Annotated in this window: 49 protein-coding genes and 1 other RNA gene (1 of these 50 running past the window's edge); 20 read left to right on the forward strand and 30 right to left on the reverse strand. The window is 71.4% G+C overall.

The genetic code is table 11. The features are described 5' to 3' along the window. Positions 1-309: 309 nt before the first annotated feature. Positions 310-1,653 carry a type I glutamate--ammonia ligase gene (gene glnA, locus FHS23_RS18480; RefSeq protein ID WP_183657486.1) on the reverse strand — a complete coding sequence of 448 codons (1,344 nt, stop codon included), beginning with the start codon at positions 1,651-1,653 and terminating at the stop codon, positions 310-312. Positions 1,654-1,677: 24 nt separating this feature from the next. After that, the gene (locus FHS23_RS18485) at positions 1,678-2,985 is read right to left on the reverse strand and encodes an MFS transporter (RefSeq protein WP_183657488.1); all 1,308 of its coding nucleotides are present in this window, start codon (positions 2,983-2,985) and stop codon (positions 1,678-1,680) included. Positions 2,986-3,102: 117 nt separating this feature from the next. On the opposite strand from FHS23_RS18485, the gene FHS23_RS18490 reads away from it, so the two are divergent. Together FHS23_RS18490 and FHS23_RS18495 are read left to right on the forward strand one after the other, a co-directional pair. Then, positions 3,103-4,086: a GlxA family transcriptional regulator gene (locus tag FHS23_RS18490; RefSeq protein WP_246382446.1), complete on the forward strand. Its 984-nt coding sequence runs from the start codon at positions 3,103-3,105 to the stop codon at positions 4,084-4,086. Between the two features lie 153 nt (positions 4,087-4,239). After that, positions 4,240-5,013 carry an LppX_LprAFG lipoprotein gene (locus FHS23_RS18495; protein WP_183657503.1) on the forward strand — a complete coding sequence of 258 codons (774 nt, stop codon included), beginning with the start codon at positions 4,240-4,242 and terminating at the stop codon, positions 5,011-5,013. A gap of 72 nt (positions 5,014-5,085) precedes the next feature. Here FHS23_RS18495 and FHS23_RS18500 read toward each other — a convergent pair whose 3' ends face one another. Continuing rightward, positions 5,086-6,645: an alpha/beta hydrolase gene (locus FHS23_RS18500; RefSeq protein ID WP_343054072.1), complete on the reverse strand. Its 1,560-nt coding sequence runs from the start codon at positions 6,643-6,645 to the stop codon at positions 5,086-5,088. A gap of 49 nt (positions 6,646-6,694) precedes the next feature. Here FHS23_RS18500 and secA2 point away from each other — a divergent pair, with 49 nt between their 5' ends. From secA2 to FHS23_RS18515, 3 genes are all read left to right on the forward strand, one after another. After that, entirely contained in the window at positions 6,695-9,352 is a 2,658-nt protein-coding gene (gene secA2 / locus FHS23_RS18505) for an accessory Sec system translocase SecA2 (RefSeq protein ID WP_183657510.1), read from the forward strand. A gap of 93 nt (positions 9,353-9,445) precedes the next feature. Further along, a complete protein-coding gene (locus FHS23_RS18510; RefSeq protein WP_183657512.1) occupies positions 9,446-11,164 on the forward strand; it encodes an NAD+ synthase in 1,719 nt (572 codons plus the stop codon). 4 nt (positions 11,165-11,168) lie between these two features. Then, a complete protein-coding gene (locus FHS23_RS18515) occupies positions 11,169-11,807 on the forward strand; it encodes a methylated-DNA--[protein]-cysteine S-methyltransferase (protein WP_183657515.1) in 639 nt (212 codons plus the stop codon). A gap of 37 nt (positions 11,808-11,844) precedes the next feature. On the opposite strand, the gene FHS23_RS18520 is transcribed toward FHS23_RS18515, so the two are convergent. Then, positions 11,845-12,519 carry a DUF998 domain-containing protein gene (locus FHS23_RS18520; RefSeq protein ID WP_183657518.1) on the reverse strand — a complete coding sequence of 225 codons (675 nt, stop codon included), beginning with the start codon at positions 12,517-12,519 and terminating at the stop codon, positions 11,845-11,847. Positions 12,520-12,742: 223 nt separating this feature from the next. On the opposite strand from FHS23_RS18520, the gene panB reads away from it, so the two are divergent. Continuing rightward, positions 12,743-13,642, forward strand: a complete 900-nt coding sequence (gene panB / locus FHS23_RS18525) for a 3-methyl-2-oxobutanoate hydroxymethyltransferase (protein ID WP_183657521.1) — start codon at positions 12,743-12,745, stop codon at positions 13,640-13,642. Between the two features lie 21 nt (positions 13,643-13,663). On the opposite strand, the gene FHS23_RS18530 is transcribed toward panB, so the two are convergent. Beyond that, positions 13,664-14,455 carry a helical backbone metal receptor gene (locus tag FHS23_RS18530; RefSeq protein WP_183657524.1) on the reverse strand — a complete coding sequence of 264 codons (792 nt, stop codon included), beginning with the start codon at positions 14,453-14,455 and terminating at the stop codon, positions 13,664-13,666. Between the two features lie 94 nt (positions 14,456-14,549). Here FHS23_RS18530 and FHS23_RS18535 point away from each other — a divergent pair, with 94 nt between their 5' ends. After that, positions 14,550-15,494 carry an ATP-binding protein gene (locus tag FHS23_RS18535; protein WP_183657527.1) on the forward strand — a complete coding sequence of 315 codons (945 nt, stop codon included), beginning with the start codon at positions 14,550-14,552 and terminating at the stop codon, positions 15,492-15,494. A 6-nt stretch (positions 15,495-15,500) separates the two neighbouring features. Here FHS23_RS18535 and FHS23_RS18540 read toward each other — a convergent pair whose 3' ends face one another. The 8 genes from FHS23_RS18540 to FHS23_RS18575 are packed head-to-tail and all read right to left on the reverse strand — an operon-like array spanning position 15,501 to position 24,254. After that, a complete protein-coding gene (locus tag FHS23_RS18540) occupies positions 15,501-15,749 on the reverse strand; it encodes a hypothetical protein (protein ID WP_183657529.1) in 249 nt (82 codons plus the stop codon). Between the two features lie 24 nt (positions 15,750-15,773). Next, positions 15,774-16,733 (reverse strand): hypothetical protein, encoded by a 960-nt coding sequence (locus FHS23_RS18545; protein WP_183657532.1) that lies wholly within the window; start codon positions 16,731-16,733, stop codon positions 15,774-15,776. Positions 16,734-16,750: 17 nt separating this feature from the next. Further along, on the reverse strand, positions 16,751-17,755 hold the full coding sequence (locus tag FHS23_RS18550; RefSeq protein WP_183657535.1) for an NlpC/P60 family protein: 1,005 nt from the start codon (positions 17,753-17,755) through the stop codon (positions 16,751-16,753). Positions 17,756-17,757: 2 nt separating this feature from the next. After that, positions 17,758-18,363 carry a hypothetical protein gene (locus FHS23_RS18555; RefSeq protein ID WP_183657537.1) on the reverse strand — a complete coding sequence of 202 codons (606 nt, stop codon included), beginning with the start codon at positions 18,361-18,363 and terminating at the stop codon, positions 17,758-17,760. Between the two features lie 12 nt (positions 18,364-18,375). Beyond that, positions 18,376-20,451 (reverse strand): magnesium transporter, encoded by a 2,076-nt coding sequence (locus FHS23_RS18560; RefSeq protein WP_183657540.1) that lies wholly within the window; start codon positions 20,449-20,451, stop codon positions 18,376-18,378. Continuing rightward, a complete protein-coding gene (locus FHS23_RS18565) occupies positions 20,448-23,453 on the reverse strand; it encodes an ATP-binding protein (RefSeq protein WP_183657543.1) in 3,006 nt (1,001 codons plus the stop codon). Before FHS23_RS18565 ends, FHS23_RS18560 begins: the two co-directional genes overlap by 4 nt. A gap of 3 nt (positions 23,454-23,456) precedes the next feature. After that, entirely contained in the window at positions 23,457-23,972 is a 516-nt protein-coding gene (locus FHS23_RS18570) for a hypothetical protein (RefSeq protein WP_183657546.1), read from the reverse strand. A gap of 15 nt (positions 23,973-23,987) precedes the next feature. Then, positions 23,988-24,254, reverse strand: a complete 267-nt coding sequence (locus FHS23_RS18575; protein ID WP_183657549.1) for a hypothetical protein — start codon at positions 24,252-24,254, stop codon at positions 23,988-23,990. A gap of 625 nt (positions 24,255-24,879) precedes the next feature. On the opposite strand from FHS23_RS18575, the gene FHS23_RS18580 reads away from it, so the two are divergent. Then, positions 24,880-25,875: an ethyl tert-butyl ether degradation protein EthD gene (locus FHS23_RS18580; protein ID WP_183657551.1), complete on the forward strand. Its 996-nt coding sequence runs from the start codon at positions 24,880-24,882 to the stop codon at positions 25,873-25,875. A gap of 15 nt (positions 25,876-25,890) precedes the next feature. Here FHS23_RS18580 and FHS23_RS18585 read toward each other — a convergent pair whose 3' ends face one another. From FHS23_RS18585 to FHS23_RS18605, 5 genes are all read right to left on the reverse strand, one after another. Next, positions 25,891-26,595, reverse strand: coding sequence for a methyltransferase domain-containing protein (locus FHS23_RS18585; RefSeq protein WP_221219795.1), 705 nt, complete (start codon positions 26,593-26,595; stop codon positions 25,891-25,893). A 31-nt stretch (positions 26,596-26,626) separates the two neighbouring features. Further along, an RNA gene (rnpB, locus tag FHS23_RS18590) (RNase P RNA component class A) lies at positions 26,627-27,049 on the reverse strand. A 38-nt stretch (positions 27,050-27,087) separates the two neighbouring features. Next, complete coding sequence (locus FHS23_RS18595) at positions 27,088-28,377, reverse strand: bifunctional RNase H/acid phosphatase (RefSeq protein WP_183657554.1); 1,290 nt, start codon at positions 28,375-28,377, stop codon at positions 27,088-27,090. Beyond that, positions 28,374-29,111, reverse strand: coding sequence for a CT398-like coiled coil hairpin domain-containing protein (locus FHS23_RS18600; protein WP_183658010.1), 738 nt, complete (start codon positions 29,109-29,111; stop codon positions 28,374-28,376). Before FHS23_RS18600 ends, FHS23_RS18595 begins: the two co-directional genes overlap by 4 nt. Further along, on the reverse strand, positions 29,108-29,977 hold the full coding sequence (locus FHS23_RS18605; protein WP_183657569.1) for a Nif3-like dinuclear metal center hexameric protein: 870 nt from the start codon (positions 29,975-29,977) through the stop codon (positions 29,108-29,110). The genes FHS23_RS18600 and FHS23_RS18605 overlap by 4 nt, the downstream gene beginning before the upstream one ends. A 342-nt stretch (positions 29,978-30,319) precedes the next feature. Between FHS23_RS18605 and FHS23_RS18610 the strand changes: the two genes are divergently transcribed. From FHS23_RS18610 to FHS23_RS18635, 6 genes are all read left to right on the forward strand, one after another. Continuing rightward, positions 30,320-31,702, forward strand: coding sequence for an HNH endonuclease signature motif containing protein (locus FHS23_RS18610; protein ID WP_183657572.1), 1,383 nt, complete (start codon positions 30,320-30,322; stop codon positions 31,700-31,702). Positions 31,703-31,762: 60 nt separating this feature from the next. After that, positions 31,763-32,251: a low molecular weight protein-tyrosine-phosphatase gene (locus FHS23_RS18615; protein ID WP_343054076.1), complete on the forward strand. Its 489-nt coding sequence runs from the start codon at positions 31,763-31,765 to the stop codon at positions 32,249-32,251. Then, positions 32,230-33,144 carry a fructosamine kinase family protein gene (locus tag FHS23_RS18620; protein ID WP_183657575.1) on the forward strand — a complete coding sequence of 305 codons (915 nt, stop codon included), beginning with the start codon at positions 32,230-32,232 and terminating at the stop codon, positions 33,142-33,144. Before FHS23_RS18615 ends, FHS23_RS18620 begins: the two co-directional genes overlap by 22 nt. 66 nt (positions 33,145-33,210) lie before the next feature. Further along, the gene (locus FHS23_RS18625) at positions 33,211-34,131 is read left to right on the forward strand and encodes an SURF1 family cytochrome oxidase biogenesis protein (protein WP_343054077.1); all 921 of its coding nucleotides are present in this window, start codon (positions 33,211-33,213) and stop codon (positions 34,129-34,131) included. Between the two features lie 182 nt (positions 34,132-34,313). Then, the gene (locus FHS23_RS18630; protein WP_183657589.1) at positions 34,314-35,060 is read left to right on the forward strand and encodes a M15 family metallopeptidase; all 747 of its coding nucleotides are present in this window, start codon (positions 34,314-34,316) and stop codon (positions 35,058-35,060) included. Between the two features lie 303 nt (positions 35,061-35,363). Further along, positions 35,364-36,083 carry a D-Ala-D-Ala carboxypeptidase family metallohydrolase gene (locus FHS23_RS18635; protein ID WP_425501145.1) on the forward strand — a complete coding sequence of 240 codons (720 nt, stop codon included), beginning with the start codon at positions 35,364-35,366 and terminating at the stop codon, positions 36,081-36,083. A gap of 65 nt (positions 36,084-36,148) precedes the next feature. Here the strand turns inward: FHS23_RS18635 and FHS23_RS18640 are convergent, their stop codons facing one another. The 6 genes from FHS23_RS18640 to FHS23_RS18665 all read right to left on the reverse strand — a co-directional run bounded on the left by FHS23_RS18640 (position 36,149) and on the right by FHS23_RS18665 (position 42,913). Then, entirely contained in the window at positions 36,149-37,099 is a 951-nt protein-coding gene (locus FHS23_RS18640; protein ID WP_183657607.1) for a cobalamin biosynthesis protein, read from the reverse strand. A gap of 128 nt (positions 37,100-37,227) precedes the next feature. Further along, positions 37,228-38,214, reverse strand: coding sequence for an NAD(+) diphosphatase (nudC, locus tag FHS23_RS18645; protein ID WP_183657609.1), 987 nt, complete (start codon positions 38,212-38,214; stop codon positions 37,228-37,230). Further along, on the reverse strand, positions 38,211-39,596 hold the full coding sequence (locus FHS23_RS18650; protein WP_183657612.1) for an insulinase family protein: 1,386 nt from the start codon (positions 39,594-39,596) through the stop codon (positions 38,211-38,213). The genes nudC and FHS23_RS18650 overlap by 4 nt, the downstream gene beginning before the upstream one ends. Further along, complete coding sequence (locus FHS23_RS18655) at positions 39,593-40,879, reverse strand: M16 family metallopeptidase (protein ID WP_183657615.1); 1,287 nt, start codon at positions 40,877-40,879, stop codon at positions 39,593-39,595. The genes FHS23_RS18650 and FHS23_RS18655 overlap by 4 nt, the downstream gene beginning before the upstream one ends. Before the next feature lie 67 nt (positions 40,880-40,946). Next, positions 40,947-41,792 (reverse strand): YciC family protein, encoded by an 846-nt coding sequence (locus FHS23_RS18660; protein ID WP_183657617.1) that lies wholly within the window; start codon positions 41,790-41,792, stop codon positions 40,947-40,949. 164 nt (positions 41,793-41,956) lie between these two features. Then, positions 41,957-42,913, reverse strand: a complete 957-nt coding sequence (locus FHS23_RS18665) for a DUF7847 domain-containing protein (protein ID WP_246382447.1) — start codon at positions 42,911-42,913, stop codon at positions 41,957-41,959. Positions 42,914-43,449: 536 nt separating this feature from the next. On the opposite strand from FHS23_RS18665, the gene FHS23_RS18670 reads away from it, so the two are divergent. Continuing rightward, entirely contained in the window at positions 43,450-44,424 is a 975-nt protein-coding gene (locus FHS23_RS18670) for a neutral zinc metallopeptidase (RefSeq protein ID WP_343054078.1), read from the forward strand. A 144-nt stretch (positions 44,425-44,568) separates the two neighbouring features. Continuing rightward, positions 44,569-45,540, forward strand: coding sequence for a neutral zinc metallopeptidase (locus FHS23_RS18675; RefSeq protein WP_246382448.1), 972 nt, complete (start codon positions 44,569-44,571; stop codon positions 45,538-45,540). A gap of 145 nt (positions 45,541-45,685) precedes the next feature. On the opposite strand, the gene FHS23_RS18680 is transcribed toward FHS23_RS18675, so the two are convergent. The 4 genes from FHS23_RS18680 to FHS23_RS18695 form a co-directional block, all read right to left on the reverse strand. After that, positions 45,686-46,174, reverse strand: a complete 489-nt coding sequence (locus FHS23_RS18680) for a hypothetical protein (RefSeq protein WP_343054079.1) — start codon at positions 46,172-46,174, stop codon at positions 45,686-45,688. Between the two features lie 188 nt (positions 46,175-46,362). Continuing rightward, a complete protein-coding gene (locus tag FHS23_RS18685) occupies positions 46,363-47,370 on the reverse strand; it encodes a potassium channel family protein (protein ID WP_183658023.1) in 1,008 nt (335 codons plus the stop codon). 83 nt (positions 47,371-47,453) lie between these two features. Then, positions 47,454-50,882, reverse strand: coding sequence for a UvrD-helicase domain-containing protein (locus FHS23_RS18690; protein ID WP_183657621.1), 3,429 nt, complete (start codon positions 50,880-50,882; stop codon positions 47,454-47,456). Next, the gene (locus tag FHS23_RS18695; protein ID WP_343054081.1) at positions 50,879-54,166 is read right to left on the reverse strand and encodes an ATP-dependent helicase; all 3,288 of its coding nucleotides are present in this window, start codon (positions 54,164-54,166) and stop codon (positions 50,879-50,881) included. Before FHS23_RS18695 ends, FHS23_RS18690 begins: the two co-directional genes overlap by 4 nt. 153 nt (positions 54,167-54,319) lie before the next feature. Here FHS23_RS18695 and FHS23_RS18700 point away from each other — a divergent pair, with 153 nt between their 5' ends. Next, positions 54,320-54,610, forward strand: coding sequence for an MGMT family protein (locus FHS23_RS18700; RefSeq protein WP_183657623.1), 291 nt, complete (start codon positions 54,320-54,322; stop codon positions 54,608-54,610). Positions 54,611-54,667: 57 nt separating this feature from the next. Then, positions 54,668-55,579, forward strand: a complete 912-nt coding sequence (locus FHS23_RS18705; RefSeq protein ID WP_183657625.1) for a siderophore-interacting protein — start codon at positions 54,668-54,670, stop codon at positions 55,577-55,579. An 8-nt stretch (positions 55,580-55,587) separates the two neighbouring features. On the opposite strand, the gene FHS23_RS18710 is transcribed toward FHS23_RS18705, so the two are convergent. After that, complete coding sequence (locus FHS23_RS18710; RefSeq protein ID WP_183657627.1) at positions 55,588-56,454, reverse strand: uroporphyrinogen-III synthase; 867 nt, start codon at positions 56,452-56,454, stop codon at positions 55,588-55,590. 82 nt (positions 56,455-56,536) lie between these two features. On the opposite strand from FHS23_RS18710, the gene FHS23_RS18715 reads away from it, so the two are divergent. After that, positions 56,537-56,800, forward strand: a complete 264-nt coding sequence (locus FHS23_RS18715; protein WP_183657629.1) for a type II toxin-antitoxin system Phd/YefM family antitoxin — start codon at positions 56,537-56,539, stop codon at positions 56,798-56,800. Positions 56,801-56,810: 10 nt separating this feature from the next. After that, positions 56,811-57,191 carry a PIN domain-containing protein gene (locus FHS23_RS18720; protein WP_183657632.1) on the forward strand — a complete coding sequence of 127 codons (381 nt, stop codon included), beginning with the start codon at positions 56,811-56,813 and terminating at the stop codon, positions 57,189-57,191. A gap of 41 nt (positions 57,192-57,232) precedes the next feature. Here FHS23_RS18720 and FHS23_RS18725 read toward each other — a convergent pair whose 3' ends face one another. Further along, positions 57,233-57,671, reverse strand: partial view of a helix-turn-helix transcriptional regulator gene (locus tag FHS23_RS18725; protein WP_183657635.1) — the 3' portion only. 542 nt of this gene lie beyond the right edge of the window; 439 of the gene's 981 nt are visible here — the last part of the coding sequence; the start codon falls outside the window, past its right edge; the stop codon is at positions 57,233-57,235.

The raw sequence follows: 57,671 nt of genomic DNA on the forward strand, positions 1-57,671 counted from the left end.
GCTAGCTCAAAAACCCCAAAAAAAAGGGGCACAAAGCAACAAAACAAAGCTCACAAACACACTGTTGAGTTCTCAAACAACACGCAGTTGGTTTTTAGCCCAAGAGCGCCATCAACCGCGGGAACTTACCTCGTGGAGATTCGTTGCTCGGGTTGTGGCCCCCTTGAGGGCCGACCAAGAAGCTTACCCGGTCCGTCTCGCGGAGTCAACCTCCGCCTCGTCCCGTCCGCTCCTTGGCGACGAAGAGAACATTACACGGCCGCGAACCCCCCCTGAAACAGGGGGGTCCCCTTATTGCGAAACCGCAGGTCAGAGCACCGGGAGCAGGGTCCGGAGCTCGTACGGCGTCACCGAGCTCCGGTAGTTGTTCCACTCGGTGCGCTTGTTCCGGAGGAAGAAGTCGAAGACGTGCTCGCCGAGCGCCTCCGGCAACAGCTCCGAGTTCTCCATCTCCGTCAGCGCCTCGCCCAGGTTCTGCGGCAGCTGCTTGTAGCCGGCGGCCTTCCGCTCCACCTCGGAGAGCGCCCAGATGTCGTCCTCCGCCGCGGGCGGCAGCTCGTAGCCCTTCTCGATGCCCCGCAGGCCGGCGGCCAGGATCACCGAGTACGCCAGGTACGGGTTGCACGCCGAGTCGAGCGACCGGATCTCCACACGCCGGGACGACGCCTTCCCCGGCGAGTACATCGGCACCCGGACCAGCGCGGAGCGGTTCGCCCTGCCCCAGGACACCGCCGTCGGGGCCTCCCCGCCGACGATCAGTCTCTTGTACGAGTTGACCCACTGGTTGGTGACCGCGGAGATCTCGCGTGCGTGGTGCAGCAGCCCGGCGACGAACGCTTTACCGGTCTCCGACAGCTCGTACGGGTCCTCGGGGTCGTAGAAGGCGTTGCGATCGCCCTCGAAGAGGGACACGTGGGTGTGCATCCCCGAGCCCGGATGGTCGGTGAACGGCTTCGGCATGAACGTCGCGCGCACGCCCTGGGTCAGCGCGACCTCCTTGACGACGTACCGGAACGTCATGACGTTGTCGGCCATCGTGAGCGCGTCCGCGTAGCGCAGGTCGATCTCCTGCTGCCCCGGCGCGCCCTCGTGATGGCTGAACTCGACGGAGATGCCCATCGCCTCGAGGGCCTCGATGGCGTGCCGCCGGAAGTGGGTCGCCGTGGCGTGGCTGGCCTGGTCGAAGTAGCCACCGTTGTCGGCGGGGGTCGGTTCCTTGCCGTCCTCCGGCAGATCCTGCAGGAGGTAGAACTCGATCTCGGGATGCACGTAGCAGGTGAACCCCGCCTCGCCCGCCTTCGACAGCTGGCGGCGCAGCACGTGCCGCGGGTCGGCCCACGACGGCGAGGCGTCGGGCATCGCGATGTCGCAGAACATCCGCGCCGAGTAGTGTCCGCCGTCGGCCTGCTCCCACGGCAGCACCTGGAACGTCGACGGGTCGGGCTTGGCGATCATGTCCGACTCGTAGACCCGCGCGAAGCCCTCGATCGCGGAGCCGTCGAACCCGATGCCCTCGGAGAACGCGCCCTCCAGCTCTGCTGGGGCGATGGCCACCGACTTGAGGAAGCCCAGTACGTCGGTGAACCAGAGCCGCACGAAACGAATGTCGCGTTCCTCGAGTGTGCGCAGCACGAACTCCTGCTGACGATCCATGAGCGTGACCTTATGCGCACCGTGTTAACGGAATGTTTCGAGGGTTTCGCCGTGTCGGCGGATGCGCGCGGACATCCACGCGGCGAGCACGCACAACCCACCCGCGGCGTACCAGGCGAGGTCGTAGGAACCCAGGTGATCGCGGACGAAACCCGCGCCTGAGGCGGCCAGCGCCGCGCCGATCTGGTGCGACGCGAACACCCATCCGAACACGATCGGTCCCGCGTCCGCGAACCATTCGCGGCACAGCGCAACGGTCGGCGGAACGGTGGCGACCCAGTCCAGCCCGTAGAAGACGATGAACGCCCACATCGGCGGTTCGGTCGTCGGCCCGAACAGCTGCGGGAGGATCGCCAGGGACAGCCCGCGCAGCACGTAGTAGACGGCGAGCAGTAGGCGTGGGTCGACACGGTCGGTGAGCCACCCGGAGAAGACCGTGCCCACGATGTCGAAGATCCCGACCACGGCGAGCAGGCCCGCCGCGGCCGTCGCGGGCATGCCGTGGTCGTGCGCGGCGGGGACGAAGTGGGTACCGATCAGCCCGTTCGTCGAGGCTCCGCAGATCGCGAAACCACCTGCCAGCAGCCAGAACGCAGGCGCCCGCATCGCACGCCGCAGGATGCGCAGCGCGTGGGCCGCGCTGCCGCCCGCAGGACGCGCGGCGGTCTCCCCTTCGGAACCGGTGTCGTGGGTCTCGCCCGCCGCGGACGCACCGTAGGCCACCGTGCCGACGTCGCGCGGACGATCCCGCAGGCACAGCAGCACCACCGGCACGACCGCGAGCGCGGCCGCCGCGATCAGCAACGACGCCCATCGCCAGCCGTGTCCCGTCGCGAGCCCGGCGACGAGCGGCAGGAACACGAGCTGCCCCGCGGCGCTCGCCGCCGTCAGGATCCCGCTGACCAGGCCGCGGTGAGTGACGAACCACCGGCCGGTCACGGTGGCCACGAACGTCAGTGCCATCGCCCCGGTGCCCGCGCCGACGAGCACGCCCCAGCACAGCAGCAGCTGCCAGGATGCGGTCATCAGCACCGTCAGGCCGCTGCCCGCCGCCACGAGTACCAGCGCACCGGCGACGACGCGCCGCATGCCCAGTCGTTCCATCAGCGCCGCGGAGAACGGGGCGATCAGGCCGTAGAGCAGCAGATTCACCGACACGGCCAGGGAGATCGTGCCGCGGGACCAACCGAACTCGGCGTGCAGCGGATCGATCAGCACGCTGGGCGCGGCGCGGAAGGCGCCCGCGGACAGCAGCGCCACGAACGCCGTCGCGGCGACGAGCCACGCCCAGTGCGGTCGCCATCGGCGCAGCGACGTCAAGCGTGAGGGCACAGGCGGCGACGTACGCGGTGACGTCGAAGTACGTGGGGAGATCACGGGATCCGAGGATGCGCCGTCGCGCCCCTCGGGACGAGTGGCAAGAATGCCAACATGTGCGAAGATCTTGCCATGAGCGCGCACCGGGTGGTGATCCTGGCCCTCGGCGAGGTCGTCGGCTACGACATGCAGATACCGCCACAGATCTTCGCGTGCGCCGAACGCGACGGGCGCTCGCTGTACGACGTGCGCGTCTGCGGGGTCGACGACCGGCCGGTGCGCGTGTCGTCCGGATACTCCGCACTCCTCGACCACGGCCCCGAAGCCCTCGACGACGCCGACACGGTGATCGTGCCCGGCACCCGGCTGGCCGGGCCGCGCCGCGACGGTTCGCTCCCCGATGACGTGTCCGCGGCCCTCGCGCGCGTGCCCGCGTCCGCCCGGACCATGTCGATCTGCACCGGCGCGTTCGTCCTCGCAGCGGCCGGCCTGCTCGACGGACGCCCGGCCACGACACACTGGGCACACGCCGACCGCTTCCGCGCGCTCTACCCTGGGGTCCGCCTGGACGAGAACGTGTTGTTCGTCGACGACGGTGACGTGCTCACCTCGGCGGGCCTCGCCGCGGGCGTCGACCTCTGCCTGCACGTCGTCCGTGCCGACCACGGCAGCGACGTCGCCAACCGCGCCGCCCGCTACTGCGTCGTCCCGCCGTGGCGCGACGGCGGGCAGTCGCAGTACATCGAGCGCCCCGTCACCGACGAAGGCGCCGGCAGTACCGCGCCCACCAGGGCATGGGCGCTGGAACGGCTCGGCGAACCACTCGATCTGGCCGCTCTCGCCGCTCACGCACGGATGAGTATGCGCACCTTCAACCGCCGGTTCCGCGACGAAACCGGCCTGCCACCGCACACCTGGCTGACCCGGCAACGGCTGCTGCACGCCCGGCACCTGCTCGAGGTCACCGAGCTGCCCGTCGACCGGGTCGCCGCCGAATCAGGCCTCGGCACCGCGGCGTCGCTGCGCAAACACCTGCGCGACGCCATCGGCGTCTCCCCGCTCACGTACCGGCGCACGTTCGCCACCCGTGCCGACGGCGCACCCGTCGAACGCTGAGCGGACCGCGGGGACGGCCTCCGGCCGGCAGTACCGGCCAGCCCCTCACCCACCACCACCCAACCGGACGGCCTCCGGCCGGCAGTACCGGCCAGCCCCTCACCCTCCACCACCCAACCGGACGGCCTCCGGCCGGCAGTACCGTCTCTAGGCATGTCCCGGCGGATCCTGGTCGTCACCACATCGCTGCTCGTGCTCGTCGCCGGGTGCACCTCGTCGCCCGAGGCGCCGGAGAGCGAGCCGCCGGGCGCCTCCCTCGTCCGCGAGGCCTCGGCCGCGCTCCGCGACGTGACCAGCGTTCGCTTCGACCTGCGCACCCAGGGAGCTCTGCCCGGCTTTCCGATCCGCTCGATCGACGGCGTCGCCACGCGCGACGGCTGGGCACAGGGCGAGGTCGACCTGCAGCTACCGGACGGTCGCATGCAGTACGAGTACGAACTGGGCGACCGGGACGACACCTCCCCGAGCGAGGCGCCGAGGTCGACGGCCCAGGACGGCGGCAGCGCCGCGGCGGCCGACGACAGGACCGTCACGCTGACCGACTCCGACGACGTGACCACCACGGCGGTCGTACCGGAACGGTTCACGCCCCAGCATCTGATCGCACGCGACGGCGGTCTCCGGGACCTGCTCGGCGACGCGATCGAGCTGAGCACCGAGAGTCGCGAGGACATCGGCGACGTGCCGACCTACCGGGTCAGCGGCACCCTGCCCCAGGCCGACATCTCGGAACTGCTGCCCGGCGTGCGCGACGACGTCGCGGTCAAGTTCTGGGTCACCGACAACCCCGAACGCACCCTGCTGCGGGTCTGGCTGCAGGTGCCGCCCGCGAAACCCAACCAGGGCGCCACGATGATCGAACTCGGACTGAGCGAGCACAACCAGCCCGTCGAGGTGTCCAGCACGGCGGCGACGCCGACCGGCTGAGGCCGCCGCCACGGCCGCGACCCCGCGCGCCGACGTCCAGGGCTCGACACGGCACTCCGACGGCCACGCCACTCACGCGCAGCGCTTGCCCTCCGGAGGCAGCGTCCCGTCGATCAGGTAGCGGGTACCCGCCTGGTCCACGCACTGGTTGCCCTGCAGGAACACGGTGTGCTGGTTGCCCTCGAAGGTGAGCAGGCCGCCGCCCATCGCCTTCGCCAGCTGCACTCCCGCCTGGTACGGCGTCGCGGGGTCGTTCGTCGTCGACACCACCAGCGCGGGCGGCACACCGTCGACGTCCGGCAGATGCGGTTCGGAGGTGTTCTCGACGGGCCAGAACGCGCAGGCGTCCCTGGCCGCCGACGGCCGTGTTCCCGGGTCGAGGAACGGGGCGACCTCGGCGTAGCGCCGCTGCGCCTCGCGGATCTTCGCCTTGTCCTCGACCGGCGGGTCGTCGACGCAGCGGATCGCGACGAACGCGTCCTGCGTACTGGCGTACTCGCCCGAGGAGTCGCGCTCGTTGTACATGTCGGCCAACGCCATCAGGGTCGAGCCGTTGCCCCGGGAGAGTTCGACCAGGCCGTTCTTCAACTGCGGCCACATGCGTTCCGAGTACAGCGCCTGGATGGTGCCGGTCGTGGCGTCGTCGTAGGACAGCGCGCGGCCGCCCACGTCGACGGGCTCGTCGAGCAGCGGCCGCACCAGGTCCTGATACGCCTTCGTCGCGTCGCCCGACAGCGGGCAGTCGGAACGCTCCTGGCACCACCCGGCGAACTCCCCGAACGAGCGGCCGAAGCCTTCGCCCTGCGACACGAGCGATTCGACGGAGTCCTGTTCGGGGTCGAGCGCGCCGTCGAGGACCAGTGAGCGGACGTTGCGGGGGAAGCGTTCGGCGTAGGTGTAGCCGATGCGCGTGCCGTACGAGTAGCCGACATAGCTCAGCTTGCGGTCACCGAGCACCGAGCGCAGTACGTCCATGTCCTGCACGACCTCGCGGGTGCCCAGGTGGGCGAGCATGTCCTCGCCGTGATCGGTGCGGCGCGCGCACTTGGCGGCGAACTGCCGTTCCTCCCGCTCCGCGGCCCGCACGCCCTGCTCGCTGCCGTCGTACTCGACGTCGTCGGCGCGGTCGGCATCACGTTCGGCGTCGGTGAGGCATTCGACGGTGGGTTCGCTCGCGCCGACGCCGCGCGGGTCGAAGCCGACCAGGTCGAACCGCTGGCCGATCTCCGTGTCCGCGGTCGGGCCCGCCATCGACGCCGCGTTCAGCATTCCCGACGCCCCGGGCCCGCCCGGGTTGACGACGAGCGAACCGATCCGGTCGTCGCCGGTGGCCTGGTGCCGCAGCAGCCCGAGCGAGATCGTCGCGGCGCCGGGCTCCTCGTAGTCCAGCGGCACGGTCAGCCGCGCGCACTCCAGCCCGTCCGCGCCGAACGACGAGCGCGCCATGTCGTTGGTGGCGTACTGCTCGCAGTCACCCCAGTCGAGCGCCTGCCCGTAGAACCGTTCGAGGCCCTCCGGCACAGGGCCGACCGGACCCTTCTGCTCGGACTCCTCCGGCGAGCACGCGGTCGTGAGCCCACCCAAGGCGAGTACACAGGTGGCGAGGGCCAGGTAGCGTTCGACTGAAGGCACAGAGGTGATCGTGCCATCGCAGGACGAGAAGCGAGATGGGAGACCACGCGTGGCGTTGATGAGCCGGGTGAGCAAGCGGTTGCGCAGGATCATCCAACGTCCGGCGAGCGTGGAACTGACGCGGTACGAGGCGTTGCTGCCGCGGATCGAGAAGCGCGAGCCGGAACTGGAGATGCTCGACGACAGCGAGCTGACCGCCGCCGCCACCGAGCTGGGCGACGAACTGTCCTCGACCGGGACGTTCAGCGACCGGCAGCTCGTCGAGGTGTGCGCGCTCGGCAGGGAGGCGGCGCGCCGCGGGCTGGGCGAGCGGGCGTTCGACGTCCAGCTGCTGGGCACGATGGGCCTGTTGACCGGACACGTGGTGCAGATGCAGACCGGTGAGGGCAAGACCCTCGCCGGTGCGCTGGCGGCCGCGGGTTACGCGCTGCAGGGCAAGCGGGTGCATGTCATCTCCGTCAACGACTACCTGGCACGTCGCGACGCGGAGTGGATGCGGCCCGTCTACGACCTGCTCGGCGTGTCCGTCGGCTGGGTCGAGCCGTCGTTGGAGACGGCCGACCGGCGCGGCGCCTACAGCGCCGAGATCTGTTACGGCGCGGTCAGCGAGATCGGCTTCGACGTGCTGCGCGACCGGCTCGTCACCGACGCGGGCGACCTGGTGCAGGCCGATCCGGAGGTGGCGATCGTCGACGAGGCCGACTCCGTGCTCGTCGACGAGGCGCGTGTGCCGCTGGTCATGGCCGGCTCGGTGGACGCGGGAGTGGCCGACCTGGAGGTCGCCGACATCGTCCGCAGGCTGCGCGTCGGACTCCACTACGAGACCGACCCCGACGGGCGCAACGCGTGGCTGACGACGGCGGGCGCGTCCGTGGTCGAGAAGTCCCTCGGCGGTATCGACCTGTACGCCGAGGACGGGGCCGACAGGCTCGCCTCGGTCAACGTCGCGCTGCATGCGCACGCGCTGCTCACCCGCGACGTCGACTACCTCGTGCGGGACGGCAAGGTCCAGCTGATCAACGCCTCCCGGGGCCGCGTGGCCGAGTTGCAGCGCTGGCCGGACGGCCTGCAGGCCGCGGTGGAGGCGAAGGAGCAGCTGCCGCCGTCGGACCGGGGCGAGATCCTCGACTCGATCACGGTGCAGGCGCTCATCGCCCGCTATCCGCAGGTGGCGGGTATGACCGGCACGGCGGTGGCCGTCGCCGAGCAGCTGCGGGAGTTCTACGAGCTCGAGGTCGCGGTGATCCCTCCGAACACGCCGAACGTGCGCGAGGACGCCGGGGACCGCATCTACGCGGCGCCGAACAACAAGCTGCGCGCGATCGTGTCCGAGATCGAGGAGGTGCACGCGACCGGGCGGCCGATCCTGGTCGGCACCCAGGACGTCGCCGAGTCCGAGGAACTCGCCGAGAAGCTCGAGAAGGCCGGCCTGCCCTGTGTCGTGCTCAACGCGCGCAACGACGCGGAGGAGGCGGCGATCATCGCCGAGGCGGGCACGTACGAGCGGATCACCGTGTCGACCCAGATGGCGGGCCGCGGCACCGACATCCGCCTGGGCGGCGCCGACGGTTCCGACAGAGAACGCGTCGCCGAGACCGGTGGCCTGCACGTCATCGGCACCGCGCGTTACCCGAGCAGTCGCCTCGACGACCAACTGCGCGGGCGTGCCGGACGCCAGGGCGACCCGGGCAGTTCGGTGTTCTTCGCCAGCCTCAACGACGAGCTCGTGCTCGGCCACGCACCGGACGTGCCGGACGGCATCGACGCCGACCCCGAGACCGGCGAGGTCACCGACCACGCCGCACACCGGCAGATCAACCACGCCCAGCGCGTCGCCGAAGGTGTCGACCTGGAGATCCACCGCAACACGTGGCGCTACACGCGGCTGATCGAGCACCAGCGTTCCGAGCTGCTGAAATGGCGCGACGAGGTGCTGCGCACCGACACCGCCAAGAAGACCCTGAGCGAGCTCGCGGCCGGGACCGGCGACGCCGGGGACGGTTCCGGCGAGCGCACGGGGAAGAACGGCAAGAAGGCGAAGAAGGCGGCCGACGGCACGGGATCCGGGGACTCGGGGTCCGGGGACACGGGGCCCGGGGACACCGCGCCCGGGGACGCCCGGTCCGGCGAAGCGGCATCCGAGGACTCGGGGGCCGGGGATACGGGGGCCGCGGAGACAGCCGCCCGCGAGACCGACAGCGCTGACGAGATCGACGGCGCTCACGAGACCGGCGGCGCTGACGACACCGGCGGCGACGAGCCCGGCCGGACGACCTCCGGTGCACAGCGGCTCTCCGGAGCGCGTCTCACGGAGCTGGCCGAGAAGCTCGGCGAGGACGAACTCACGACCGTGTGCCGCCGCATCATGCTGTTCCACATGGATCAGCGGTGGGCCGATCACCTGGCGTTCCTCAACAACGTGCGCGAGACGATCCACCTGCGGGCGATGGCCAGGGAGCAGCCCCTCGACGAGTTCCACCGCGCCGCGATCCCGGAGTTCCACAAGATCCGCGGCGAGGTCGAGTCGCGGTCGGCGGAGACCCTCGCCTCCGCCGAGGTCACCTCCGACGGGATCGACCTCGCTGCGGCGGGTGTGCGCAGGCCGACGTCGACGTGGACGTACCTGGTGCAGGACAACCCGTTCGACTCGGACGCCGAGCAGGCGCTGAAGAAGGTGCGCGGGATGCTGCGCAAGAAGCGCAGCTGACGGCGCGCCCGGCAGCGCGTGCCCGACAGCGCACCCGGCGACGAGCGCGATCTCACGAGCGGAGCGGTGCGCGGGTGCGCGACAATTGACGGCATGCCGCACCTGCGCATCGCACTCGCCCAGATCAACCCGACCGTCGGCGACCTGAACGGGAACTCCGACCTGATCGTCGAACGGGCCCGCGAGGCCGCCGACGCGGGAGCGCACATCGTCGTGTTCCCGGAGATGACGCTCACCGGGTATCCCGTGGAGGACCTGGCGCTGCGGGAGACGTTCGCGCGCGCGTCACGGGAGCAGGTCGACACGGTCGCACGGCGGCTCGCCGACACGGGCTGCGGTGACCTCCTGACCTACGTCGGCTACCTCGACCAGGACGAGGCGGGCCCGCGCAACGCCGTCGCCGCGCTGCTGGGCGGCGAGGTCGTCGCCACGCAGTACAAGCACCACCTGCCGAACTACGGCGTGTTCGACGAGCGCCGCAATTTCAAGCCGGGCGCCGAGCTCGACGTCGTACGCCTGCACGGCGTCGACATCGGCATGGTCGTCTGCGAGGACCTGTGGCAGGACGGCGGTCCGGTCGCGGCACTCGGCGAGGCGGGTGTCGATCTCGTCGTGTCGCCGAACGCCTCACCGTACGAACGCGCCAAGGACGACGTCCGGCTGCCGCTGGTCGCCTCGCGCGCCCGGGAGGCCGGTGCTCCTGTGGTCTACACCAACTGCGTGGGCGGACAGGACGACCTGGTGTTCGACGGCGACTCGATCGTTGTCGGCGCGGACGGCACACTACTCGCACGCGCCCGCCAGTTCGCCGAGCAGGTGCTCGTCACGGACGTCGAGGTGCAGGAGGCCACCCACACCGCGGAAGGCGGGTTCGCCGGCCTTCGCGTGCACCGACGGACGTTGAGCGACGGCCCGGTGCCCCCGCGCGAACCGCTGGGCGACCCGGTGATCGGCGAGCCGCTAGCGGACGAGGCCGAGGTCTGGTCGGCCCTCGTGCTCGGCTTGCGCGACTACGTCCGTAAGAACGGCTTCGGCTCGGTGATACTCGGCCTGTCCGGCGGCATCGACTCGGCCGTGGTCGCCGCACTCGCGGTCGACGCACTCGGGCCGGAGAAGGTGTACGGCGTGGCGATGCCCTCGGATTACTCCTCCGAACACTCCAAATCGGACGCCGCCGACCTGGCCGCACGACTGGGCTGCCACTTCCGGCTCGAGCCGGTGGCCGACATGGTGAAGGTGTACGTCGACCGGCTCTCGCTTCAGGGCCTGGCCGAGGAGAACATTCAGGCCCGCGTGCGCGGCATGCTGCTGATGGCGTTGTCCAACCTGGACGGCCACCTCGTGTTGGCGACGGGCAACAAGACCGAGATCGCCGTCGGCTACTCGACGATCTACGGCGACGCCGTCGGCGGGTTCGCGCCGATCAAGGACGTGTTCAAGACGCACGTGTGGGCGCTCGCGCGCTGGCGCAACGACGAGGCCGTCAAACGCGGGGAGACAGTCCCGATCCCGGAGAACTCGATCTCGAAGCCGCCGTCGGCGGAGCTGCGTCCCGGCCAGATCGACACGGACTCGCTGCCGGACTACGAACTGCTCGACGACGTGCTCGACGACTACGTCGAAGGCGACCGCGGCTACGCGGATCTGCTCACCGCCGGGTTCGACGCCGAGGTGATCGACCGCGTGGTGCGCATGGTCGACGGGGCCGAGTACAAGCGCAGGCAGTACCCACCGGGCACGAAGATCACGTTCAAGGCCTTCGGCCGCGACCGCAGGCTGCCGATGACCAACCGCTGGCGCGAGACCCACTGACGTCATGATCGGCGGCGGCGGTGTGACGGTGTTCCCGACGGCGATCGGGCACTGCGGACTCGCGTGGGCACCGGAGCCCGCCGCCGCGATCCTCGGCGCCCAGCTCCCGGAGACCGACGTCGAGACGACCCGGGCACGGCTGCGCACCCGCTTCCCCGACGCAGTCGAACACCCGGCTGTCGACCCCCACCGCGCCGACCCCGGTGCGTACGGCGTCGGTGCACACGACGTCGGCGCATACGACGTCGGCGGTGTGGAAGGACCGGTGCCGCCGTGGGTCCTTGAGGTGATCGACGCTGTGGCGGCCTCGCTGGCGGGCGAGGAGGTCGATCTGTCCGCCGTCCCGCTGAACCTGGCTTCGGTGCCGCCGTTCCACGCGCGGGTGTACGAGGTCGCGCGCACGATCCCGCGGGGGACGACGACCACCTACGGCGAGCTCGCGCGGCTGCTCGGCGAACCGGGCGCGGCGCAGGCGGTCGGGCAGGCACTCGGCGCGAATCCGTTCGCCCCGATCGTGCCGTGTCATCGCATCCTCGCCGCAGGCGGCAAGCCGGGCGGATTCTCCGCGGCGGGCGGCGTCGCGACGAAGGAACGCATCCTCGAGGCCGAAGGCGTCCACCTCACACCGCCCACACTGTTCTGAACAGGCGCCGGGCCTGCGGCCCTTCTGGACGCGCGTGTCAGATCTCGGTGCGGTCGTGACCGGTCCTGCGGAGGTAGGCGACCCCGGCGCCGAGGACGATGCTCGCGCTGATCATCTGTCCGCGCGAGGCCAGTCCGGCGAACTCGCCGGGTCCGACGACGTCGTCCAGGACCAACAGCAACCATGCGACCGTGCCGAGCGTGACGCCGATCGCGGGCGCGGCCATCCACCTGCCGTGCCACCACAGCAGCAGCGCGACCGGCCCCGCGGCGCAGAAGACGTTCACCAGAATCGACGCGGCGATGTGGAGCTGCCCACCGAGCGAAGGATCCGGTTCGGGGGTGCATCCCCCCGCGGCCACGGCGCGGCATTCGAGCGGGAAGATCGCGCGGACGAGGTACAGCACACCGAGCATGCCGAGGAGCGCCATCGTGGCCCGCGCCCGGTTGTGCACGGGCGCGAGGCGCAGCAGCGGCGGCACCGCCAGCACGAGCGCCACCCCGGCCACCAGTTCCGCGGCACGGAACACGGGCGCGAACGGCTGACCCGGCACGGCGAGCGCGGACGTCACGGTCCGCAACGGGGACATGGGGGTGTGCAGGACGAGTTCCGCCAACCAGCCGAGCTGGCCGATGATGGCGATGACCAGCAGGGATACCCCCGCTCTACGCACCGCGGTCAGGGTCGTGGGACCGCGGAGCTCCGGCAGCATAGCGAACTGACTATCACGCTATCGGCCGAACCGAAACCCGTCATGGCGTCACACACAGCGTGATGGGTCCATTACCCGGCAGCGATACGGCCACCCGGCCGCTGTGAAGCTGCTCGCACCGAGCTTCCTGCTCCGCGAAGGGAGGTGCCACGCTCGGTGACGTAACGATCCACAACCCGGGGACCTGCCGCGCAGGCCTCGAGGGAAGGACGGTTCGACGACGATGTCCGTTTCCGAAACCCCCGGAGACTCCGCGGGCGAGCAGCCTGCGCCGTACGGCTCCGGTACCGGCACACCCGGCGACCACAGTGGCGGTTCACCCGAGCGCAGGAAGGTCCGCATCCACCATCTGCGCCAGTGGAAGGAACGCGGGCAGCCCTGGCCGATGCTGACCGCCTACGACATGTACACGGCGAAACTGTTCGACGACGCCGACATTCCGGTGCTGCTCGTCGGCGATTCGGCCGCCAACAACGTCTACGGCTACGACACGTCCCTGCCGGTGACGGTCGACGAGCTGCTCCCGTTGGTCCGCGCCGTCTCGGGTGCGGCGACGCACGCGCTCGTCGTGGCCGATCTGCCGTTCGGCTCGTACCAGGTGTCGGTCGAGCAGGCCGTCGCCACGGCGGTGCGGTTCATGAAGGAAGGGCGCGCCCACGCCGTGAAGCTCGAGGGCGGACGCCGGTTCGCTCAGCATGTCGAGGCGATCACGGCCGCCGGTGTACCGGTGATGGGCCATATCGGGTTCACGCCGCAGTCCGAGCACACGCTCGGCGGCTACCGGGTGCAGGGCCGCGGCGAAGCGGGAGTCTCACTGCTCGAGGACGCGCTCGCACTGCAGGACGCCGGGGCGTTCTCCGTCGTGATGGAGATGGTTCCCGGGGAGGCGGCGCGGCTGGTGACGCGCAAGCTGGCGATCCCGACGGTCGGTATCGGCGCGGGCCCGGAATGCGACGCGCAGGTACTCGTCTGGCAGGACATGGCTGGACTGCGTACCGGCGCGACACCGCGGTTCGTCAAACGCTACGCGGACGTCGCGGGCGAACTGACGCGTGCCGCACAGGCGTTCGCCGAGGACGTGCGCGGCGGCCAGTTCCCCGCCGAGGAGCACACGTTCGAGTGACCCACGCGGGCCGCGGGGTATTCACGGGAGCGCGGCCGAGAGTTTCCGGTGGGCGTCCACGAGGGACGGTCCGTACCACGTGAGATCGCGGCCGGAGACCAGCACGTACGGCACGCCGGGGAACGCGTCGGGGCCGTCGTCGTCGGTGAACGCCCACGGCTCGTCGGGCAGCACGAGCAGGTCGGCGTCGCCGTCGGCGAACCGTTGTCGCAACCCGTCGAGCTTCGGACGCGGATAGCGGTCGTCGGCGTCGGCGTAGACGTGGTCGACGCCGAGCCGGTGGAGGACGTCACCACCGAAGGTGTCCCTGCCCAGCACGACCCACGGTTTGCGCCACACCGGCACGACCGCCCGCGCCCGCACCGGCGGCGGCTCGGCCGTCCACAGCCGCTCCGCCTCGGCCAGCCACGCCGGCGCCGGGTCCGCCGTTCCGGCCGCCATGGCCAGCGGCCCCGTCAGCAGTGCCCGCAGCGAGGTGAGTGCGGCGGGCACCGTCGCGGGCGCCTCCATGACCCACACCGGGATCCCGGCGCCGCGGAGGGACCGCACGTCCTCGGGCCGGTTCTCCTCGGCGTTGGCGAGTACGAGATCGGGGCGCAACTCCGCCGCGGCACCGGCCGTCGGGTATTTCGATCCGCCGATCCGCGGGACGTCCAGCTCCGGCGGGTGCGTGCAGTAGTCCGTCGCCCCGACGATCAGGCCCGGCGTCGTGTGCTCGACGGCCTCGGTCAGTGCCGGCACGAGTGAGACGACCCGTTGCGGCGGCTCCGGCAGCGGCACCTCGGCGCCGAGGTCGTCGGTGAACGTCGTCATGGCGCCATGCTCCCCCACCCCGACCCGATCGGGTAACCGCTCCCCTCGGTACCGTGCGGCCAAAGATGAAAATGACATCCATTTGGGGGTTTTCATGAAGGTCGCGTTCGTGGGCAAGGGCGGCAGCGGCAAGACGACGCTCAGCGGCCTGTTCACCTCGTATCTGGCCGGATCCGGCGCACCGGTGCTGGCCATCGACGCCGACATCAACCAGCACCTCGCCGTCGCACTGGGCGCGACACCGGACGAGGCGGACGCACTGCCGACACTCGGCGACAACACCGCGCTGATCAAGGACTACCTGCGCGGCGACAACCCGCGCATCCCCAGCGCCGACGCCATGATCAAGACGACACCGCCGGGCCGTGGTTCGCGCCTGATGAGCCCGCGCGAGGACAACCCGATCACCGACGCCTGCGTGCGCGAGGTCGGCGGTGCCCGCGTCGCCGTGACCGGCCGGTTCACCGACGACGACCTCGGCGTCGCCTGCTACCACTCGAAGACCGGAGCCGCCGAACTGCTGCTCAACCACCTCGTCGACGAGGCGGGCGAGTACGTCGTCGTCGACATGACCGCGGGCGCCGACGCGTTCGCCTCCGGTCTGTTCACGCGCTTCGACGTCACGTTCCTCGTATGCGAGCCGACGATGCGCAGCGTCGGCGTGTACCGCCAGTACACCGAGTACGCACGGGATTTCGACGTGCGTCTCGCCGTGGTGGGCAACAAGGTCGCCGACGACGAGGACGTCGCCTTCCTACGCGAGGAGGTGGGCGACGACCTGCTCGGGTGGCTGTCCACGTCCCGGCACGTGCGCGCCGCCGAGCGCGGCAGGCACCGCCCGATCGGCGAACTCGAGCCCGCCAACCTGGCCGTGCTCGACACGATGCGCTCCACTGTGGACGCCGTCGAACGCGACTGGTCGGCCTACCAGGCGCAGGCCGTCGAACTGCACCTGCGCAACGCCCGTTCGTGGGCGGGTTCGGAACTGGCCGACCAGGTCGACCCGGATTTCGTGCCTGCTCCTCCGGCGCGCGTGTAGCCCTGCCTACCGATCGTCGTCGCGACCGTGGCCGTCGCGGTCGTGGTCGTCGCCCTCACGCCATTCGGCGTCGGCCTCGTCCGCGGCCTCGGTGCGCGCCTTGGCGATCTCGAGGGCCTGCCGGGCCGTCGCCTCGTCCGGATACGGCCCGAGCAGATCGATCGACCGTGACACCTCGCCGTGCTCGATCTCGCCGGTGCGGGTGTTGTACCACCAGCCCGACGGCGGATTCGCGTCCTTCTTACGCCAGCCCATGCCTCGAGCGTGGCACAGCCCGCGTCACCTGCGAAAGCGGTAGGGAATCTGGGTCGGCTCCGCCCCCGTCGGACCGAACACCGCCCCCTCGTCGTCGCCTCCCGTGGCACCCGCCGCCGAATCATCCGAATCCGAGGTGCTGTCGGCGGGCATCTCGTCGAACCAGTCCCGCTGGGCGGCGTCCGACGGTGGGGTGTTCGACGGTGGTGGGGTGGTCGACGGAGCCACGGCCGGGAACGACCCACTCGCCGTGGCGGGCCCCGCTGCCTGCGGCGCCCACTCACTCTGCGACGCCCACCCAGTCTGCGCCACTTGCCCGGCCTGAGCCGCCTGCCCGGTCTGCGCTGCCTGCGCAGTCGACGGCTGCGGGGATTGTGGGGGCGGGGATTGCGGTGGCTGGGGGGCCTGGGCGATGAATCCGGACGGCGGCGTCTCCCACACGGGTTGCGGGCCGATGTTCATCGGCGCGGCGCGGCCCTGGTCCGGTACGGACCGATCGGCCTGCGGACGGCTCCGCTCGACCACCGGGTCCAAACAGGACACGAGCACGGTCACCGAATCGGGGTCGTCGACCTTCCGTCCACTGCGCTCGCGGTAGACCATCTCGCCTTCGGAGTCGATCTCGACGAGGTAGCCCGCTTCGGCGAGCTGTTCCTCGTCGAGGTCGACGAGTCGTTCGGGCCGGGAGGGCACGACGCGATAGGCGGGCCAGTCCAGTCGCGCGTGGCCGTCGTGGAACTGGGCGAGGAGGTTCACCATCTGCTGCTGCCACGGCAACGGCATGCCTTCGACGAGCGCACGCGGCAGGACGACGTAGCCCTCCGTGACGCCGGGGTGCTCGCGCCGCAGGTAGTCCGACAGCGGCGTGCTCGACGCGGGCGGCGAGTTCCGCGGAGCCGGCGGGCGTGCCTGCATCGCGAACGGATCGATCTGCGCTGCGCCGCGGCCCGCGTTCTTGCCGCGCTTACCCCACTTCTTGCCCACGAGACACCCTCCTGCGTTCACACACCAGGCCGGACGGCCTGCGGGACGAGCCCACCCTCGTCCCACGACACGTCACGTACGTGCACCGGGACGCCGCTCTGTTGCGCCTCGACCATCTTGCCGTTCCCGAGGTACATCGCCACGTGGTGAATGGTGCTCGGGTCGGCCGTATCGTACGCCCAGAAGAGCAGGTCACCGGGTTGTGCCTGCTCGACGGGCAGCATGGAGCCCGCCTTGTACTGGTCGCGCGACACCCGGGGGATCGTGATACCGGCTGCCTCGTAGGCGCGCAACATGAGCCCGGAGCAGTCGTACGAGTCGGGGCCGGTCGCACCCCACACGTACGGTTTACCGCGTTCGCTCATCGCGAAGTCGATCGCCCGTTGCGCCGACGAGTTCGACGCCAGCACAACGCCGCCGCGCGCTTCGCCGCAGCCGCTCGCGTTCTGGATCTCGCCGACGTTCTGCACGAGGTGGACGGCCATCGGTTCCCACTCGTGGTACCGGTCGGGGAACGCCGACCGTTCGACGGCCTGCGCCGCCTCGCCGGGGCGTATGTGCTGCCAGCCCGGCACGTCCTCGAGGACGTCGTAGAACTTGTTGACCTGGTACGTCGGGTTGGTGACCTGTTCGGGCGTGCCCCAGCCCATCGAGGGGCGCATCTGGAAGATGCCCAGCGAGTCACGGTCGCCGTAGTCGAGGTTCTTCAGTCGCGATTCGGTCATGCCCGCCTGGATGGCGATCTGCCACGCACGCGGCGACATGCCCCGTTCCTTGCCGATCTTGATGATCAGCGACACGATCTCGCGTTGCTCGGAGTCGAGGGATCCGGCGTCGGCCTCACCGCTGTGGCCCTGTCCCGGACGCGTCGGCCCGATGGCGGCGTCGCACGACAGTTCCGTCACGTTGCCGCTCATGGCGGCCTGCTGGCGCGAGCCGTCGATGACGGTGATCAGCCCGACCGCCAGCACCACCGTGAGGGCTGCGGCCATGACGCACCCGAAGAGCAGTCCCCCACGCACGGCTAGCCCACCCGGCTGTAGTCGGAGACGCGCCAGCCCTGGTCGGTCTTGATCACGGTGACGGACAGGTCGGGGCCGTCGGTGGAGACAAGCGCCTCGACGGAACGCGAGTGCGAGTCACCCGCCTCGGCTTTGCCCTCGACCTTCGTCGCCGGAATGTTGGCCGGATCGACGCTGCGCATCACGGGCAGGAACTCGGCGGTGGTGTAGGGCCGCATACCGTCGATCCACGCGTCGACGGTCGTGTCGCCGTCGTGGTCGACCCACGCCGCCGCCCACTGTTCGGCGACGCGCAGCGCCTTCGGGTCCGCCGGCGCCTGGCTGGGTGTCTCCCGCGGTTCGGTCAGCCGGGTAACGGGCGGCAGGTCGGAACCACCGGATCCTTCGGATGCGCCCTGGTCGCCCTGCGCGCTGCCGGACTCCGACGTGGGCAGTTCGGCGCCGGAGGCCTGCCCGTCGGACACGAGCCGGGGCACGACGATGCCCGTCGCGACGATCAAGGCCACGAACAGGATGAGCGTGCCCGCCAGGTGCGACGGTGACCGCATCGGCCAGCTCCACAGGCGCCGGTAGATCGCCGCACGGCCACGGTTGGTGCGAATCGGCATGTCCGCTCGCCCCTACCGCACCGCGCGGTCGGTGTCGCGGATGTCTTCCGGGCGCACCTCGAGCCCGCGCGACGGCCGGTACAGCACGTACACAGGTTTGCCGGCGACGAGTTCGCTGTCGGCGCGCCGGGGTTCCGGTGCGGTGGGCGCAGGCGCGGGTGCCGGTGTGGCGTGCGCACCGCCCTGTCCGCCGGCGCGGCCACCGTCGAACGCCCCCGGCCTGTCCATCCTGGACGGCACCACGAACGGGTCGGCGTCGTCGGGGCGGTCGATGCCGCGGTCGGTCACCGGCGCCGTGTCGACGCGTCTACTCGGCACGACCATCGGCTGCCGGTCACCCGGGGCGCGGTTCGGCGGGGACGTGCCGAACACCGGCGGTGCCGCCCCGCCGCCCGCAGGCAGCGCCGGGCTCGCACCGCCGCCCCGCTGCGGTGAGCCGGTCCAGTGCGACGCCGGGTGCGCCCCGGTCTGCGGACCGTCGACCCGCTCGGCGCTGGCCGCCACCGTCGTCGCCTCGGGACGGAATCGGCCTCCGGAGCGGGCCGCCGCGGAACCGCGCGTGGCCGAACCGCCCTCGGCTTCGTCGTCGCTCTTGACGGTCTGCCAGAACTCGTCCTGCGGCGTCGGTTCGGACGACTTCTTGCGGAAGCGTGAGAACAGCCCGCCGCCCTGGCTCGGCACGGCGGAACCGACGAGGCTGACCGACGTCTCGACCATCTGCCACAGCCGTCGCGCGGGCCGTCCGACGACGAACATGATGATCGTGACCAGGCCTGCGATCGCCAGCTGCACGACCATGTCCATGCCGGACGCGGCGAAGATCGCCTGCAACAGCAGCGCGTGGATGCCCGCGAGCACCGACAGCACGAGCAGGTTGAACGCCACGCCCCCGATGACGCGTCCGACCCTGCGCAGCACGTCGTGCTGCAGGATCGCGAGCAGTCCGATCAGCGGCGCGGTGAGCGTGAACAGTCGCACGAGGATCTGCGCCAGCAGCACGGCCAGCTTGGCGACGAGCTGGAACAGCGAGTACGCGAGGCTCTGCAGCATCGCGAGGAAGCCCGTGCCCGCACGGGAACCGTCCTCGCCGCTGAAGTAGCCGCTCGAGGCCTGCAGTTCCCCGGCGATCCGGTTGAACTCGGCCTTCTTCTCGTTGATGACGCTCTCGTCGCCGTCGTCGCCCGCGCGCATCTGGTCCCACGTGAACGCCTGCGCGTCCAGCAGGTCCGGACCGTACTTCTCGGCCTCCTCGTCCTGCTGGTCGTTGCCGAACGTGCCGCGGAGCCAGTTGTCGTAGACGACCTCCTCGTGCAGTTCGGTCGGCAGGATGTGCCGGACGACACGGTCCTGCTCCTCGTCGACGAACCCGGCCTGGATGTTGGTGGTCGTCTGGACGATCGCGTGGTCGATCTCGTCGTGGTACTGCAGCAGCGCCAGCGACGACGCGGCCAGCCACAGGCCGCCGATGGCGAACAGCGCCCGCTTGCTCACGGTTGCGAGGTCGCCGCGCCAGATGTTGCGGAACAGGAAGATCGCCAGCAGCAGCGCCGCGAGCCCGAACAGCTGCGCGTACACGTTGTTGTAGACCGCTTCCGCACCCTGCGAGACGGCCTCGGTGAGCGGCTGGAGCACGCCGCCGTCGAGGACCTCGTAGTGGAGCGCGTTGGTCGCGCCCACGATGTTCTTGGCGACGTTGAACAGCTGATTGCCGAGCCACGTGTCGACCGTCGTGCTCGGGTCGGTCATGCCGAGCCCGCCGCTGTCGCAGTCATGGACGTGCCAGACCATGCCTGCGTAGCTGTAGTCGGCGTAGACGCTGCCCGCCTCGCCGTTGCCCTCGGGGTTGTCGATCGCGCCGACCATGCCGGAACCCGGCCGTTCCGGGTTCGGCGCCTCACAGCCGGAGCCGCCGGGCTGCGCCTGCGCGGGCGAGGCGAGCACGGCCTGGCACGCCAGGATCGCGACCGTGGCCAGCATCGCCGGTCCGCGCCGCGCCGCCTGCGGGCGCCCCGGTTCGCGGCGGCGGTTGCGGCCGCGCAACCACACCCACCCGCACACCAGCGCGGCGAGCACCGTCATCGTGATCATGCGGCGTCCCTGCCGGTGCCGTTCTTGCCCCGTCCACCGGCGCGGGCGGGCTCCTGCCGTCCCTCGGCGCCTGCGTCGGTGTCGCCACGGTCGGCATCGCCGTCGAAGGCGGTGTCGTTGTCGAAGGAGCTGCCGTCGAAGGCGGTGTCGTTCTCGAAGGCGGTGTCGGACAGCAGCTGGTCCTCGGTCAGCCCGACCTCCAGCTCCGCGGCCAGTTCGAGGTCCTCTTCCTCGGGCTCGTCCTCGGGCGGTGTGGGTACGGCTGGCGCGGCGGGCCGTTCGGCGGTGCGGTCCGGGTCCCCGGACACGGTCTGGCCGGCGGCCTGCGGTTCGGCCGCGGGGGATTGTGCGGGCCGGTCGGGGGCCGATCCCGGTGTGGTGTCGAGGGCCTCGCGCAGCTGCTGCAGGTGCGGGCCGGTGAAGTCCACGCGGATGCGCTCCACCCCGCCTGCACCGTCGCCGAAGATGAACTGCCGAGGATCGCGGTCGCGTTCGGCGTCGCGCTGCCCGCCGGGACGGCGACCGAGCGCGGACACGACCTGTTCGTACCCCGCACCCACCGGCACCTTGAGCAGTCGCAGCGCGTCGGCCTGCGCCTCGTCCTCGTCGAGCCTGCCGACGAACACCGAGTCCAGCAGCGCGACGAAACCCTGGATGCGCAGGAAGTCCGCGGGGATCTGCGAGGACAGCAGCACCCGGACGTTCCACTTTCGCGAGTCACGTGCGAAGCGGTTCATCAGCACCCGGCCCGTCGGCACCTCCGACAGGAAGAACGCCTCGTCGATCCACACGCCCTTGCGTGCCGACTTCGGCTTGTCGTAGACCGAGCGCGCCGTCAGCCAGGCGGCGAGGTTCATCATCTCCACGCCGAGCGCCTCGGCGTCGGTCCAGTGCTCCCTGCCGACGCCCTCCTTCGGCAGCGTCAGCCCCGCCATGGTGAGCACGGTGAGCCGGTCGTCGCGCTGGTCGGTGTACGGGTCGGCGTCCGCCTCCGGGATGAGCAGCGACATGCGTTCGCGCAGCTCGTCGAGGAAGTCGGCGACGACGACGGCGTGGTCGTGGTGCTCGCTCGAGTCGCGGCGCAGCGCGTCGATGACCTGGCCCGGGTCGGCGTCGTGCCGCCCGCCGACCATGCGGACGGCGCGCAGCAGCACGATGCGGGTCTGCGGCATGCGCGCGACGTCGTAGGGCAGCACGCCGGTGAGCACGTCCAGCACGAGGCGCCGTCGAGTGGCGCCCGCGAGCGCGCGTTCCCTGCGCCAGGACCGTTCCGGGTCCTCCTCGTCCATGAAATGCTCGAGCTGCGGCTCGGCGACGACGCGATACGGGTTCAGGATGCCGGGCTGGGCGTTGAGCAGGTTGATCGGCCGCGCGTACGGACGCAGTTCGGGCAGTTCGCACAGTCGCGACAGCGGTCCGGACGGGTCGAGAATGGTCCAGTGCGCACCTGCGCGGAGCGTCTTGTAGACGATGCCGCCGCCGAGGAACGACTTGCCGCCACCGAGCCCGGCGACGATCGACGTCAGCCCGGAGCCGTCGCGGATCTCCTGCGCCATCCACGGGTCCCACGCGACGGGACGCCGGGTGGCGGTGCAGGTCTCGCCGAGCAGGATGCCGCGGCGGTCGCCGACCTCGGCGGTCGCCGTGGGCACCGACGAGGCGGCCCAGACCACCGAGCCGCGGCGTAGGTACGCCCCCGAGGACAACGACTCGCCGGGGATGAACTCCCTGGCCAGCGAGTACTGCGCCTCGGGGTGTTCGATGGCGATCTTCGGCTTGTACAGGTCGAGCAGCTGCTGGGCGAGTTTGAGCGCCTCCCGTTCGGAGCTGCCCGACACCGACATGCGCCACCACGAACGCACCCGCGTCGCCAGTGCGGTGAAGCCGGACGTCATCTCGTCGTCGACCTCGAGCACCCGCGAGGCCTGCCGGGCCAGCGACTGCGGCGGTTCGAGTTCGTGCTCGTCGGTGTAGTGCTTGACCTGCGAGCGCACCTTGTTCATCTGGCGCTGCAGTTCGCCCGCGACCTCCTCGGGTCTGCGCACGTAGATGCGTGCGGACCACTCCACGGGTGCGGGCAGACGGTCGGCGTGCTGCACCCACGGGTCGTCGACCTCGGGGATCTGCAGGCCGTGCATCTGCCCGACGGTCAGCACGGCGACGTGGCGTTTGACGCCGGCGTTCGACCCGGTGCGGCCGCGGACGGTCACGGTCGGCGCGTACGGATCGGCGTGGAAGTCGGCGGCGTCGGTGAAGCTGGCGAGGTCCTCGGGCTCCCACGTCGACGTCGGCACGGTGGGCATCGTGCGCGGCGCAGGCAGGCCCAGCGAACACGACCGGTGCATCAGCCAGGACATCTCGTCGGCGCTGACCGGCCTGCCCTCGAGGCCGGACGAGCCGATGACCCCGTCGAGGTGCTCGACCTCGGAGTCGAGGGCGGACAGCTCCGCGTCGACGGCCTCGGGGATGATCTTGCGCAGCAGCGGGGCGGCCCGTTCGACGGCACGGTCCATGACCCGCCGGGTCTGGACCTGCACGCCGAGGTAGACCTCCTTCTCCGCCATCGACCGGCCCATCAACTGCTGTTGCTCGCCGACGAGGTAGTCGTCGAACGACTGCGCACCCGGCACGTCGGCGGGCCGGTCGTGGGCGTTGTGCACGTGCGCCTCGGCCCACATGCGGATCGGGTACGGCCGCGTCGTGACGCGCAGGTGCATCCACCGGCCCTGCAGCTCGGCGTATTGGCCCGCGATCGCGGCGATCAGGTCCTGGCGCTGCGAGTCCGACCGGAACGACCAGCGTTGCGGCGCGAGCCGGTACCAGGCATACACCTCGTTGCCCGTGCGCAGCAGGTGTCCGTCGATCGAGCGGGCCGCGATCGACGGCGTGTACGTCGGGATCGCCTGTTCGCCGGGCAGTCTGCGGCCCCGGCCGTCGGTCTTCGTCGACGGTGCCGGCTTCGCGGCTTTCCTGCTGGTGCCGCTTCGGTCGCGACCGAACAAGGCCTACCTCCCGACCGGCGCCGGCATACGGCCGGTGCGCCGGTGCGCTCGTGCTGTGCTGTCTGCCGGTCGGTGTCCGGACACGGGCCCACCCGGTCGGACCGGATACGCGGACCCTCTGGGGCGAGCCCCGCGGGTGCCGCGTTTGTGTTTCGGCAGGGGGCGCTCCGCCCGAACCTTGATCTTGCTCGCGCTGGCGGCGCCGCCGTCCGCGCGGGTCCTCTCCCTCGGGCTCTGCAGCTCGCGCAACCACATGGCGAACACCGCCGACAGCGGGCGTTCGTGCGTGATCTTCGCGGTGATCATCCGGGTGAGCGCGATGGCGAGGACGAACGCCCACGCAGTGCTGAAGAACCCGAAACCGATGCCGATCTGCCGTTCGATGCCCAGGATGACCAGGAACATCGGAATTCCGACGCCCCACGCGACGTACCGGGCGCGCCACGGGAACGTCGCCTTCGGCGGGCCGAGCCAGACGGCGTCGACACGGTAGATCTCGTCGTCGGTACGAATGCGCACGTCCGCGAGCCCCGGTCAGCCTGTGAACAGGCCGGCGAGCCACTCGCCGACGTCGACACCGAGCCCGCTGACGGCGAGTCCGATGAGCGCGAGGGCGATCACGACGCCCCCGAGCCTGCGCATCACGCCGGCATTGTCGCCCTTACCGCCGCCCAGCCAGAGCAGCAGCAGCGCGACGGAGAGCAGCACGAGCGGGACAATGTTGTCGAGGAGCCAGGTACGGACTCCTCCGGTGCCGAGCTCGCCTTGCTGCGCCAGAGCCGCAAGCGTCATCGTGGTCATCGCCTACTCCCGAGTGCCTGGAGTGTGTGGTGCCGGTACGGATGGTCCGTACCGCGCGGGTGGTCCAGCACTTCCCGTGTTCGAACAACATCATGGCGTGACGAGGTGTGGCGGTCAAAGACCCGTACACCCGCAGCGCGACCCCGAAGGGAGGGTCCCGCTCCTGGAGGCGTCACGAGCGTGCACGCCCACCTCGTCCGTCCTCCATCATCGCTGCCCCGACGTCCAGGGTTAACGGTGACCACCCGGTTTTCCTAGTGTGCGGATGGCCTCACTCACACGCGCCAATATCGACCTCACGCTGAGTTCCGCCGTACCCGGTAACGCCACGGAGGCGCCGGCGCGACAAGTGAATCATGACCCGTTCGGCCGTATCACAGCGCTCCACCGTGTAAAGGCCCTGTGTAGACCTCCGAACCAGACGATCCAGCCGATCCGGTGACAACCGGACCGGGCGCGGCGCTCGTCCCACCGATCGGCCCCACTGTCAGTGGTCCGGTCCCCCATTCGGGTCGGTTTGGACCGGAAGGCGGCGCCTGCTCCGGGCGTCGTGAGTCCCGTCCTGTCGCCCGGTGCCACAGTTGCTCGTGCAGGCACATCCGCCGACGTCGGGGGACACGACGCCATGGCACGTGAAGGCAGCAGCAGCGCCGGATTCGGCAGCACCGGGTCCGGCGGTACAGGGTCCGGCGGTACAGGGCCCCGTGGTACCGCGGACCTCGAGAACGCCGCCGAGCTCGCCCTGACCTCCTTCTGCTGGTGGCGGGCCGATCTGCCGCGCGAGGTGTGCGAGACCTACTGGCGCGACGTGCACGGGACCATGTTCGCGCGTGCACCGGGGCTGTGGCAGTACCGGCAGTTGCGGCTGGGTCCGCCGCGGCAAGGGCTGTGGCCGGAGGTGCCCGGCATCGCGTTCGACGCCCCGGACGCCCCTCGGCCTCAGGGGATACCGCACGGCCTGTTCCTGTCGGAGGCGGATCTGCGCGCGTTCGGCGAGCATCCCCTGCCGAGCCGTGTCATCCCCGAGGACGCGCGCAACTTCATCGGTCGCATCGGCGCGCTTCTCGCGCCCACGGGGTCCGGCGGAACGCTGGTCGATCGTCTCGGCGAACCTACGCCGCAGGGCGCTCCGCCGGTGCCGACGTTCGCCGTCTGCCTCGCCGCGCACGAGGAAGCGCCCGTCAACGAGGTGCATCGGGCGCTCGTCGACGTGGCCCGGGAGTGGAGCCGTCACCCCGCGGTGTTGCGACTGCGTGTCGAACCGCTGCCGCCGTACGAGCGGTCGGCGATGAGCTCCCCTGGTGTGCCGTGGCAATGGCCGACCGACACGGCCTACCTCGGGTGGATCGAACTCGCGGTGCGCACCGAGACGGTGCCTACCGATCTCGCGACCGGCGGGAGCCTGGCCGACGCCGCCCGAGTCATCCGCGAGGTGCACACCTATCCGATCCGCGAGGTGTACACCCTCATCTCCGCGGGCCGTCCGACGGACGTGGGCCTGCGCGGGTATCCCGCGGCACGGACGATCAGTGACGTCGGAGCAGCCAACCAGAGCGACGACGACGTGTTGACGCTGCTGTACGGCGACGCGGTACGCGGTATCGACCAGCTCCGCTCGTGACCCGGCCGGCCACGGTCAGGCCTCGTCGCGAGGTTCCCGCCTGGCGACGAGGGCGGCGTGGGGGCGGTGGCCGGGATCGTCGCGGGTCTCGATCTCCTCGACGTGGAAGCCCGCGTCGGTGAGGAGCCGCGACATCTCCTCGACCGGCCAGAAGTAGGCGGTCGTGACGGCGTGCGCGAACGGTTCGACCCGCGCGCCGTCGACCTGGCGGAACATGCCGAGCAGCAGGCTGCCACCGCGCTGCAGGCAGCGCGCGAACTCGGCGAGAACGCCCGGTACCGCATCGGGCTCGGTGTGGATGATCGAGTACCACGACAGGATCCCGCCCACCGATGCGTCCGCGACGCCGAGCGCCTCCAACCGGGCCACGCGGAACGGGTTGCCCGGGAACCGCGAGCGGGCGATGCCGACGAACTCCGGCACGAGATCCACGCCTTCGACGCGGGTGTATTCGTGGGTGCCATCGCCGCGGGTGCCATCGTCGTCGGTGCCGTCGTCGGTGCCGTCGTTGGTGATGCTGCGGTTGGTGATGCTGCGGCGAAGGAAGTCGGTCCACTGCCCGGGTCCGCACCCGGCGTCGATGATCCGGCCGTCGACACCTGCGGCCCAGCGGGCGACGAGGTCGCGGTCGGGATCGGCCATCAGCTCGGGCGCACAGGCGAAGTCGGCGTACTCGACGGCCCGCCTCCCGTATGCGTCACGTACGTCAGCCGCCGGCACGCGCCACCTCCACCCTTTCGAACACCGTGGGAGGACGAGTTGGCATGTAAGCCGGATTCTGTTCCCACGGCCGGGCCGTGGGCGGCGACCATCCATCTCGGCCTGCCGTTGCCGACAGGCTCCAGCGGTCTACCCGCAGGCCTCGGACGGGCAGCCCTCGAACGCCTGCGCAGGAGCCCTGAGGCTCCCTCTTGACCTTGCTCCGGGTGGGGTTTACCGAGCCGTCCCGGTCGCCCGGGACGCTGGTGGTCTCTTACACCACCGTTTCACCCTTACCCGACCACTGCGCCGGCGCCACCGGCACCGGCTCAGTACCGCCGGGCGGTCTGTTTTCTGTGGCACTTTCCCGCGGGTCACCCCGGGTTGCCGTTAGCAACCACCCTGCCCTGCGGAGTCCGGACTTTCCTCGAAACCGCGCCGCGTGGCGCGGCGTCGCGGCCGCCCTGCCAACTCGTCCTCCGGCCCAGGTTACTCCGTACCCCTCGACGGGTGTCACCGAAGGTGGGACACGTCGTTGACCAGGCGGACGCTGGCGTTGCCGTCCGGGTAGAAGTCGGCGATCGACAGCGACGCCGGGTCGAGGTGCAGCCGGAACAGCAGGGACGCGCCGCCGTCGAGCGCCAGGCGGAGCAGCATCTTGATCGGCGTCACGTGGCTGACGACGACGACCGTCCGCCCCGCGTACCGGCGGAGCAGCTCGTCGTGGGCCTGCCGGACGCGGGTGTACACGGCGTCGAAGCTCTCCCCGTCCGGCGGCGGCACCGACGTGTCGCCCATCCACCGGCGATGCACCTCCGGGTCGCGCTGTGAGGCCTCGGCGAACGTCAGCCCCTCCCACGCGCCGAAATCCGTCTCCCGCAACGACTGCTGCGTCTCGACGCGCGTACCGAGGGCGTCGGCCACGGCCTGCGCAGTTGCCGCGGCGCGGGCGAGCGGCGACGCGACGACCACGGGGTCCGCGTCGGCCACACCGTCCATTCCGGCCAGCCGTTTCGCGACGGCCTGCGCCTGCCACCGACCCGTCTCGGTCAGTGCGACGTCGCCGAGCCCGGAGTAGCGGCGGTCGACCGACATCTCCGTCTGACCGTGCCGGACGAGCAGCAGCCGCGTCGGCGTGCCCGTGGCGCCGGTCCAGCCCGTCGGTGCACGGTCGGACTTCGCGGGCTCCTCCGACGCGGCGGGCTCCGACACGGCAGGGGCCGGCCTGGCGGGTTCGGCCAACGGCAGCGCGGTCTGTTCGGCCTCGGCGACCGGCGCCGACGCGGGCCCGGGTTCCGTGGCGGGCTCCGGCTTCGGTTTCGGGTCCGGCTTCGGGTCCGGCTTCGGGTTCGGCTCCGGCGCGGTACGTCCGACGGGCTCGGTGGTGCCGACGGCGGCCTGGGTGTCCATGGCCTCGTTGGCGAGCCGATCGGCGTAGGAGTTCTTCGCGCGCGGAATCCACTCGTACGTCACCCGCTCGAACCGAGCCGCGAGGTCGCGAGCCTCGAGCGCGAGGGGCTGCAGCGCCGTGTTCTTGATCTTCCAACGGCCGCACATCTGCTCGACGACCAGTTTCGAATCCATCTTGACGTCCACAATGGATGCACCGGACGCCGCCGCGGCCTCGAGCCCCGCGACGAGGCCGCTGTACTCGGCCACGTTGTTCGTCGCGGTTCCGATGCCGACCGCGCGTTCGGCCAGCACTTCGCCCGTGTCGGCGTCCTTCACCACCGCGCCGTACCCGGCAGGACCGGGATTGCCGCGCGAACCACCGTCGGCCTCGACGACGACATGTCTGCTCACAGGCCGGACTCCCCAGTACGAACCAGGATCGCGCCGCAGTTCTCGCACGTGATGACGTCGTCGTCCGCCGCGTTCTTGATCTCCGACAGCTGACTGCGGTCAAGCTCCAGCTTGCACGCACCGCACTGCCGCGAGCGCAGCAGTCCGGCGCCGATCCCCCGCTGCTCGCGGACCCGGTCGTACGCCTTGAGGAGCGCCTCCGGGAACTTCGGCGCCAGCGCGGCGCGGTCGGCGTCCCGGCGGGCCTGCGTGGCGTCGAGGTCGGCGAGCACCTCGTCGCGCCGCGTCACCGCATCCTCGAGGTCCTGCTGCGCCTTGTCGACCTCGGCCGCGGCACGCTGCACCTCGATGTCGGCCGCCTCGCGCCGTTCCATGAGCTCCAGCTGGTCGTCCTCGAGAACCTGCTGCCTGCGCGCGAGCGTCTCCAACTCGTGTTCCAGCTCGGTCAGCTGCTTCGCCGCGGCCGAGCCGGACTCCATGAGCTTGCGGTCGCGGTCCGCGCGGGCGCGCACGGATTCGACCTCGCGCTCCTGCCGCGTCACTTCGCGTTCCAGATCGGACGCCGACGTCTGGGCGGTCACGAGTGCGTCACGCTTGTCCTGCAACGTCTTCTCGATGCCTTCGATCTCGGCCAGCTCGGGCAGGTTCCGGCGCCGGTGGGCGACGCGCGAGAGCTCCGCGTCGACTTCGGCGAGGTCCAGCAACTCACGCTGCAGGGACGGGTCTGCCTTCACTTCGTACTCCCGTTCGCTCGGACGTTCCACGGGTCGGTGCACCGCGTGGAGACGTGAACCTCGACGTTACCCGTCCCGCCGATCACCTCGGCGGCTTGCCCGCACCACGGCCACTCGCTCGCCCAGTGCGTCAGACCCACCAACGCGGGGACCGTGCCGGGCTGCTCGAGGTGCTCGCCCGCGGGGTGGTGCCGCAGGTCCGCCGTCACGTAGGCGTCGACGCCCGCCGCGGTCGCCGTGTCGAGGAAGCCGTCGCCCGCACCGCCTGAGACCGCGACCGTGCGGATCGGACGCTCGGGGTCCCCCGCTCCGTGCACCCCGGGGGTTGTGGCGGGCAGCGCCGCGCCGACCCGGTCGACGAACGTCGCGAAGGATTCCGGCTCCGACAACTCGCCGATGCGGCCGAGACCGGTGTCGGCCCCGTCGGCGTGCGGAACGAGAGGGCGCCGCACGTCGAGGCCGATCACCGCGGCCAGCGCGTCGGACACGCCGGGGTTGGCCGAATCGGCGTTGGTGTGCGCACAGAACAGCGCCACGCCCTCACGGATCATGCGATGGACGAGCGAGCCCTTCGAGGTGTCGGCCGGGACGCCGTGCACGCCGCGCAACATCAGTGGGTGGTGGGCGACGATCAGCTGCGCACCGATCTCCAGTGCCTCGTCGACGGTCGCCGCGACCGGGTCGACACAGACGAGAACCCGTTCGACGCGGTCGGCCGGGTCGCCGCACACGAGACCGACCGCGTCCCACGACTCCGCGAGCTCGCGCGGATACGCCGTGTCCAACGCGGCGACGATGTCGGCGACACTCGGCGACGCCGGACCACCGCGGCCGGAGGTACCGGAGGTGAGGCTGGTGGCGAACATGTCGCGATCCTCCCATGCACCCCCTGACGCGCAGCCACGCCGCCGTGAGCACCGGCAGCCCCCTTCCCGGCGCCCCCGTCCCGGCGGGATGGCGGGGCACTCGGCCAGGCGACACCCGATCGGCCCTGACGTTCGGAACCGTAAGTCTCGACAAGGCCGGGCGGCCGCGCCGAGCCGTCCCAGGTCGAGGGCGACGGCCCGCCTTCACGCGCCGTCGAGGACGCACGAGTGGTGACATTCGTTCGCCGCCAGCAGGGCCACAACGGTTACCGCCTGAAGTCGGGCAATACCCGAACAGGTGTTCGACACCCGGGGTGCGATATGGCTAGCGTCGGACGGGTGATGGATGGGGCAGCAGAGCTGGACGAGATGGTCCGCATCGAACGGGACATCGCACGGCTGCACGCACGATTCGTGGGCGCCGCCGCGCGATTCGTCGCCGTACGCGGGTGCACGGACGAAGCAGTCGCCGAGGTCGGCGTCGCGCTCGGATGGACGGGACGGGTTGCCCGGCAGCGACTGGAACTCGCCGAACAACTGACCACACGACTACCGCACACCCTCGACGCACTGGCCCGCGGCGAGATCGACCTGGTCAAGGCCTCGAAAGTCGCCGGGCCGACCACCGCGCTCGCGGACGAGCCCGCGAAGCACGTCGACCGACTCGTCGCCGACAGGCTCGACGGCGCAACCGCAGGCTCCGTCCAACGGCTGGTCAAGAAGACCGTGATCGACATCGACCCCGAAGGCCAAACCGAACGCGCCCGGCACGAACGCGCCCAACGACACCTTCGACTCAGCCACGGCGACGGCAGCATGGCCACACTGGCGGCCGAACTTCCCGCCGAACAAGCTCAGGCGGCGTATGCGCGCATCGACACCGCAGCTCGCACCCTCCGCAGGAACGGCGATCGCCGCACCCTCGACCAACTTCGCGCCGACGTCTACGGCGACCTTCTACTCGGCCACACCGTGTCCGCGGCCGACGTGCCGACCGCACCGGTCCCGGCAACCCCGTCAGCCACGAGAGCGGACGTGTTCGTCCACATCGACCTGGCCACGCTGACCGGCCTGGCCGACAATCCCGCCGAGCTCGCCGGACACGGCCCGCTGCCCGCCTCCGTCGCACGAGCCATCGCACACAACCCGACGTCGACCTGGCGGCGAATCGTCACCGATCCGCACACGGGCGTACCGCTCGACGTCGGACGCACCCGATACCGGCCACCCCGGGCCCTCGCCGACTACGTCAAAGTCCGCGACCGCACCTGCCGCTTCCCCGGATGTCACCGTCCCGCCGACAACGTCGACCTGGACCATGTCATCCCCCACCGCTGCGACGGGCCCACCTGCGCGGCCAACCTCATCGGGCTCTGCCGACACCATCACCGGGTCAAACACACCCCGGGCTGGACGTTCCGACTCGAGCACGACGGCACCCTGCACATCGCGACGCCCACCGGGCGCCACATCACCGCCCCGCCGCCGCACGAGAAAGACCTCGGCACCGAACGAGACGGACCCGCACCCGAAACACCGTCACCACCCGGCCCGCGGGAACCGCGTCGACGCCCCGAGCCACACACCGGTCGCAGGCCACGCGGGAAGACCCGCCGCCGCGGCGGACGCCGCCCCCGCGCGGACACCACTGCAGCTGCACACGACCCCGCCGCCCGGCCGACCGAACCCGACGAGCAGAGCACGGCGGGCGACACCTGTCCCTGACGACTCCCTGACGACAGGCGGGAGTACGAACACACCGGACGGTTCCGGCAGACTGAGACCGTGACGGACCAACAGCACCCCGACGGCAACCTCCACATCTGCTTCGTCTGCACGGGCAACATCTGCCGTTCCCCGATGGCGGCGCTCGTGTTCCGGCAACGCCTCGAGGACGCGGGGCTCGCCGACAACGTGACGGTCACGAGCGCCGGCGTCGGCCCGTGGCACGTGGGCCAGCCCGCGGACTCCCGCGCCCGCGCCACCCTGCGCGGCTCCGGCTACGCCGACGACCACATCGCCGCCCAACTCGGCCCTGCCCACCGGGACGCCGACCTCTTCGTCGTCGCCACGAAGAGCCACCTGCGCGACGTCACCGAGTTCGCAGGCGACCCGGACCGCGTCGTCCTACTACGCACCTTCGACCCGTCGGCACCCGCCGACGCCGAAGTGCCCGACCCGTACTACGGCGGCGACGACGGCTTCACCGACGTCCTCGACATGATCGAACGCGCCATGCCGGAGTTGATCTCATGGACACGCACCCGACTGTGACCGCCTACGACGCGATCGTCCGCCACACCGGCTCCCAGCCCACCGACATCCGACCACTCGGGAGCGGCGCGGTCGTCGCACGCCTCGACGACCGGGCGACCACGGTGGTCGCCAAGCCCGCAGCCGGCCCGAACGCCACCGCAGCCGAGGGCGCAGGCCTCCGCTGGCTCGCCGAACCGGGCGACCTGCCCGTGCCCCACGCCCACGGCTGGGACGACGACTGGCTCATCCTCGACTACATCGAACCCGCAGGCCGCTCGCCCGCACCCGCCGCTGCCGAAGAATTCGGCCGCCATCTCGCCGCCCTGCACCTACGCGGCGCCCCCGCCTTCGGCGCCGCGCCGCCCGGAGGGCCGGTCGACGCCTGGATCGGCCTCGCCCCGATGAGCAACAACGGCGGCGCCACCAAGCCCGACACGACCTGGGCCACGTTCTACGCTCGGGACCGCATCGAGCCGTACGTACACACGGCCGTCGACCAGGGAGTCCTCGACACCGACGAAGCCACCGTCTTCGACACGGTGTGCACGCGACTTCCCGACCTGCAGCCCGGCTCCGAACCACCGGCCCGCCTCCACGGTGACCTGTGGACCGGCAACGTCCACTGGAGCACCGACGGCAGAGCGTGGCTGATCGACCCGGCGGCCCACGGCGGCCACCGCGAAACCGACCTCGCCATGCTGCGCCTGTTCGGGGCACCACGGCTGGACCGCATCCTCGGCGCGTACGCCGAGGCCGCCGAGCAGGCGGGCCGGCCACTCGAAGCCGGCCACGAAGACCGCGTCGGGCTGCACCAGCTGTTCCCACTGCTCGTGCACACGGTGCTGTTCGGCGGTGGCTACGCGCGCCAAGCACTGACCGCGGCGCGACAGGCTCTGGACGCCGCGGGCTGAGACGCACGCCGCGCAAGCCACGACCACTCGATGAGCCGTTCGCGCTCGACGCCTACCGTGGTGGGTGTGCGGTGGAGATTCCTGCTCAAGCCCGGCTGGCTGGCGTTGACGGTGGTGGTGTTCGTCTTCGCCGCCCTGAGCTTCACCGTGCTCGCCCCGTGGCAGTTCGACCGGCACGAGGAGCGCACCGCGCGGAACGACGCCGTGTCCTCGTCCACCGCGGCCCGCCCGCAACCGTTGGCGGAGGTGCTGCCCGGCGACACCGCCCCGGACGGCCGCACAGAGTGGCGACGCGTGATCGTCGAAGGCACGTACCTGCCCGACGACGAAGTGATCGCGCGGCTGCGCACCGTCCAGGGCGAGCCGGCGTTCGAGGTGCTCACACCCCTGCGCACCACCGCCGGCCCGACGGTGCTCATCAACCGGGGCTTCGTGCGGCCCGCCAACGACACCGGAGTGCCGGACTTGGAGGCCCCGCCGCAGGGCCGTGTCACCGTCGAAGCCCGAGTGCGCGCCGACGAGAACGATCCGTCGAACCGCGACGCGTTCGCCGACGAGACCACCGGCGGCAGGCTGCACTCGTACTCGGTGGATTCGAAGGTCGTGGCGCGGGCGACGGACCTGGACATCAAGCCGGGCTACTACCAGCTGGAGCCGGGCGAACCGGGTGTGCTGACGGCCCTGCCACTCCCTCAGCTCGAAGCCGGGCCGTACTTCTCGTACGCGCTGCAGTGGATCGCGTTCGGCGCGATGGCCCTGCTCGGGTGGCTGTACTTCACGGTCCGCGAAGCTCGACCGGGCGGTGTTCTCGCCGACTCCGACGCAGCAGAGTCCGTCACGACCGGGTCGGCCGACGACGCCGAGCCGGCCACCACCGTGTCCACCGCGGCGGCGGACACGAGCCGACGTAAGCAGCCGGGCAGGCAGAAGCGCAAGTCGGTGGCGCAGATCCTCGCGGAGGACGACGAGGCCGACGCGCTCCGGTGAGCGACGGCTGCCGGTAACCGCTGCGTGCCCGTTCCGTGATGAACGGACGGACATTCCCCACCTTTCGCCCATAACCTTCGTCGGTACTTTTCACCGACCGACCAAAGGACCGGGACAAGTCGGGCAGATTGCCCTCGCGTGCCGACTCCGAGCGCGGCACCAGGACAACCTGCGGAGGTCCCATGCGTAAACGACTCTTCTCCCTGCTGGCCGCTGCGGCTGTTGCAGCGGCCGGCCTCACCGCCGCGACCGCGGTGGCGACGCCCGCCCCGGCCAGCGCCGCCTCGTGCTACGAGTGGTCGAGCACTCTCTCTCGCGGCGACAGCGGCGCTGCGGTGAAGGAACTGCAGATCCGTGTCGCCGGTTGGGTGTCGTCCGGTGAGCACCTCGCCATCGACGGCCAGTACGGCCCGGCGACCGAGGCTGCCGTCAAGCGGTTCCAGTCGGGATACGGCCTGGCGGCCGACGGTGTCGCGGGTTCGCAGACGTTCGGGAAGATCTACGACCTGACGTCGAGCGACTGCACGCCGTCCCACTTCTCCTATTCGGAGTTCGACGACAACTGTGGTGCCAACAACTTCAGCGGGGGCGCCGTGTCGGCGTCGACGGCGAAGGAGAACACCCGCCGTGTGATGTGGCAGCTGGAAGCGATGCGCCACAAGCTCGGCGACCAGCCGATCGGTATTTCGTCCGGCATCCGGAGCTACTCGTGCAACAGCTCGGTCGGCGGTTCGTCGTCGAGCCGCCATCTGTACGGCGATGCTGCGGACATGGGAATCGGTGGAAACGTGCATTCGCAGTGCACGCTGTACCGGGCCGCATGGGAGGCCGGTTTCACCGAGATCCTCGGGCCGGGCTACCCGGGTCACAACGACCACGTCCACGTGGCCAATGACCCGAGTCCGTTCCGCAGCGCCCCGAACTGCTGACGGTCACGTCCTGCGGGACGGGGGTGGTGTCCGGTTCCGCACCGGGGACCACCCCCGTTTCTCGTGTGTCCCGAAGCCGGCGCGTTGGACCGTCGCGACCGGGGCGCGGTTCCCCCGTGTGCCACGGAGCCGACTTTCGCACCCCGCCGTCGGTAGGTATCGACCGCAACGAATGGCATTCGGTTAATGATTCACGCCAAGGTGTCCGGCAGTGCCGACAGCGCTACCAGTGCCGCTGGTGCCGACCGGTCGGCACGTCGGAAGACACCTGGAGGTGCCATGCGTAACCGTATTCTTTCCGTGGTGGCAGCGGCGGCGCTCGCTGCCGGTGGCCTCACGACCGCGACCCTCGTCACTCCGGCGACGGCCGCCGCCGACGGCTGTTTCACGTTCGAGAGCGATCTGTCGGAGGGCGACAGCGGATCCGCGGTCGAGGAGCTGCAGGTCCGGGTCGCCGGATGGGTGAGCCACGGCGAACACCTGGCGATCGACGGCGAGTTCGGCGCGGCCACCGAGGCCGCCGTCGAACGGTTCCAGTCCGGCTACGGCGTCCCGCAGTCCGGCGTGGTCGACGCCGAGACCCGTGAGGTGCTGCACGCACTCGGGCAGGACGACTGCACCCCCGAGCACTTCACGTACTCCGAGTTCGACGAGAACTGCGGTGCGAACAACTTCGAAGGCGGCATGGTCGACGCCGCCACCGCGAAGGAGAACACGCGTCGAGTCATGTGGCAGCTGGAGGCGATGCGGCACAAGCTCGGCGACGTGCCCCTCGGCGTCACGTCCGGTTTCCGTAGCGTCTCGTGCAACGACTCGGTCGGCGGGTCGCCCTCGAGCAGGCACATGTACGGCGAGACGGCCGATCTCGGCATCAACGCGAACGAGCACTCGCAGTGCACGCTGTACGACGCCGCCCACGAGGCCGGGTTCACCGAGATCATCGGGCCGGGCGCGGAGGGCCACAACGACCACGTCCACGTGGCCAACGATCCGAGTCCGTACAGCTCCGCACCGAACTGCTGACGTCGGACGAACGCGCGCGGGCGGCGGGCAACGCGTGTGCCGGTCGCCCGCGTGCGGGGACGTGCCTATCGGCGTCGGCGCCTGCCGAGGCTCGACACGGCGGCGAGCACCGCGGACACGCCGACCGCGCACAGTCCGACCACTCGGGACAGTTCGACGGCGCGCGTGACGTGACCGGCGTCGGGGTTGCGCCCTGCGCCGAGCACGGGCAGCTCCGCCACACCGCGCGGGTACACGGTGCGGCCGCCGAGGCGGATCTCGAGTGCCCCGGCGAACGCGGCTTCGGCGCGCCCGGCGTTAGGGCTCGGGTGGGCGGCCGTGTCGCGCCGCCATGCCTGCCACGCACTGGGCGCGGAGCCTCCGACGATCGGTGCTGCGGCGGTGGTCAACGTGGCCGTGAGCCGTGCCGGTGCGAGGTTCGCGACTTCGTCGAGTCGCCGCGCGACCGGGTCGGCCGAGCGCGTCGAGGCGATGTCGAGCTCCATTCCGGCCCGCCTGCCGAGCACGGTGACGGTGCGGGCGCCCAGCATTCCGGGGAGCCCCGCCACAGCGCCCCAAACGAGTGGCGACACCACGGCGTTCGAGGTCTGGTCCGCGACGACTTCGATCGCGGCACGGGACAGACCTGGCAGGTCGAGGTCTTCGGTGCAGCGCGGGTCGGCTGTCGCGATGCGCGCGCGGGCGGTGTCGAAGTCGCCGCTTTCGAGGTCGCGGGCGAGGTCGGTGCCGTCCGCGGCGATCCGCGCTCCCCCGAGGACCGACCACGTACCCGCGGCGACGGCGAGCGTGCGCAGCAACCGGTGACGAGCCGTGACGCGTTCGGCCAGCACGCCCGCTGCGACGGCGCCGGCGGTCACCGCGGTCGTTGCCGCGGCGGTTCCGATGCGCCGGGCCAGCGCGTCGGCAGCGTCCGGCAGCACGGTGACAGGACGCGACGGAGCGGCGCGACGCGGCTCGCCGACCAGACCGTCGGCAACCACCCCGAGCAGCAATCCGACGACTCGATGCGCACTCACGTTTCCCGAAACCCCCAAACCCGGTGAAGCTACGCGGCAGCCTACCGAGGCGCGTCGGCCCGAGTCCCGGGGTCCGGCGTGGCCGAGCGGCGAGCGGCCGGGTGTCCGTAGCCCTCGCCCGGTGTGCGCTACTGCTCCGCGGCGGCCCACGAACGGAGCATCACGGACGCGATCGATGTGGTGCCGGGGAGCATCAGTTCGTCGTGCTCACCGTCGAACGCCGCACGCACGTCGGCGCGGCTGAACCATCGCGCCTCCTCGATCTCCCCGTCTGCGGGCGTCAGGGCGGCACCGCTGACGGTCCGCGCCGCGAAGCCGAGCATGATCGACCGCGGGAACGGCCACGGCTGGCTGCCCAGGTAGCGCACGTCGCCGACCTCGACACCGACCTCCTCACGCACCTCGCGTTCGACGCAGCCTTCGAGCGACTCGCCGGCCTCGACGAATCCCGCCAGTACCGAGTACCGCTTCGGCGGCCACACGGGCTGACGCGCCAGCAGCACGTTCGCACCGTTGACGCCGATGTCGTCGTGCACCAGGCAGATCACCGCGGGGTCGGTACGCGGGTACTCCTCGTTCCCGCACCCGGTGCAGTGGGATGCCCAGCCGAACTGCACCCGGGTCACTTCCGACCCGCACCGCCCGCAGAACCTGCCACGGTGGTGCCAGTTCCGCAGTGCTTCCGCGGTCGTCAGCAGACCCGCCGACGTGTCGTCGAGGAGGGCGCCGTGCCCCCGCAGGTCCAGCCACGCCTCGTCGGCACTGACCGGAACCTCCTGCCGCACTCCCCAACCGCCGTCGAGTTCGATCGTGTCCGATTCGGACGGCGGGTCGACGGGCAGCATCCAGTGGTCGACGCCGTCCCATTCACCGAGGAACGACGCCTCGACGGGCGGTTCCCCGGCGAACTCGGCCGCCTTCCTGGTACTCACGGGTGCCTCGCCGGAGTCGACGGCGTCGAGCCGCACCGGTGTCCTGCCCCAGCGGTCGACGACCACGAGCCGCGCGTCCGGCCAGCGTGCGGTGAGGCGTTCCGGATCGTTCCGCAGTGTCTCCTGCCGGTCCACTGTGGACCGGGACAGCGCCGGAACCTCCCCGAGCTCGAACGGCCTCACGGTTCCGGATCCGCGACGCGCACGCCACCGAGGGCCTCGAGCTGCGGCCCGAGCACGTCCGCATCTCCTACGACGACACCGGTGAAGCGGCTCGGCGCGAAGATCTCCAGCGCCACCTCGGCGACCTGTTCGGTCGTCACGGCGGCGAGCCGCTCGGGGTGCCCGAGCAGCCACTCGAGGTCGAGGCCCACCGCGGCGAGGCCGATCAGCTGGTTCGCCATCCCGGCCTGCGACGCCGATCCGATCAGCAGCGTGCCCGTGGCATACTGCCGCACGGTGTCGACCTCGGAGTCGGTCGGCGGCACGAGCCCGAGCCTGCCGAGTTCGTACCGCGTCTCCAACAGCGCGGCTGCGGTCACGTCGCTCGCGGTGTCGGCGTCGACCTGCACGGTCGCCTTACCTCGGGTGAACTCGAATCCGGAATGGGCGCCGTAGGTGTAGCCCTTGTCCTCACGGATGTTCTCGACGAGCCGTGACGAGAAGTAGCCCCCGAACGTCAGGTTCGCCAACTGCACCGCCGGGTACCGGTCCGCGGTGCGCGGCAGGCTCTGCGCCGACAGCCGGATCTGCGACTGCACGGCGCCGCCGCGCGGTACGAGCACCAGGTCGCCGCCGGCCAGGTCGGGCAGCTCGGGCAGCTCGCGCGCCACGTCGTCGGAACGCCAGCCGTCCAGCGCCCGTTCGACGTCGACGACCGCGGACTGCGGGTCGATGTCGCCGACGAGCACCAGCACCGAGCCCCGCGGCAGAACCGCGGCGGGGTGCAGCGCGCGGACCATGCCCGGCGTCACCTGCTCCACGTCCTCGGGACGGGGTACCTCGCGGGTGAACGGGTGGTCGCCGTAGCGCTGCCGCTGCAGCGCCTCGCGGGCGATCACGCGCGGCTGGGTGCGCGCGACGGCGAGGCGTTCGACCAGCCGCGCCGCTTCCCGTTCGACCTCGTGGTCGGCGTAGGTGGCCTCGGTGAGGATGTCGGCGAGCACGTCGAGCAGGGTCGGCAACCCGGTCGCCAGCGCACTCGCGGAGACGGACAGGTGCTCCGGGTCGACGGCCACGCCGAGGTCGCCGCCGATGAGCGCCAGGTCGGTGTCCATCGCGACCCGGTCACGGCGACGCGTGCCCGTGGCGATGGTGTCCGCAAGCACTTCGGCCGTCGCCGTGTGCATCGGGTCGTCACCCGCGAACGGGATCGCCATGCGCAGCTCCGCCATCGGCGAACCCGGCTTGCGCACGGCCAGCACACGCAGGCCGTTGCCGATCTCGGTGTCGACGTGCTCCGGTGGCGTGGCCGTCCGCTGTTCGCCCAGCTGCGGCAACTCCCGCGGGCCTGCCGGGGTCCGGCCGATCTCCTCCGCGGTCCGGTGGGTCTGCGATGCGGTCACTGGGTACCTCCCTGCGCGGGCTCGACGAGAAGGACGGCGCGCGAATCGGGCCGCAGGCCCTTCGCGGCGTGCGACACCTCGTCCGCGGTGACGGCGGCGATGCGGTCGGCGACCTGGTGCATGAGCGCCGCGTCGCCGTAGAGCAGTTCGAACGAACCGAAACCGAGCGTGCGGTTGACGAGCCTGTCGTGTTCCGCGTGCAGCATCGCGCTCCACCGAGCCGTCACCCGCGCCAGCTCGTCGCTGGTCGGCGGCTGCGCGGCGAGCGACTCCAGCTCCTCGTCGACGGCACCGAGGATGCTGTCCACGCCGACGTCGGGCGTGTGCATCGCGGTGATCGAGAACGTGTCGGGATCGCGCGCCTCGAACGGTCCGAACAGACCCGCGCCCGCGTTGATGTCGGTGACGAGCGGCTCGCCGTGCACGAGGCGCTGCTGCAGGCGGGAACCGTCACCGTCGACGAGGACGCTGGCCAGCACGAGGTGCGCCAGGTAGGCGTCGATCTCACCGACCGGGTCGGGCATGCGGTAGCCGACGGCCAGCGCGGGAAGCGGGGCGTGCGGGTCGACGTGCGTCTCGCGGATCTCGCTGGTCGGCCGGGGCTCGGCGAACGACGGCCGCTCGGGCCTCGGGCGTGCGGGCACGTCGCCGAAGTGCTTCTCGATCAACTCGCGGGCCCGGTCGACCTCGATGTCGCCCGCGACGGTGAGCACCGCGTTGGCGGGCGCGTAGTAGGTGTCGAAGAACGCGGCGCAGTCCTCGAGGCTGGCCTGCTCGAGGTCGGTGAAGTCGCCGTAACCGTTGTGGGCGTTGGGGAACGTGTCGTACAGCACCGGCGGCAGCAGGATCCACGGGAATCCGCCGTAGGGCCGGTTCAGCACGTTGAGGCGGATCTCCTCCTTGACCACGTCGATCTGGTTGGCGAGGTTCTCGGCGGTCAGCTTCGGCGCACGCATCCGGTCGGCCTCGAGGAACAGCGCGCGCTCCAGCGCCGCGGACGGCAGCACCTCAAAGTAGTCCGTGTAGTCGGGGTGGGTCGACCCGTTGAACGAGCCTCCGCTGCCCTGCACGTGGCGGAAGTGGGCCAGCTTCTCGAGGCTTTCGCTGCCCTGGAACATCAGGTGCTCGAACAGGTGCGCGAAGCCGGTGCGGCCTTCGGGTTCGGAACGGAAACCCACGTCGTAGTGCACGCTGACGCCGACGACCGGGGCGCTCCGGTCGGGCGCGAGAACCACTCGCAGGCCGTTGTCCAACGTCAGTTTGTGGAGAACGGGTTCGGCCATGGGGCCACCCTACGGGAGGCGCTCGCGTGTTCACGTCGCCTTCACCGGTATCGGCACCTCTGCCGGGCTATTCCGCCGCGCGCCGGAGTTCGCCGTCCAGGTTCTCGCGGCGCATGCGCCGGTCGAGGTAGATCAGCACGGTGACGGCGGAGCTGAACGGCACCGCGAGGCTCTGCCCCGCGACGCTGCCGAGCCCGAGGATCAGCCGATGCCCGGCCGGGGTGCCGTCCGACAACGGCGACGTGCCGGCACCCAACGGCAGGAGCTGGGCGAACAGCAGTTGCACGACCAGGCTGACCAGGACCGTGATCAGCAGCGCGACGACCAGGACGCCGAAGACCCGCCACCACGCGCCACCGACCAGTTGCACCGACCGTGCCAGCCCGTCGACGACGGTGCCGCGTTCCCACATCAGCACGGGCACGGCCAGGCTGAGGAACACGTAGGCCACGATCCCGGGCACGACCAGCAGGAGTAGCCCGACGATCGTGACGACCGTGACGACGGCGGTCAGTCCGAACAGCGCCAATAACCGCGGCCCGACCTCGGCCCACACCTCGCGCGCCGAGACCGGCCTGCCCAGCACCGCCCGACCGACCACCACCGTCGTCACGCCCACGACGAGTGCGTGCGTCGACAACGTGACGAGCAGGCTCGCCGCGTTGGCCAACAGCTCGTTGAGGGGATGCTGCCAGGACCGCCGCAGAGGCAGGACGTACATCTCGGCGAGTAGCACCAGCACCGTGCCTGCCAGGGCCACGAGAGCCGATGCGCCGAACACGACGGCGGCGTGCCTGCGCAGTGTCGCCACGGCACCGTCGGTGATGTCCGCGAGGCGCAGGGGCCGGAGCGGGATCACGCCGGGCTGCCACCCGTGGGACCCGCGGCCGGACATACCACTCGAATCGATCATAGGCGCGACCCTGTCATCCACCCCGGCCGCCGTTCGTGCGGCGTCACGGCGTCGTCTCGTCGCTCACATCCGTCCCGTCGCCCCGGCAGGGCTGTGCTCCCGGCAGGGCTGTGCTCACAGCTGAGCGGTGTCCCGGCAGGGCTGTGCTCACAGCTGAGTGGTGCTCACATCTGGGAGGCGCGGCGCAGCTCCGGGGCGAGGTTCTCCCGGCGGATGCGCTGGTCGATGTAGATCAGCGCGGCGACCAGCGACATGAACGGCGTGATGATCGTGCCGGTGACGACGTTGCCGATCTCCTGGATCACCACGTCACCCCCACCGAGCGCCTCCCCCGGCGCGGGCGCGGCGAGCGAGAACGGCAGCCCGATGATCAGGCTGACTCCGATGCCGATGACCACGGCCACGAGCAGGAAGCCGAACACCCGCCACCATGCACCCTTGACCAGGGCGACCGACCGCTTGATCGCCGAACCGATCGTGCCGCGTTCGAGCACGAGTGCCGCCGTGGCCAGACTGAGGTAGACCCAGATCGCGATGACCGGCACGAGCGTCAGCAGCGCACCGAACACGCCCATCGTCGTGATCAGCAGGGCACCGAACACCCCGGCGACGACCGCCTGGGCCACCGTGACGACGACCGACAGACCGAGCACCGACAGCAGGCGCGGTTTGAGCTCGACCCACGCCTCTCCGAACGTGATCGGCTTGCCGAGCACGGCCCGGCCGACCACGGTCATGAGCAGACCCGTGAGCACGGCCTGCACCAGCAGCATCACTGCGAGCTGCACGCCGAACGCGGGCAGCATGTCACCCAGCATGTTCTCCAGCTGCTGCATCTGCCGTTCCGGCGACGCGGCCGGGTCGATCTGCGTCACGTCGGCGAGCATCGACCGCGTCACGAAGTACGACACCACGGCGCTGATCACGGCGATGACGAACGACGTTCCAAACACGATGCCCGCGTACGACCGCATCGTGGTGAAGGCACCACCGATGACGTCACCGAGCCGCAACGGCTCCAGCGGGATCACCCCGGGCTGCCGCTCCTGGTCGGCACCACCCGAGGACGGGTAGCGCGGCAGCTCGGAGTCACCGTTCGACATGCCACTCGAATCGCTCATAACGCCGATCCTGCCATCCCCGCTGGGCCGCGACCGTGCGACCGCACCGTGGCCGTCCCCAGCTTGACCTATGCTCTGCCGCGCACGAGCGATCATCACTGGGGGAGCCACGCCGCATGACGCAACCACCGCCCGGCCCACCCGGCCCGCACGGCCCGTCCCACCACCAGGGGCCGCCCGGTCCACACGGTCCCGGGCCGCAGAGTCCGGGCCCGCCCCAGCACGACCAGCCCCCACACAACCAGCCCCCACACAACGGTCCGCCCCACGGTCAGCCCCAGTACGGGCAACCACAACCCGGCCAGCCGCCGCAAGGCCGGCCCCCGCACGGTCACGCGCCGCACGGTCAGGCACCGTACGGACGACCCGAGTACAACCAGCCGCCGTACGGGGCCGCCCACCAGGGGCCTTCCCACCACGGTCCTTCCCACCACGCCGCTGCCCACCACGCGGTTCCCCCTTACGGACCGCCCCCGTACGGACCGCCGCGCCGGCGGACGTCGAACGGCCCCGCGATCGCGGCTGCGCTCGGCGGGGTGGGTGCGCTGGCCGTGGTCGTCACCCTCGTCGCGACGCTGACCGGGGGAACGGACACCTCGCAGCGGTACGCGCACCGCGGCGTGGACGTGCCGTCGCCGACGCCCACCGCCTCCGAGTCGACGACGACGTCCGAAACGACCACTGAGACCACCTCGCCGTCGAGCGAGACCGAGCCGAGCACGTCCGGCAGCATCGTGACGTTCACCGAGGAATCCGGCGGCGGCGATGCGCCCGCGGGCCCTCGGAAGGTCTACGAGCTCGGCCGGCACCCGCTGTTCCAGAACACAGACGGTGGTCTCAGGGCGAACGCGTGCCCGCTGCCCGCGTGGCGGGACACCGAGGCGGCCGCGAAGACGTACCTGACCGCGGCGAACGAATGCCTGAACACCACCTGGGGCGACCTGCTGGGGGCCTACAACCTCCCGTTCGAACGGCCGACGCTGCATTTCCCGAGCGGCACGTCCTACAGCACGCCGTGCGGCAGGCAGCAGGTCGACATCACCCAGGCGGCACTGTACTGCCGGGGCAACCTGTACATGCCGATCGCCGGATTACAGTTCGACCGGCGGCCGAACCAGCCCGGCGTCCATCTGGCGCTGCTCGCCCACGAGTACGGCCACCACGTCCAGGAGCTCTCCGGGATGTCCCAGGCCGCCTGGCAGCAGATCGACGAGGCGGGCGGGCTCGGCACGGCCGAGGGCGCCGCGATGTCGCGCAGGCTGGAACTGCAGGCCCAGTGCTTCTCGGGCATGTTCATGGGCTCACACACCGGGCGCAGCGGCCCGAACGGCGTCACCCAGACCATGCTCAACAACGCCTGGAACGACCAGCAGACCCGCGGCGACGACACGTCCGGCACCGACGATCACGGCTCCAACGCCAACTACGCGGCCTGGTGGCAGCAGGGCAGCCGGGACAACCGCCTTCACCAGTGCAACACCTGGCTCGCCGACGCCGGTTCGGTGTCCTGACGATCCCGTTCGCTCCGCTCCGTCCGATTTCCGGGCGCTGTCGGCACCGGTCGCCGGGACGTCGCCGCCGCCGACACTGCGGCTGCGCCTAGGGTGCCCGGCTATGGTGGTGACAGCGACCAGCGAGGCGGACGGGGCCGCGACATGACAGATCCCGAACCGGACGCACCGTCCGGCGAGGATTCCGGCGACACGCAGGACCCGGGCCGCCCGCGACGCGACGGCACCCGCTCCCGCGTGCCGGTCGTCATGTTCTCGCTGGTGGGTGTCGTGCTCGCCGCGCTGGCAAGCGTGCTGGCACTGGTTGCTTTCACCGGCGACGACGAGTCCCGCGGCGCGCCGGCGGGCGGGGGCAACGCGGGCTCGGCGCGCGCAACGGAAACGGTGCCCGGCAACATCCGCGCCCTCGGCGACCGGCCACTGCTACAGGACCCCGACGCCGGACTGCAGGCCGTGACGTGCGCACTGCCCGAGTGGCGCAGCAACCCGGAAGCGGCGGAACGGTTCTTCACCACCGCCACCGACTGCCTCAACCGCGCGTGGGAGCCGTTCCTGCGCCGCTACGAACTGCCGTTCCGCGAACCGACGCTGCACTTTCCCGACGGCCCGTCGTTCCGCACGCCGTGCGGTGACATCCGCGTCGACGTGACGACCGCGGCCTACTACTGCAACGACAACCTCTACGTGCCCTTCGACGGTCTGCAGACCGACTACTACGGCCAACAGGCGGGCATCTACCTCTCCGTGCTGGCCCACGAGTACGGCCACCATGTGCAGGAGGTCGCGGGGATCATGGACGGCGTGTGGGCGCAGATCAACGCGGCGGGCCAGCACAGCGAGGACGGACAGGACCTCTCCCGCAGGCGTGAACTGCAGGCCCAGTGCTTCTCCGGCATGTTCATGGGTTCTCACACCGGCCGCAGCGGCCCACAGGGCGTGACCCAGCAGATGTTCGACACCGCCTGGTACGACCAGGACACCCGCGGCGACGACACGTCCGGCACCTCCGACCACGGCTCCAACGCCAACTACGCCGCCTGGTGGCGCGCCGGCGCGGAGTCGAACCGCATCGTCGACTGCAACACCTTCTCCGCCCCCGCCTCGAAGGTCTCCTGACCGGCGAGCCTGATCTGGCGCGCAGGATTGCAGGGCGTGCAGGGCGCAGGGCGCAGGGCGCAGGGCGCAGGGCGCAGGGCGCAGGGCGCAGGGCGCAGGGCCGGAGCGTCAGGGCCGGGGCGGGGGCGCAGCCGACCGGCCGGAGTTAGGCCAACCGTCCCGCGGCGATCCCGGGCCGCGGACCACGAACAACGAGGAACGCGTACACGCCACCCGCCGCGCAACTCAGCACCAGCAGCGCCATGCCGAGCGGCCTGCCCAGTTCGCTCATGCCTGCGTCCGTGCTGGCGAGGTGCACCAACATGGGTTCACCACCGGTCTCGGCGGGCTCCTCGGGCACGGCGATGCGCACCGTCTCGTCCTTGTTGTGCCCGCAGCCGCTGAGTATGCCCTGCCTGGTGGCACCGTCGTCGCTGAACCGCACGGTCTCCCGGGCCTCCGGATCGGAGCACTCCGTGGGATCGGTGACGGTGGCCTCGACGGTGCGGTGATCGGCGCCCGCGGCCGTGGCCAACAGCGACGGACCCGCCAGCCATGCCAGCGCCGTGATCAGGAGGCCGACGACGACCGCCACCCCGGCCGACCGCCATCCGACCGTGATCGCCGGTCTGCCCGATTCCGCTTGTTGCCGCACGCGCCCAATCGTCGCAGATATCCCGGCACCGGCCCAGAAAAGCCGGGGCAGCCAACATCACAACGTGACCTCACAGCGTGACCACTCGCGGCTCGGCATGCGAACACCGGCCGCACGAGCGTGTGCGCAGGTCAGCGGCCTGTCGCGGGTGTCAAGCACCCACGTGCCCGTCCCTCCGGCGGCCCGGGTCAGCCGTCCTCGTCGTCGTCCGGTCGCGCTGTGTGACGCACGTACAGCAGGCGGTCACCGGGTTCGAGGGCGTCGGCCTCGGGCGCATCCACCCGGTAGAGCTGCCCCGCCCGGACGAGGCCGAGGACGGTGTCCGGCAGATGTCGCGGTGAACCGCCCTCCTCTTTCGGGGTGACCGGCCGTTCGGCGATCGCCAGACCGGTCTCCGGGGTGAGCAGATCCTCGACCATGTCGACCACCAGCGGCGTGCGCGTCGCCATGCCCAGCAGCCTGCCCGCCGTCTCGCTGGAGACCACGACCTGGTCGGCGCCCGACTGCTTCAGCAGGTGCACGTTCTCCGCCTCCCTGACCGAGGCCAGGATGCTCGCCTTCGGCGCCAGCTCCCGCGCGGTCAGCGTGACCAGCACCGCGGTGTCGTCCCGGTTCGGCGCGATGACCACCGACCGAGCGCGTTGCACCCCGGCGACGCGGAGCACGTCGGCGCGGGTGGCGCTGCCGTGCACGGTGATCAGGCCGAGCGCGCTGGCCGCGTCGAGCGCCTGCTGATCGGTGTCGACGACCACGACCTGGTTCGCCTCGACGTCGTGTTCGGCCAGCAGGGCGTTGATCGCCGAGCGTCCCTTCGTGCCGAATCCGACGACCACCACATGGTCCCGCACCTTGTTCCTCCACTTCTGGATCCGCAGCGCCTGGCGAGAACGCTCCGTCAGCACTTCCAGTGTGGTGCCGACCAGGACGATCAGGAACGCCACCCGCAACGGGGTGATGACGACGATGTTGATCAGCCGCGCGGAATCGGTCACCGGCGCGATGTCGCCGTAGCCGGTCGTCGACAGCGACACGGTCGCGTAGTAGACCGCGTCGAGGAACGAGATGCCGTCGCCCTTGCTGTCGGTGTAGCCGTCGCGGCCGATGTACACGATGATCACGGCCGCGAACAGGAACAACAGCGCGCCGACGATCCGCCGGATGATCGCGTTGAGCGGGCTGACCTTCGCGTCGGGCATCCGGATGACGCCGACCAGCGCATGGCCCGGTTGTTCGGACAGCGGCCGCTGCCGGAGCAGTCCCTTGATCACGCTGGGCAACCCTAGCCGCTCCCGTCCACCGATCGCAGCAACGCACGCAAACCGTCGGCGTCGCGCAGGTCCGCCGGGCGGACGGTGCGGTCGTGGCGCACGTAGTGGAACGCCGCGCGCACCTTCTCGAGCGGTGCGCCGGACAGGCCCGCCCACGCGAGACGGTAAGCCGCGAGCTGCACCGAGACGGCCTGCATCGCCGACTCGTCGGGCACCCCGCCGGTTTTCCAGTCGACGACGGTCCACCCGCCGTCGGGATCGGCGAACACCGCATCCATGCGGCCCCGCACGGTCACGCCGTCGACGACGGTGGAGAACGGCACCTCGACGTCGTGCGGCGTGCGATGCGCCCACTCGCTGCGTTCGAACGCCTCACGCAGCGCGTCCAGCTCCTCGTCGGGCGCCTCGCCGGTGTCCGCGGCACCGGGCAGGTCGTCGAGGTCGAACAGCCGGTCGCCCGCGAACCGGCGTTCCAGCCACCCGTGGAACGCCGTACCGCGCCGCGCGTACGCGTTCGGCGGGAACGGCAACGGCCGCCGCAGCCGCCGCGCCAGTTCGTCCGGCCTGCCTGCGAGTTCCACGAGCTGGCTCACCGACAACTGCCCCGGTAGGGCGATGTCCTCCGTGCGCCCGGAGGCGCGTTCCCGTTCGGCCAGCAGCACGTCGGTGTCGACGGCCCAGCCCTCGGGATCCGTGTCCTCTGGATCGGCATCCTCGTGCGGCGGCTCGTCGGGAGGCTCGGCGGGGTCCGGGTATGGCTCGCCGAGCGGCAGCACGAGCTGGTCGTGCTCAGCCGCCGTGGCTGCCGACTCCGTCACCGCCGATACCGCCACCGCCGATTCCGTCACCGCCGATTCCGTCACCGGAGACGCCGGAGGGAGGGACGACCGGGCCGCCGCGGCCTCGGCGGGTTCGGCGTCCAGTGCGGCGATGGCCGCGAGCACCGCGTCGGCGCCCTCGGCCACGGCGGCCCTGCGCTCACCGAGCGGATCGGCCGGCCAGCTCACCGGCTCGGCGTTCTCGCCGGACAGCGGGTTCTCGTCGCCCTCGTCGGGTTCGTCGGCCCATGTGGTGATCGTGCCGACCGTCTCGTCGTCTGCGATCGTGTCCTTGACCTCGGAGAGGAACGTCGACGGGCCTTTCGGCGACGCGCCGGTCTCGCCCCACCAGTGGCCGGAGACGAGCAGGTGCTGTTCGCTCCGGGTCAGCGCGACGTAGCAGAGTCTGCGCTCCTCCTCGGCGTGCCGGTCGGCGAACGCGGCCTCATGCTCCTTGCAGGTGTCGAGGACTTCCTTGCGGTTCTCGTCGCCACGCAGCGGCAGGTCGGGCAGGTCCTGACTGTCACCACGCAGGGTCGCGGGCAGTTCGGTGACGGTCCGCAGCCACGACGACGACCGCCGGTCTCCCGGGAAGACGCCCTTCACCAGGTGCGGCACCGCCACGACCCGCCATTCGAGACCCTTCGACGAGTGCACGGTGAGCACCTGCACGCGGTCGGCGGCGACCTCGACCTCGCCGGGCGGCAGGCCGTCCTCGGCGTGCTCGGCGGTGGCGAGGTAGTCCACGAACGACAGCAACGTGCCGGTGGGTGAGTTCTCCGCGTACTCGGTGACGACGTCGGCGAACGCGTCCAAGTGCGCCCGCCCCGCGCCACCTGGGCGGGACATCGCCTCGACGTCGAGCAACATCGTGCGTTCGACGTCGGCGACCAGTTCGGGCAGCGGCTGGTCGAGCCGCCTGCGCAGCGCCCCGAGTTCCTTGCTGAGCCGGGTGATGCGGGCATAGCCCGGCTCCGAGTAGCGCCCCGGGTCGCCGGGGTCGTCGAGCGCGTCGACCAGACCCGCCTCCTCGGCGCGTTCGGTGACGATGTCGTCGCCGTCGGCCGAAAGCTCGCCGGCCCTGCGCCACAGCGCGCCCAGGTCGGCCGCGGCGAGCCGCCAGCGCGCCCCGGTGAGCAGACGCGCCGCGGCGGTGCCGGACAGCGGTTCGGCCAGCACCCGCAGGGTCGCGACGAGGTCGGCCACCTCGGGCTCGTCGAGCAGTCCGCCGAGTCCGACGACCTCGACGGGCAGGCCGCGGGCGCGCAGGCGTTCGGCGATCGGCGCCATGTCGGCACGGCGGCGCACCAGCACGGCCGCGGTGGGCGGTGTGCCGGTCGCGTCCCGTTCGGCGTACCAGGTCCCCGCGAGTTCGTCGGCGAGCCACTCGCGTTCGGCCCGAACGTCCGGCAGCAGTCCACAGCGGACGTCCGCCGTCGGCGCGCCGTCACGGGCGCGGAGTCGTTGCACGCCGAGGCCACCCGCGCGCAACGGTTCGGCGACGGCGTTGGCGAGGGTCAGCACCTCGGGCGGGTTCCGGAAGCTGGTGAGCATGCCGTACTCGCGGGCGGGAAGGCCGCGTCCGGTCTCGCCGTCGGCGCGCGGGAAGTCGGTCGTGAACCGGGGCAGGTTCGCCGCGCTCGCACCGCGCCACCCGTAGATGGCCTGCGCCGGGTCGCCCACGGCCGTCACGGGCAGTGCCGCGGCGTCGGCACCGCCGAACAGCGACCGCAACAGCACGCGCTGGGCGTGGCCGGTGTCCTGGTACTCGTCCAGCAGCACCGCGCCGTAGCGTTCACGTTCGGTGGCCACGACCTCCGGGTGCCCCTCCGCGAGCCGGGCCGCCAGTGACATCTGGTCGGCGAAGTCGAGCGCACCCTCGGCTCGTTTGCGCTGCTTGTAGGCGTCCACGAGCGGCAGCAGCGACAGTCGGAACCGTTGCGAGGTCAGGATCTTCTGCAGGTCGACGGGCATCGCCGCGCGCTGGCCCTTCGCCCGCGGCGCGTTCTCGATCAGCTCGCACAGCCGGCTGGTGTGTTCGCGGAGCCCGTCCGGGTCGACGAGGTGTTCCGCGAGTTCCCCCGTCAGCCCGAGCAGCTGCGCCGTGACGCTGGCGGGCACGAGATCGGTGTCGAGATCGTGGTCCCATGTGGACACCACGCGGTGCGCCAGCCGCCACGACGCCGTCTCCGACAACAATCGCGCGCCGGGCTGCACCGGCAACCGCAGGCCGTGCTCGCCGAGCAGCCGCCCGGCGTAGGCGTGGTACGTCAGAACCGTCGGTTCGCCCGCGACCACCGACGCGCGCCGCGTGCCGCCGGGATCGATGCGGTCGAGCAGGCCCGACCCCGCAAGGACGCGCAGCCGCGCACGCACCCGGTCGGCCAACTGCCGCGCGGCCTTCCGGGTGAAGGTCAGGCCCAGCACCCGTTCGGGCGTGACGAGGCCGTTGGCGACCAGCCATACGACGCGCGCGGCCATCGTCTCCGTCTTGCCCGCGCCCGCACCGGCGACGACCAGCGACGGCTCCGGCGGCGCCGCGATCACCGCGGCCTGCTCGTCGGTCGGCGTGGGCAGGCCGAGGGCGTGGGCGACCTCGGCGGGGCTCACCAACTCCGTCACGGCCCCGTCACCTGCCTGCCCTCGGGGCGTGCCGGGCACGACGACCGCGCGGGACACCGGTCGCAGTCCTTGTTCTCGCGCGCCTCGTACGCGGGTCCCGCGGTCGCGGCGGCGGCGTCCCGCACGAGGCGGAGCCAGTGCACCTCGCCGCCGGAGTCCAACGGCGGCTGCTGCCGCTCACTGGCACCGGTCTTGGTGTGGGACTTGGCGACGTACACGAGCTTCGCACCGCCGGGCTTGGTCGCCGACTGCGCGGACTGCGTGGTCCTCAGGTGATGCTCGAACGCGCCGAGCAGCACCGCCAGCTGGTAGGCCGCGAGCTGCGGATGCTGTTCTGCGTCCTTGGCGCTGACCGCGTTCTTGCCGGTCTTGAGGTCGACCACGACGGGCCTGCCGTGGCCGTCCACTTCCAGCCGGTCGACCCGGCCGGTCAGCGTGACGCGCAGCTCGGCGCCGGCACCCTGGGCCCCCGGGTCGGCCTGGTCCGTCGCGGCTTCCTCCGGAGCGTCGTCCTGGTCGCCGTCGGCGCCCGCCGCGTCGAGGGTCGCAGGCAGCTCCACCGACATCTCCTGTTCCACGGCCAGCTGGCTGAGGTCCTGTCTGCTCTGGTGCAGCCAGGTCAGGAAGTTCTGCACCATCTGTTCCACCCGCACCCGCTCGCGGCGGGAGAACCACGGCGCGCCGGCGTCCACTTTGGTCCACGCCTTGTCGAGTTCGGCCTTGATCTCGGCCTCGTCGGCCCCGGAGGCGGCCGCCTGCGCGAGCGCGTGCACGAGCGTTCCGGTGACGGCGGCCAGCTGCGACGGGTCCGCCCCGCCGTGGCGTTCGATCAGCCACCGGAGCGGGCACTTCGCGAGCACCTCCACCGTGGACGGGGACACGCGCACCGGCTCACCGGGCTTGCGGAGCGGTTCCGTCGTGCTGGGTTCGTGCAGGCCGTACCACTGGCTCGGGTGCGCACCGGGCACGCCGGCACGCGCGAGGCGGGCAAGCTGCGTCGCGGCACGTTCCTTACGCTCGGACGTCTCCTCGGCGGCGCACACCACCGAGCGCAGCTCGCCGACCAATTCGGACAGTACGAGCGCCCGTTCGCGCCGATAGACCCGCACGTCCGGGCCCGCGTCGGCGGCGTCCTGCTCGTGGACGAGTAGTTCCTCGACGAACCGCGACGGCTGTTCGTCCTCCCCCTGCACCGCCGTGACCAGCAGCTCCGAGCGCGCCCGGCTCGCAGCCAGGTAGAACAGCCTGCGCTCCTCGGCCAGCAGCGGGGCGATCACCGACACCCCGTCGCTGTCCACACCGGACAGCAGGTCGACCAGCCGTTCCACACCGAGGAGCGTGCCGCGGGGCCGCAGGTCCGGCCATCCGCCCTCCTGAGCGCCCGCGACCGCCACGACCGTCCACTCGCGACCCGCCGCGGCGTGCGCCGTCAACAGCGACACACCGCTGCCGCGCGCGGCCACGGGCGCGAGGCTGTCGCCCGCGATGTGCTGCGAGGTCAGGTATTCGGCGAAGCCCCCGACGCTCGCCTTCGGCAGCCTGTGGACATAGCGACCCGCGACGTCGAACAGGGCGACGACCGCGTCGAGGTCCCGGTCGGCCTGCGCGGCGAGCGAGCCGCCGCGCTCGATCTGCCGGAGCAGCCGTTTCTCCAGGCCACTGGCCTGCCACACGCGCCACAGCACGTTCTCGACGTCCATGCCACCCTGCGCCGCCTCCCTCGCCGTGGCCAGCAGCCCGCCGATCCGGCGAACCGGAGCGGCCTCGGCATCGGCCAATCCCGCGAGGATGTCGCCGCCGCGCAGCACCTCGACGAGCAGCTCGTCGCTGGACCGTTCGCCACCCCCGGTGAGCTCCAGTCGCCGCAGGCCGCGCCGCAACCGCCGCAGCGCCAGCGGATCCGCACCGCCGAGCGGTGAGGCCAGCAGCATCTCCGCCGTGTCGGCGTCGAACGCGTCCGGGTCGGTGGCCAGGCGCAGGATCTCCAGCAGCGGCCGGACGCCGGGCTGGCGCGCCAGTGGCACCTCCTCGGCGGCCGACGCGATCGGCACGCCCGCGGCCGCCAACGCGCGCTGCAGCACCGGCATCGACCGCGTCGGTGACCGCACCAGCACCGCCATCTCCTCCCACGGCACTTCGTCGAGCAGGTGCGCGCGGCGTAGCCGGTCGGCGAGCCAGGACGCCTCGGCGGCCGGCGTCGGGAACAGCCGGGCCCGCACCGCACCGGGTGCCGTGTCGGGTTCGGGCTCGGCGATCCGCGTGTCACGGGCGGGGCCCGCGCCCGCGAATCCGCGGGCAATGCGGGTCACGGCGTCGTGCACGGCGGGTGCGGGCCGGTGGGTGCGGGTCAGCGTGACGGTCTCGGCCGCGTCGGCGTCGGTGAACAACCTCGGGTCCGCACCGCGGAACGAGAACACGGACTGGTCGGGGTCACCGGCGAGCACGAAGTCGTCGGCCGTGCCGCCGAGCAGCCGCAGCAACCGCAGTTGCAGCGGGTCGAGGTGCTGGGCGTCGTCGACGAGCACGTGCCGCAGCCGGCGCTGCTCCCGTTCGAGGAGTTCCGGATCCCCTTCGAGCTCGACGAGCGCACTCGCGACGAGCTCGGCGGCATCCATCGCGGGTGCGCCCGGCGTGCCGGTCGCGTGGCCTCCCGACCCGTGCAGCAGCGTGACCTCTTCGTACTGCCGCCAGAAGTTCCCCGCCGCGATCCACTCCTCACGCCCCTCGTGCCTGCCGAGTTTGACCAGGTCCTCGGGGCCGAGACCACGTTCGGCCGCCCGCAGGATCAGATCGCGCAGCTCCTCGGCGAAGCCGGCGACACCGAGCGCGGGGCGGAGCCGCTCCGGCCAGTCGTACGCGCCGCGTTCCAGGTCGCCCGCGAGGAGTTCGCGCACCACGACGTCCTGTTCCGGCCCGGACAGCAACCGCGGTTCCGGCTGTCCCGTGAGGTTCGCCTGCAACCGCAGGACGGCGAACGCGTACGAGTGGACCGTGCGCACCATCGGCTCGCGCACCGTGCGGTGGATTCCCGTGGCGTCGGGGTCCTCCTCGGTGTCGGCGGCCGTGATGCGGCGGGTGATGTCCCTCCGCGCGGCGTTCGCGGCGCGCCGGGAGGCGGTGACGACGAGGATGCTCTCCGGGTCGGCTCCCCCGCGGATGCGTTCGGCCGCGAGCTGCGCCGTCAACGCCGTCTTGCCCGTGCCGGGCCCGCCGAGGACGCGGACGAACCCCGCGGGTGTCTCGAGCAGCCGGGCGGCCTCGGGCTCCCAGACGTGCGCAGGCACGGCCGGTACGGACGGCCGCACCAACCGGGCATTCAGACCACTTCTGCTCACGGTTTCCGATGGAACCACGTCACCCCGACAACCCCTCCGCCCGCGTGGCCATGTCGAGAGGTCGTCGTGGGGACGACCCGTACCGCGCCTAGGCTTTCCCGCATGGACGAGGAGTTGCACGAGCGGATCCGCGACGCGGTCACGACGATCCCGCCCGGCACCGTCGCCACGTACGGCGACATCGCCGCCCTCGCCGGCGCCTCGACGCCCCGGCTGATCGGCCGGGTCCTGTCGGAGGACGGCGCCGACATCCCCTGGCATCGCGTGCTGCGCGCCAACGGCACCCCGGCGCCGCACCTGGTGCACCGCCAACTCGAACTGCTCCGCGGCGAAGGCGTCCTCGCCGACGGCCAGCGCATCGACCTGCGCACCTATCGGTGGCGGCCGGAGTAGCTCGAGAGCCGCACCACATCACCACCCGGGGGTTGCGCATTCGGTTAGGCTTGCCTAATGACCGTCACGGCGCAGTCCCACGCGGCACCGGCACCGGCCGCGGCTCCGGCACCGACCGCACCGGCCGACGACCGGCCGCCGCAGTTCACCTTCCGACGCCTGACGGTGTCGGCGACCCGGCGGCTCACCCCACACCTCGTGCGCGTGACGTTCACCGGCGACGACCTGCGGGGCTTCGTCACCGCCGCGCCCGACCAGTACGTCAAGGTCTTCTTCCCCCGCGGCGGCCGCACCCGCCCGGAGCTGCCGCCTCCCATCGAGGGCGACACCACGTCCTGGTACCGCACCTACCTGGCCATGCCCGACGAGGTCCGCCCGCCGATGCGCACGTACACCGTCCGCGCGTTCCGGCCCGAGCGGCGCGAACTCGACATCGACTTCGTGCTGCACCCCGACGGCGGACCCGCCTCGACGTGGGCCGCCGGCGCGAGCGCGGGCGACGAGGTCGCCCTGATGGGCCCGCACGGCCTCTACGCCGTCCCCGGCGACACGGCGTGGCAGCTGCTCGTCGGCGACGAATCGGCGGTCCCCGCGATCGCCGCGATCCTGGAACAGCTTCCCGCCGACGCCTGCGCGCGCGTGTTCATCGAGGTCGGCGACCCCGGCGACCGGATCGACCTGTCGTGCCCGGCCGCCGACGTCGACGTCCGCTGGATCGTGCGCGGTCCCGACGCCTACGGCGACGCAGTGCTCGACGCCGTCCGCACGGCCGACCTCCCCACCGCCGCGCCGTACGCGTGGCTCGCGGGCGAGGCCGAGCTCGTGAAGTTCGCGCGGCGCCACCTCGTCCGCGACCGCGGCGTCGACAAGCGCGCCATCACGTTCACCGGCTACTGGCGATGCGGACGGTCCGAAGAGGACGTCGGCCGCGACGGCCTCGCCCGGGCTGCCTCCGTACAGGCGGACTGACGCCGCCGTCAGCCGCCCAGTTCCGCCGCGAGCAGCTTCACCAGCGCGCCCAGCCGCTGCCGCTCCGGCTGCACCACCCGCACGCCCGCATCGACCAGCGGCGCCGCCGTCACCGGCCCGACGCACGCACACAGCACGTCGGTGCCGAGGCGCGCCAGCACCTCGTCGTAACGCCCGTCGTCCCGGGCCAACCGCAACAGGTTCGCCGTCGCGGGAGCGCTGGTGAACGCCAGCGCATCGAGCCGCCCGTCGAGCACGCCGTCGAGAAGCCTCCGCGCCGGGCCCAGGTCGACGGGCCACTGCCACCGGTACGGCTGCACCTCGACGACCTCCGCCCCGGCCTCCCGGAGCGGATCCGTGAACTCCGGCAGCGGCTGACCGTGCAGCTGCACCGCGACACGGCGTCCCCCGAAACCCGGCCCCTCGGAACCCTGCCCGCCGGAACCCTGCCCCTCAGGCCCCTGTCCGCCGGAGCCCTGTTCCAGCAGGTGTGCGAACAGCTCGCGGTTGCTTTCCTCCGGCGACGACCATTCCTCGGCGAGGCCGTGCCCGCGGACCGCGCCCGTCGCCTTCGGACCGCGCACGAACAGCCGCGCCCGCGACAGCGCGCCCGTCAGCGCGTCGGTGAGTCCCCAGCCCTCGGCGGCCGACAGCCACCCGCGGAACCCGGCGCCGGTCGTGACCGCCACGAGGTCGACGCCGTGGGCGACGACGTCCTCGGTGGCCGCGCGCAGCCGGTCGTCGTCGGCCAGCGGAACGATGTGCAGCGTCGGCCCGTGCCACACCGACGCGCCCCGTCGTTCGAGCGCGTCGATGAACTCCCCGGAACGCCGCTCCGCCGTGATGCCGACGGCGACGTCGTCGAGTTCTGCCATGGATCCCCACTCTCACGCGCTGCTCGTGAACGGCCACGATAACCTGCCTCGACGCGGTAGCACATGAGCTACAATCGTGGCCATGGAGACAGCGGCGGACACGGTAGGGCTGCGTGAACTGCGACAGGACGCCTCCGAGCTGGTCCGCCGGGTCGAGGCGGGCGCCGAGGTGACGATCACTGTCGCCGGTCGCCCGAGCGCACGCATCGTGCCCGTCAACGGCCCCCGCAGGTGGCAAACATTCGACGACGTGGCGGACGTCTTCGACGGCACTGCCGATCCCGAGTGGGCCCACGACCGCGACCTGATCGATCAGACGGTGCGCCACCCGTGGGCGGGCGAGTGAGAGCCGACGCGTGAGAACCGTCCTCGACACCTGCGTCGTCATCGCCGGCGATGTGGAGCCGATACCCGGCGAACTGGCGATCAGCGCTGCCACCGTGGCCGAGCTGCACTTCGGTGTGCTGGTCGCCCGCGACGAACACACCCGCGCCCACCGGCTGAAGCGGCTCACCGCGCTCACCAAGCGGTTCGACCCGCTGCCCGTCGATGATGCCGTCGCCGCAGGCTACGGCGAACTCGCCGCAGCCGTGGCCAGGTCCGGACGGCAACCGCGGGCCCGCACCATGGATCTGCTGATCGCCGCCACCGCGCACGCCCACGACGCGCGTCTCGTGACCCGCAACCCGGACGATTTCGTCGCGCTCGACGGGCTCGTCGAGGTCACCACGGTCTGAGCGGACGTGTCGCCCGACGGCATCGTCATCGCCGCCGGCGCTCACCGGGTGTAGCGGGCGGCCGTCGTCGTGGCCGCCTCGGCGACCGCGGCGCGCAGCTCCTCGGGGTCGAGCACCTCCAGGTCCGGCCCGAACCGCAGCAGCTCCCCGACGCCGGGCCTGCCCGCCTCGACGGGCAGTCGCACCGTGCACCAGCCGTCGGCGTCGGGCTCGCCGCCCCCGGCCCGGTCGGCCTCCTCGAGCGCTGCGGCGCCCACGCTCCCCAGATACACGGGCACGAGCCGCCGCCCGAGCGGGGACAGCCGCACCGTCGCGGTCTCCGGGTACAACCGCCGCTCGAAACCCTCCGACCACGTGCGCCAGTACTCGGCGAGGTCGAAGCCGTCGGGCCGGGAGAACTCGCCCGCGTCAGTCATCGCGACGATGCGGCTCACGCGGTAGGTGCGGTCGCTGCCGTCGCACCGCGCGACCAGATACCAG

Origin of the sequence: Prauserella isguenensis (assembly GCF_014191605.1) — a bacterium.
Lineage (GTDB): Bacteria > Actinomycetota > Actinomycetes > Mycobacteriales > Pseudonocardiaceae > Prauserella > Prauserella isguenensis.

Excerpts from the sequence above, each read along its gene's own strand:
- glnA (WP_183657486.1), bottom strand. The coding sequence starts at position 1,653 with ATGGATCGTCAGCAGGAGTTCGTGCTGCGCACACTCGAGGAACGCGAC.
- FHS23_RS18490 (WP_246382446.1), top strand. The coding sequence starts at position 3,103 with ATGAGCGCGCACCGGGTGGTGATCCTGGCCCTCGGCGAGGTCGTCGGC.
- FHS23_RS18495 (WP_183657503.1), top strand. The coding sequence starts at position 4,240 with ATGTCCCGGCGGATCCTGGTCGTCACCACATCGCTGCTCGTGCTCGTC.
- FHS23_RS18510 (WP_183657512.1), top strand. The coding sequence starts at position 9,446 with ATGCCGCACCTGCGCATCGCACTCGCCCAGATCAACCCGACCGTCGGC.
- FHS23_RS18515 (WP_183657515.1), top strand. The coding sequence starts at position 11,169 with ATGATCGGCGGCGGCGGTGTGACGGTGTTCCCGACGGCGATCGGGCAC.
- FHS23_RS18520 (WP_183657518.1), bottom strand. The coding sequence starts at position 12,519 with ATGCTGCCGGAGCTCCGCGGTCCCACGACCCTGACCGCGGTGCGTAGA.
- panB (WP_183657521.1), top strand. The coding sequence starts at position 12,743 with ATGTCCGTTTCCGAAACCCCCGGAGACTCCGCGGGCGAGCAGCCTGCG.
- FHS23_RS18530 (WP_183657524.1), bottom strand. The coding sequence starts at position 14,455 with ATGACGACGTTCACCGACGACCTCGGCGCCGAGGTGCCGCTGCCGGAG.
- FHS23_RS18535 (WP_183657527.1), top strand. The coding sequence starts at position 14,550 with ATGAAGGTCGCGTTCGTGGGCAAGGGCGGCAGCGGCAAGACGACGCTC.
- FHS23_RS18540 (WP_183657529.1), bottom strand. The coding sequence starts at position 15,749 with ATGGGCTGGCGTAAGAAGGACGCGAATCCGCCGTCGGGCTGGTGGTAC.
- FHS23_RS18555 (WP_183657537.1), bottom strand. The coding sequence starts at position 18,363 with ATGCCGATTCGCACCAACCGTGGCCGTGCGGCGATCTACCGGCGCCTG.
- FHS23_RS18560 (WP_183657540.1), bottom strand. The coding sequence starts at position 20,451 with ATGATCACGATGACGGTGCTCGCCGCGCTGGTGTGCGGGTGGGTGTGG.
- FHS23_RS18575 (WP_183657549.1), bottom strand. The coding sequence starts at position 24,254 with ATGACCACGATGACGCTTGCGGCTCTGGCGCAGCAAGGCGAGCTCGGC.
- FHS23_RS18580 (WP_183657551.1), top strand. The coding sequence starts at position 24,880 with ATGGCACGTGAAGGCAGCAGCAGCGCCGGATTCGGCAGCACCGGGTCC.
- FHS23_RS18605 (WP_183657569.1), bottom strand. The coding sequence starts at position 29,977 with ATGTTCGCCACCAGCCTCACCTCCGGTACCTCCGGCCGCGGTGGTCCG.
- FHS23_RS18610 (WP_183657572.1), top strand. The coding sequence starts at position 30,320 with ATGGATGGGGCAGCAGAGCTGGACGAGATGGTCCGCATCGAACGGGAC.
- FHS23_RS18620 (WP_183657575.1), top strand. The coding sequence starts at position 32,230 with ATGGACACGCACCCGACTGTGACCGCCTACGACGCGATCGTCCGCCAC.
- FHS23_RS18630 (WP_183657589.1), top strand. The coding sequence starts at position 34,314 with ATGCGTAAACGACTCTTCTCCCTGCTGGCCGCTGCGGCTGTTGCAGCG.
- FHS23_RS18655 (WP_183657615.1), bottom strand. The coding sequence starts at position 40,879 with ATGGCCGAACCCGTTCTCCACAAACTGACGTTGGACAACGGCCTGCGA.
- FHS23_RS18660 (WP_183657617.1), bottom strand. The coding sequence starts at position 41,792 with ATGATCGATTCGAGTGGTATGTCCGGCCGCGGGTCCCACGGGTGGCAG.
- FHS23_RS18665 (WP_246382447.1), bottom strand. The coding sequence starts at position 42,913 with ATGAGCGATTCGAGTGGCATGTCGAACGGTGACTCCGAGCTGCCGCGC.
- FHS23_RS18675 (WP_246382448.1), top strand. The coding sequence starts at position 44,569 with ATGACAGATCCCGAACCGGACGCACCGTCCGGCGAGGATTCCGGCGAC.
- FHS23_RS18685 (WP_183658023.1), bottom strand. The coding sequence starts at position 47,370 with ATGCCCGACGCGAAGGTCAGCCCGCTCAACGCGATCATCCGGCGGATC.
- FHS23_RS18700 (WP_183657623.1), top strand. The coding sequence starts at position 54,320 with ATGGACGAGGAGTTGCACGAGCGGATCCGCGACGCGGTCACGACGATC.
- FHS23_RS18705 (WP_183657625.1), top strand. The coding sequence starts at position 54,668 with ATGACCGTCACGGCGCAGTCCCACGCGGCACCGGCACCGGCCGCGGCT.
- FHS23_RS18710 (WP_183657627.1), bottom strand. The coding sequence starts at position 56,454 with ATGGCAGAACTCGACGACGTCGCCGTCGGCATCACGGCGGAGCGGCGT.
- FHS23_RS18715 (WP_183657629.1), top strand. The coding sequence starts at position 56,537 with ATGGAGACAGCGGCGGACACGGTAGGGCTGCGTGAACTGCGACAGGAC.